This is a genomic window from Mesorhizobium sp. 131-2-1 (assembly GCF_016756535.1).
In the GTDB taxonomy this organism is placed as follows: domain Bacteria; phylum Pseudomonadota; class Alphaproteobacteria; order Rhizobiales; family Rhizobiaceae; genus Mesorhizobium.
Map to the genome: position 1 here is coordinate 4,762,674 of NZ_AP023247.1, position 56,538 is coordinate 4,819,211.

53 protein-coding genes (2 of these 53 running past the window's edge) are annotated in these 56,538 nt (G+C 64.7%); 19 read left to right on the forward strand and 34 right to left on the reverse strand.

Annotated features, from left to right (window positions below):
• Both JG743_RS23370 and JG743_RS23375 read right to left on the reverse strand, forming a co-directional pair.
• A protein-coding gene (locus tag JG743_RS23370) for a hypothetical protein (RefSeq protein WP_202293075.1) crosses the window boundary here: on the reverse strand, positions 1-403 show its 5' portion. It extends 218 nt beyond the left edge of the window; 403 of the gene's 621 nt are visible here — the first part of the coding sequence; its start codon is at positions 401-403; its stop codon lies off the left edge, out of view.
• Positions 404-442: 39 nt separating this feature from the next.
• On the reverse strand, positions 443-1,114 hold the full coding sequence (locus JG743_RS23375; RefSeq protein WP_202293076.1) for a TetR/AcrR family transcriptional regulator: 672 nt from the start codon (positions 1,112-1,114) through the stop codon (positions 443-445).
• A gap of 145 nt (positions 1,115-1,259) precedes the next feature.
• On the opposite strand from JG743_RS23375, the gene JG743_RS23380 reads away from it, so the two are divergent.
• From JG743_RS23380 to galE, 3 genes are all read left to right on the forward strand, one after another.
• On the forward strand, positions 1,260-1,679 hold the full coding sequence (locus JG743_RS23380) for a carboxymuconolactone decarboxylase family protein (RefSeq protein WP_446720915.1): 420 nt from the start codon (positions 1,260-1,262) through the stop codon (positions 1,677-1,679).
• Positions 1,680-2,600: 921 nt separating this feature from the next.
• Positions 2,601-3,668, forward strand: a complete 1,068-nt coding sequence (locus tag JG743_RS23385; protein ID WP_202293078.1) for a UDP-glucuronic acid decarboxylase family protein — start codon at positions 2,601-2,603, stop codon at positions 3,666-3,668.
• Positions 3,665-4,804, forward strand: coding sequence for a UDP-glucose 4-epimerase GalE (gene galE, locus JG743_RS23390; RefSeq protein ID WP_202293079.1), 1,140 nt, complete (start codon positions 3,665-3,667; stop codon positions 4,802-4,804). Before JG743_RS23385 ends, galE begins: the two co-directional genes overlap by 4 nt.
• Before the next feature lie 290 nt (positions 4,805-5,094).
• On the opposite strand, the gene JG743_RS23395 is transcribed toward galE, so the two are convergent.
• Positions 5,095-5,574, reverse strand: a complete 480-nt coding sequence (locus JG743_RS23395) for a DUF995 domain-containing protein (protein WP_244673217.1) — start codon at positions 5,572-5,574, stop codon at positions 5,095-5,097.
• Positions 5,575-6,005: 431 nt separating this feature from the next.
• Between JG743_RS23395 and JG743_RS23400 the strand changes: the two genes are divergently transcribed.
• A complete protein-coding gene (locus JG743_RS23400; protein ID WP_202293081.1) occupies positions 6,006-6,932 on the forward strand; it encodes a lysylphosphatidylglycerol synthase domain-containing protein in 927 nt (308 codons plus the stop codon).
• The gene (locus JG743_RS23405) at positions 6,929-7,972 is read left to right on the forward strand and encodes a glycosyltransferase family 2 protein (protein WP_244672890.1); all 1,044 of its coding nucleotides are present in this window, start codon (positions 6,929-6,931) and stop codon (positions 7,970-7,972) included. The genes JG743_RS23400 and JG743_RS23405 overlap by 4 nt, the downstream gene beginning before the upstream one ends.
• 498 nt (positions 7,973-8,470) lie before the next feature.
• On the opposite strand, the gene JG743_RS23410 is transcribed toward JG743_RS23405, so the two are convergent.
• The 3 genes from JG743_RS23410 to JG743_RS23420 all read right to left on the reverse strand — a co-directional run bounded on the left by JG743_RS23410 (position 8,471) and on the right by JG743_RS23420 (position 12,679).
• Positions 8,471-10,918, reverse strand: coding sequence for a sulfatase-like hydrolase/transferase (locus JG743_RS23410; RefSeq protein ID WP_202293082.1), 2,448 nt, complete (start codon positions 10,916-10,918; stop codon positions 8,471-8,473).
• Between the two features lie 353 nt (positions 10,919-11,271).
• A complete protein-coding gene (locus JG743_RS23415; protein ID WP_202293083.1) occupies positions 11,272-12,012 on the reverse strand; it encodes a sulfotransferase domain-containing protein in 741 nt (246 codons plus the stop codon).
• A gap of 148 nt (positions 12,013-12,160) precedes the next feature.
• Positions 12,161-12,679 (reverse strand): hypothetical protein, encoded by a 519-nt coding sequence (locus tag JG743_RS23420; protein ID WP_244672891.1) that lies wholly within the window; start codon positions 12,677-12,679, stop codon positions 12,161-12,163.
• Between the two features lie 234 nt (positions 12,680-12,913).
• Between JG743_RS23420 and JG743_RS23425 the strand changes: the two genes are divergently transcribed.
• Both JG743_RS23425 and JG743_RS23430 read left to right on the forward strand, forming a co-directional pair.
• Complete coding sequence (locus JG743_RS23425; RefSeq protein WP_202293084.1) at positions 12,914-15,589, forward strand: DUF6212 domain-containing protein; 2,676 nt, start codon at positions 12,914-12,916, stop codon at positions 15,587-15,589.
• A 227-nt stretch (positions 15,590-15,816) separates the two neighbouring features.
• Positions 15,817-16,104: a hypothetical protein gene (locus tag JG743_RS23430; protein ID WP_202293085.1), complete on the forward strand. Its 288-nt coding sequence runs from the start codon at positions 15,817-15,819 to the stop codon at positions 16,102-16,104.
• Positions 16,105-16,141: 37 nt separating this feature from the next.
• Here JG743_RS23430 and JG743_RS23435 read toward each other — a convergent pair whose 3' ends face one another.
• Entirely contained in the window at positions 16,142-17,146 is a 1,005-nt protein-coding gene (locus tag JG743_RS23435) for a glycosyltransferase family 2 protein (RefSeq protein WP_202293086.1), read from the reverse strand.
• A 142-nt stretch (positions 17,147-17,288) separates the two neighbouring features.
• Here JG743_RS23435 and JG743_RS23440 point away from each other — a divergent pair, with 142 nt between their 5' ends.
• Together JG743_RS23440 and JG743_RS23445 are read left to right on the forward strand one after the other, a co-directional pair.
• Positions 17,289-20,588: a DUF6212 domain-containing protein gene (locus JG743_RS23440; protein WP_202293087.1), complete on the forward strand. Its 3,300-nt coding sequence runs from the start codon at positions 17,289-17,291 to the stop codon at positions 20,586-20,588.
• 185 nt (positions 20,589-20,773) lie between these two features.
• Positions 20,774-21,550 (forward strand): OmpA family protein, encoded by a 777-nt coding sequence (locus JG743_RS23445; protein WP_202293088.1) that lies wholly within the window; start codon positions 20,774-20,776, stop codon positions 21,548-21,550.
• A 43-nt stretch (positions 21,551-21,593) separates the two neighbouring features.
• Here the strand turns inward: JG743_RS23445 and JG743_RS23450 are convergent, their stop codons facing one another.
• Genes JG743_RS23450 through JG743_RS23460 form a run of 3 tightly spaced genes read right to left on the reverse strand, consistent with a single transcriptional unit; the run spans position 21,594 to position 24,568 of the window.
• Positions 21,594-22,808, reverse strand: a complete 1,215-nt coding sequence (locus JG743_RS23450; protein ID WP_202293089.1) for an MFS transporter — start codon at positions 22,806-22,808, stop codon at positions 21,594-21,596.
• Positions 22,805-24,199 (reverse strand): flavoprotein, encoded by a 1,395-nt coding sequence (locus JG743_RS23455; protein WP_202293090.1) that lies wholly within the window; start codon positions 24,197-24,199, stop codon positions 22,805-22,807. Before JG743_RS23455 ends, JG743_RS23450 begins: the two co-directional genes overlap by 4 nt.
• A gap of 48 nt (positions 24,200-24,247) precedes the next feature.
• Positions 24,248-24,568, reverse strand: a complete 321-nt coding sequence (locus JG743_RS23460; RefSeq protein ID WP_202293091.1) for an ArsR/SmtB family transcription factor — start codon at positions 24,566-24,568, stop codon at positions 24,248-24,250.
• A 138-nt stretch (positions 24,569-24,706) separates the two neighbouring features.
• Here JG743_RS23460 and JG743_RS23465 point away from each other — a divergent pair, with 138 nt between their 5' ends.
• Complete coding sequence (locus JG743_RS23465) at positions 24,707-25,309, forward strand: hypothetical protein (RefSeq protein WP_202293092.1); 603 nt, start codon at positions 24,707-24,709, stop codon at positions 25,307-25,309.
• A gap of 71 nt (positions 25,310-25,380) precedes the next feature.
• Here JG743_RS23465 and JG743_RS23470 read toward each other — a convergent pair whose 3' ends face one another.
• The 9 genes from JG743_RS23470 to JG743_RS23510 all read right to left on the reverse strand — a co-directional run bounded on the left by JG743_RS23470 (position 25,381) and on the right by JG743_RS23510 (position 30,802).
• The gene (locus JG743_RS23470; protein WP_244672892.1) at positions 25,381-26,424 is read right to left on the reverse strand and encodes a cation diffusion facilitator family transporter; all 1,044 of its coding nucleotides are present in this window, start codon (positions 26,422-26,424) and stop codon (positions 25,381-25,383) included.
• A complete protein-coding gene (locus tag JG743_RS23475) occupies positions 26,421-26,687 on the reverse strand; it encodes a metal-sensing transcriptional repressor (protein WP_202293093.1) in 267 nt (88 codons plus the stop codon). Before JG743_RS23475 ends, JG743_RS23470 begins: the two co-directional genes overlap by 4 nt.
• A 126-nt stretch (positions 26,688-26,813) precedes the next feature.
• A complete protein-coding gene (arsC, locus tag JG743_RS23480; protein ID WP_202293094.1) occupies positions 26,814-27,236 on the reverse strand; it encodes an arsenate reductase (glutaredoxin) in 423 nt (140 codons plus the stop codon).
• The gene (locus tag JG743_RS23485) at positions 27,233-27,922 is read right to left on the reverse strand and encodes an aquaporin (RefSeq protein WP_202293095.1); all 690 of its coding nucleotides are present in this window, start codon (positions 27,920-27,922) and stop codon (positions 27,233-27,235) included. Before JG743_RS23485 ends, arsC begins: the two co-directional genes overlap by 4 nt.
• Positions 27,923-27,927: 5 nt before the next feature.
• Entirely contained in the window at positions 27,928-28,437 is a 510-nt protein-coding gene (locus tag JG743_RS23490; RefSeq protein ID WP_202293096.1) for an arsenate reductase ArsC, read from the reverse strand.
• A gap of 13 nt (positions 28,438-28,450) precedes the next feature.
• On the reverse strand, positions 28,451-28,783 hold the full coding sequence (locus JG743_RS23495) for an ArsR/SmtB family transcription factor (RefSeq protein ID WP_202293097.1): 333 nt from the start codon (positions 28,781-28,783) through the stop codon (positions 28,451-28,453).
• A 73-nt stretch (positions 28,784-28,856) separates the two neighbouring features.
• Positions 28,857-29,645 carry a sulfite exporter TauE/SafE family protein gene (locus JG743_RS23500; protein WP_202293098.1) on the reverse strand — a complete coding sequence of 263 codons (789 nt, stop codon included), beginning with the start codon at positions 29,643-29,645 and terminating at the stop codon, positions 28,857-28,859.
• Between the two features lie 78 nt (positions 29,646-29,723).
• Positions 29,724-30,314 carry an NAD(P)H-dependent oxidoreductase gene (locus tag JG743_RS23505; protein ID WP_202293099.1) on the reverse strand — a complete coding sequence of 197 codons (591 nt, stop codon included), beginning with the start codon at positions 30,312-30,314 and terminating at the stop codon, positions 29,724-29,726.
• A 104-nt stretch (positions 30,315-30,418) separates the two neighbouring features.
• On the reverse strand, positions 30,419-30,802 hold the full coding sequence (locus tag JG743_RS23510; RefSeq protein ID WP_202293100.1) for an antibiotic biosynthesis monooxygenase family protein: 384 nt from the start codon (positions 30,800-30,802) through the stop codon (positions 30,419-30,421).
• A gap of 80 nt (positions 30,803-30,882) precedes the next feature.
• Here JG743_RS23510 and JG743_RS23515 point away from each other — a divergent pair, with 80 nt between their 5' ends.
• Both JG743_RS23515 and JG743_RS23520 read left to right on the forward strand, forming a co-directional pair.
• The gene (locus JG743_RS23515; protein WP_202293101.1) at positions 30,883-31,359 is read left to right on the forward strand and encodes a MarR family winged helix-turn-helix transcriptional regulator; all 477 of its coding nucleotides are present in this window, start codon (positions 30,883-30,885) and stop codon (positions 31,357-31,359) included.
• A gap of 156 nt (positions 31,360-31,515) precedes the next feature.
• Entirely contained in the window at positions 31,516-32,670 is a 1,155-nt protein-coding gene (locus JG743_RS23520; protein WP_202293102.1) for an ATP-grasp domain-containing protein, read from the forward strand.
• Between the two features lie 51 nt (positions 32,671-32,721).
• Here JG743_RS23520 and JG743_RS23525 read toward each other — a convergent pair whose 3' ends face one another.
• The 8 genes from JG743_RS23525 to JG743_RS23560 all read right to left on the reverse strand — a co-directional run bounded on the left by JG743_RS23525 (position 32,722) and on the right by JG743_RS23560 (position 41,102).
• Positions 32,722-33,738 carry a Rieske (2Fe-2S) protein gene (locus JG743_RS23525; RefSeq protein WP_244672893.1) on the reverse strand — a complete coding sequence of 339 codons (1,017 nt, stop codon included), beginning with the start codon at positions 33,736-33,738 and terminating at the stop codon, positions 32,722-32,724.
• Complete coding sequence (locus JG743_RS23530; RefSeq protein ID WP_244672894.1) at positions 33,735-34,880, reverse strand: GNAT family N-acetyltransferase; 1,146 nt, start codon at positions 34,878-34,880, stop codon at positions 33,735-33,737. Before JG743_RS23530 ends, JG743_RS23525 begins: the two co-directional genes overlap by 4 nt.
• Positions 34,877-36,148: a F390 synthetase-related protein gene (locus JG743_RS23535; protein WP_202293104.1), complete on the reverse strand. Its 1,272-nt coding sequence runs from the start codon at positions 36,146-36,148 to the stop codon at positions 34,877-34,879. Before JG743_RS23535 ends, JG743_RS23530 begins: the two co-directional genes overlap by 4 nt.
• Positions 36,145-36,984, reverse strand: coding sequence for an MBL fold metallo-hydrolase (locus tag JG743_RS23540; protein WP_202293105.1), 840 nt, complete (start codon positions 36,982-36,984; stop codon positions 36,145-36,147). Before JG743_RS23540 ends, JG743_RS23535 begins: the two co-directional genes overlap by 4 nt.
• Positions 36,981-37,964, reverse strand: coding sequence for an NAD-dependent epimerase/dehydratase family protein (locus JG743_RS23545; protein ID WP_202293106.1), 984 nt, complete (start codon positions 37,962-37,964; stop codon positions 36,981-36,983). The genes JG743_RS23540 and JG743_RS23545 overlap by 4 nt, the downstream gene beginning before the upstream one ends.
• 2 nt (positions 37,965-37,966) lie before the next feature.
• Positions 37,967-38,956, reverse strand: a complete 990-nt coding sequence (locus JG743_RS23550) for a 3-oxoacyl-ACP synthase III family protein (RefSeq protein ID WP_202293107.1) — start codon at positions 38,954-38,956, stop codon at positions 37,967-37,969.
• A 130-nt stretch (positions 38,957-39,086) separates the two neighbouring features.
• Positions 39,087-39,536 (reverse strand): DNA polymerase III subunit chi, encoded by a 450-nt coding sequence (locus tag JG743_RS23555; RefSeq protein ID WP_202293108.1) that lies wholly within the window; start codon positions 39,534-39,536, stop codon positions 39,087-39,089.
• A gap of 81 nt (positions 39,537-39,617) precedes the next feature.
• Positions 39,618-41,102, reverse strand: a complete 1,485-nt coding sequence (locus JG743_RS23560) for a leucyl aminopeptidase (RefSeq protein ID WP_202293109.1) — start codon at positions 41,100-41,102, stop codon at positions 39,618-39,620.
• 348 nt (positions 41,103-41,450) lie between these two features.
• On the opposite strand from JG743_RS23560, the gene lptF reads away from it, so the two are divergent.
• The 6 genes from lptF (at position 41,451) to rsmA (ending at position 49,151) form a co-directional block, all read left to right on the forward strand.
• The gene (lptF, locus tag JG743_RS23565) at positions 41,451-42,647 is read left to right on the forward strand and encodes an LPS export ABC transporter permease LptF (protein ID WP_202293110.1); all 1,197 of its coding nucleotides are present in this window, start codon (positions 41,451-41,453) and stop codon (positions 42,645-42,647) included.
• 2 nt (positions 42,648-42,649) lie between these two features.
• Entirely contained in the window at positions 42,650-43,732 is a 1,083-nt protein-coding gene (gene lptG / locus JG743_RS23570) for an LPS export ABC transporter permease LptG (protein ID WP_202293111.1), read from the forward strand.
• Positions 43,732-46,149, forward strand: a complete 2,418-nt coding sequence (locus tag JG743_RS23575) for an LPS-assembly protein LptD (protein ID WP_202293112.1) — start codon at positions 43,732-43,734, stop codon at positions 46,147-46,149. The genes lptG and JG743_RS23575 overlap by 1 nt, the downstream gene beginning before the upstream one ends.
• A 182-nt stretch (positions 46,150-46,331) precedes the next feature.
• Positions 46,332-47,255, forward strand: a complete 924-nt coding sequence (locus JG743_RS23580) for a peptidylprolyl isomerase (RefSeq protein ID WP_202293113.1) — start codon at positions 46,332-46,334, stop codon at positions 47,253-47,255.
• Positions 47,256-47,266: 11 nt separating this feature from the next.
• Positions 47,267-48,295: a 4-hydroxythreonine-4-phosphate dehydrogenase PdxA gene (pdxA, locus tag JG743_RS23585; protein WP_202293114.1), complete on the forward strand. Its 1,029-nt coding sequence runs from the start codon at positions 47,267-47,269 to the stop codon at positions 48,293-48,295.
• Between the two features lie 25 nt (positions 48,296-48,320).
• Positions 48,321-49,151 (forward strand): 16S rRNA (adenine(1518)-N(6)/adenine(1519)-N(6))-dimethyltransferase RsmA, encoded by an 831-nt coding sequence (gene rsmA / locus JG743_RS23590; protein ID WP_202293115.1) that lies wholly within the window; start codon positions 48,321-48,323, stop codon positions 49,149-49,151.
• A 165-nt stretch (positions 49,152-49,316) separates the two neighbouring features.
• Here rsmA and gmk read toward each other — a convergent pair whose 3' ends face one another.
• The 7 genes from gmk to fabD all read right to left on the reverse strand — a co-directional run bounded on the left by gmk (position 49,317) and on the right by fabD (position 56,090).
• Positions 49,317-49,991 (reverse strand): guanylate kinase, encoded by a 675-nt coding sequence (gene gmk / locus JG743_RS23595; protein ID WP_244672895.1) that lies wholly within the window; start codon positions 49,989-49,991, stop codon positions 49,317-49,319.
• 5 nt (positions 49,992-49,996) lie between these two features.
• Positions 49,997-50,887 carry a YicC/YloC family endoribonuclease gene (locus JG743_RS23600; RefSeq protein WP_202293116.1) on the reverse strand — a complete coding sequence of 297 codons (891 nt, stop codon included), beginning with the start codon at positions 50,885-50,887 and terminating at the stop codon, positions 49,997-49,999.
• Positions 50,888-51,035: 148 nt separating this feature from the next.
• A complete protein-coding gene (mltG, locus tag JG743_RS23605; protein ID WP_202293117.1) occupies positions 51,036-52,271 on the reverse strand; it encodes an endolytic transglycosylase MltG in 1,236 nt (411 codons plus the stop codon).
• 201 nt (positions 52,272-52,472) lie between these two features.
• Entirely contained in the window at positions 52,473-53,735 is a 1,263-nt protein-coding gene (fabF, locus tag JG743_RS23610) for a beta-ketoacyl-ACP synthase II (RefSeq protein ID WP_202293118.1), read from the reverse strand.
• A gap of 34 nt (positions 53,736-53,769) precedes the next feature.
• Entirely contained in the window at positions 53,770-54,006 is a 237-nt protein-coding gene (locus JG743_RS23615) for an acyl carrier protein (protein WP_006203723.1), read from the reverse strand.
• A gap of 345 nt (positions 54,007-54,351) precedes the next feature.
• Entirely contained in the window at positions 54,352-55,089 is a 738-nt protein-coding gene (gene fabG / locus JG743_RS23620) for a 3-oxoacyl-[acyl-carrier-protein] reductase (RefSeq protein ID WP_202293119.1), read from the reverse strand.
• A gap of 59 nt (positions 55,090-55,148) precedes the next feature.
• Positions 55,149-56,090 carry an ACP S-malonyltransferase gene (gene fabD / locus JG743_RS23625; protein WP_202293120.1) on the reverse strand — a complete coding sequence of 314 codons (942 nt, stop codon included), beginning with the start codon at positions 56,088-56,090 and terminating at the stop codon, positions 55,149-55,151.
• Positions 56,091-56,358: 268 nt separating this feature from the next.
• Here fabD and JG743_RS23630 point away from each other — a divergent pair, with 268 nt between their 5' ends.
• Positions 56,359-56,538, forward strand: partial view of an LTA synthase family protein gene (locus JG743_RS23630; RefSeq protein WP_202293121.1) — the start only. It continues 1,749 nt past the right edge of the window; 180 of the gene's 1,929 nt are visible here — the first part of the coding sequence; the start codon lies at positions 56,359-56,361; the stop codon falls past the right edge of the window.

Genomic DNA, 56,538 nt, shown 5'->3' on the forward strand with positions numbered 1-56,538 from the left:
CCGGACCGACGGTGAAGAGATAGGGGCCGGGGCTGACCGTCTGGATCACGCCCGCCTCGTCGCGGAAGATCTTGTCCGGCAGCTGCGGGCTTGCCTGGCGCGGATTGTCGGAATGGTTGAACTGGAGCGTCGAGGCGAGCGCGGTGCGGCCGCCGGTGGCGGCGGTCAGCGTCAGCACGGTGCGCTGCTGCGAGACTATGCGCTCGGCCCGCGCGGTTAGGTCGACCAGCACCCTCAGCGGCGCGTCGCGCGCGGCGAGCGGCACCGTCACTGGCCGGAAGCGTCCCTGCTCGTAGACCCGCCAGGTGCCGATCTCGTGACCGGAGAAATTGCTCACCGCCCAGGGATAGAGCACGCCGATGGCGACGCCGGCAAAGAGGACAAGAACGAAGAGGAAGCGCATCGAGGACCCTGGCAGCTAGTTCCGGTGGCCGTGATCACTTCAACCTTGCGCGGTCGCGGCCCGGGCACCATCGCGAATCCGCTCCATCTCGTCCAGCAGCATCTCCAGGCCGAGGTCGAAGGTCTTGTCGAACCCGGCGGTGCCGAAATAGGGCCCGGCCGCCATGACGCTGGGAAAATCGCGCGCCAGCTCTTCGTCGCTGACAGTCGTGACCGCCGACGGTCCCTTGGCGTAGCCGGCGGTCTCGTCGAGGATCGCGCCCATCAGATAGTAGCCGGCGGCGCGGAACAGCCGGGCGCTGAGCTCGGTCCCGAAGCCGCCCGCCTCGAACACGCCGATGATGCTATTCAGCTTGGCAAGACAGGGCGGCGAGTTCATGCGGTAGACCACGATGAACGGCGCGAAAGCCGGGTGCTCGGTCGCGACACGGCGGAACTCCTGCATGCCGCCCCGGACCCTCTCGCGCCAGGTCAGGCTGTCGTCGGGGATGACCAGCGCGCTCATCTGCCGGTCGACCAGCGCTTCGTAGAGATGCGCCTGCGAGGGATAGTGGTGATAGATGCTCATCGCCTCGCAGCCGAGCGCCGCGGCGAGCTTGCGCATCGAAAAGCCGGAAAGCCCTTCCCGCTCGATCACCTCGAAGGCCGCGTCCTCGATCATGTCGCGGGACAGCCGGCCGCGCGCTCGCTTTTTTTTGCTCGATGTGTCCATGGCGCTGCTTGACAACTTACGCTGTAAGGTTCATTTTCCACACTACCTTACATCGTAAGGCTAACAATTGCCAGAGGAGAAAACCATGTCGATCCATTGCACGCTTTCAAACACGCATTCCTTCCTTCGCCTGGCGTCCGCATCCATGCTCGCGGCCGCTTGCGCCTTGATCCTGACCTTGGCCCCGGCGCCCGCCCAGGCCGATGACTACGACGCGACGCTGAAGGACATCCAGTCGACCATGGGCGGCGTGCCGAGCTTCGTGAAACAGTTCCCGAAGGCCGGTCTGCCCGGCGCCTGGGCCGAGGTCAAGGCCATCGAGCTCAGCGACAAGACGGCGCTGCCGCCGAAGGTGAAATCGCTGATCTCTCTGGCGGTCGCCGCGCAGATCCCATGCAACTACTGCATCTGGTCGGACACGCAGGACGCCAAGCGCGCGGGCGCCACCGACGAGGAGATCCAGGAGGCGGTGGCGATGGCGGCGCTGACCCGCCACTGGAGCACGATCTTCAACGGCATGCAGGTCGATTTCGAGCAGTTCAAGAAGGAGATGGGCGGGGAGTAGGCCGCCGCCGGCAAAGGTTTCGGCATGATCGATAAGGCCCGCTGTTCGCGGGCCTTGTTGTCCACTGGTCAGACCCCTCCGTCCAATCCGGGCAACTGGCTCGGAAGCCCTGCCCCGGATGTCCTCAGGCGCTAGCCCCGCAGCCGGTTTTCGTGGAGCGACGCCCGACCCCGCCCGTTGCACCCCAGAGTGGAAACGCCACTCCGAGCCGGTTGAAACCCGGCCGGCTTGCCGAGGTGGGCAGCACACCCGCCTGCCGGGCGGGCGACGGCGGCTCCGCGGCTCTGTCGCCCAACCGCGATCCGGGCAGGCGCAGACAACAATCGCACCGACTTTCGCCGGCGCTGATCGTGGTCCGGCCAAAAGCATCTGTATTTCCCAAGGTCGACCAAGCACATCCGCGGCGCAAGGAAAGATAGACTTGCGATGCACTTGCCGGCTCGATCATCCGACACCTTCAAGCCCACCAGCGCCGTTGGCTACAAAGCTTTTCTCACTGGCCTGAGTGCCTGCTTCTCCGCTGACCGCGACCGCTATCGCCACCCCATTCCGGACCGGCGGAAGCCCCGATCCGCGCGGCTCATGATTAACCAATCGCGAATGAGTGAGGTTAACAAACACCTAATTTAGTTGACTACTATCCCCACAGGTATATTTTTATATGTGTTGGGTGTGCAATTTGGGCGAGCAAGATCGGCGATGGTGGCAACCACGCGTGATCGCGATTGATGGGGCATAGCGGGCTGAGCGGCAATCAATAAGCCGTACAGTACAGCTCCCGCAAACTCAGACTTTTTTACGCACATCATGGGTGATGGCATCTTTGGCTGACGCCGAGGGTTCGCCACGGTTTCAGGACTTGGTCGAGCAATGCTCTTGCCTGGCCGGGGCGGTGGTGTGCGTGCCGAGTAAGGGGGTGTCATGAGCAGGATTATGAAGGTCGTGAAGCTCGGCCAGGGGGCTGGCCGCAAAGGCGCCAATGCCGATCGTGGCCGTGCGCTGGTCGCCGGTGGCGCGGGCTTCCTGGGTTCGCATTTGTGCGAAAGATTGCTGCTCGACGGCTACGAGGTCGTCGTCCTCGACAACTTCCACACCGGAAAGCGCTACAACCTCAACGGCATGCATCGCGACCCGTTCTTCACCTGCATCAAGCACGACATCGTCGACGCATTGCCGATGGACCTTGCGGTCGACGAGATCTACAACCTCGCCTGCCCCGCCTCCCCGCCGCATTACCAGGCCGATCCGATCCATACGTTCAAGACGAGCGTGCTGGGTTCGATCAACCTTCTGGAGCTCGCCCGCCGCCACAAGGCCAAGATCTTCCAGGCTTCGACCTCCGAGATCTACGGCGACCCGCTGGTGCATCCGCAGCCCGAGAGCTATTTCGGCAACGTCAACACGCATGGCCCGCGCTCCTGCTATGACGAGGGCAAGCGCTCGGCCGAAACGCTGTTCTACGACTATTCGCGGACATACGGCATCGACGTCCGTGTCGCCCGCATCTTCAACACCTATGGCCCGCGCATGCAGCCCGACGACGGCCGCGTGGTGTCGAACTTCATCGTCCAGGCGCTGCGCGGCGAGGACATTACCGTCTACGGCAGCGGCACGCAGACGCGCTCCTTCTGCTTCGTGGACGACCTCATTGAAGGCTTCGTCCGGCTGATGAACGCCCCGGCGGCGGCGCCGCATCCGGTCAATCTCGGCAACCCCGTCGAGTTCACCATCATGGAGCTGGCAGAGCTGGTCGTCGGTTACACGAATTCCCGCTCGCGCATCGTGCACCGGCCGCTGCCGGTCGACGATCCGAAGCAGCGCAAGCCCGATATTTCCTTCGCCAGGCAGCATCTCGGCTGGGAGCCGAAGGTCGCCTTGAGCGAAGGCCTCGCCCACACCACGGCGTATTTCGACGCATTGCTCGGCGGCCGCCGGTTCGCCGCCCCGCGCAGCAGCCTCAGGTGGGTCAGGGAGGCTGCGGTGTCATGACTCGTCGCCCGGTCCTCGTAACCGGTGGCGCCGGCTTCATCGGCAGCCACACCTGCAAGCTGCTCTCGGCAGGCGGTTACCTGCCGGTGGTCTACGACAATTTGAGCCGCGGCAACGAGGAATCCGTCTGCTGGGGTCCGCTGATCGTCGGCGATATCCGCGATCGTCGGGCGCTCGAACGGGTGATCACCACCCGTCGGCCACAGGCGATCATCCACTTCGCAGCACTCGCCTATGTTGGCGAGTCGGTCGGTGAGCCGGCCGACTATTATTCGACCAACGTGGCGGGAACGATCGCGGTGCTCGATGTGGCGCGGGCGCATGGCATCGACAACATCATCTTTTCCTCGAGCTGCGCGACCTACGGCGTGCCCGAAACCCTGCCGGTGCGCGAGACCTCGCCGCAGAACCCGATCAGCCCCTATGGACGCACCAAGCTGATGGGCGAGCAGATCATCAAGGACTATGCCTCGGCCTACGGCATGAAATACGCGATCCTGCGCTACTTCAACGCCTGCGGCGCCGATCCCGAGGGAGAGCTTGGCGAATGGCATACGCCTGAAACGCACCTGATACCCAGAGTGCTGATGGCAGCGTCCGGCATGATCGACGCGATCGAGGTTTTCGGCACCGACTACGACACGGTCGACGGCACCTGCGTGCGCGACTACATCCATGTCAGCGACCTTGCCCGCGCGCACCTCAAGGCCCTGATGCATCTGGAAGCCGGCGGCGAAAGCCTGTCGGTCAATCTCGGTACCGGCCGAGGCGTATCCATCAACGAGATCCTGGACGCGGTCGGCCGCATGACGGCGCGCCCGGTTCCGGTCGTCCATCGGGCTCGGCGTCCCGGCGACCCGGCCGAACTCTATGCCGATCCGAGCTTGGCGCGCGAGCAGTTGGGCTTCGTGGCGGAGCTGTCCGACATCGACACCATTGTCAGGACGGCCGCGCCCTTCTTCGGACTCGGGCCGGCAATGCCGGCGCCAGCAATCTCTGTCCCGACTGCCACGGCCGCGTCGCGCGCCAGACGCGCGCCGCACGACACGAACACCGGCAAACAACGCCAGCCCGCAAGGCTAGCAGTCGTCCCTGTGAGTAATGCGTCGGGGCGCGGGCTCGCTGAGTTGGGTTGAGGGCTTTCTCAGCGGGCCTCTTCTTGTCTGATCCGCCGCCGGCGGCCAGACCTGATTACCGGAGCGGTTCGGCTTTTGAATTGCCGACCCGCCCCAATATTTGGTCTAAGCAGTTCCAGGCAACCACCACGCACCTTCCTGGAGTTGCTCACGGGCGGTTCGGCGTTTCGACGAAACGCTGAACCGCCCTATTTCTTTTGTTTTGACGCAATCCCTGACGGGTGCAGCGGTCTGGGCGACATGCATGAAGACAAAGGTCCGCCGACTGAATCCGTTTCAGCGTATGGCGCTCAGCCCTTCGACTCCACCAGCTTGCGCGCCGTATCGAATTCGATGCTCTTGGCATCGCCTTCCTGGAATTTCTGGTGTTCGTCAGCGGGGTGGTCGGACGCGTGCTTGAAGCTGTACCACCCGCCATCCGGATCCTTGCGCTGCTCGACATTGCCGTCCTGGATACGATGGCTGAAGCAGGTGCGGACCGGCGTCGCGGCATAGGTCTTGGAGCGCCAGACAAGCTCCATGCACATCTTGCCGTCATTGGTCAGCAGCCATCTGCCTTCGGCGATGGAAGTGGAACCTTGCTCGGCCGTCCAGGCGCGCAGGCGCCTGTCCTGCGCAAAATAGGCGGCTCCATCCTGCCAGTTCCACGTACGGTCCGCATAGAACAGCTGCATCTCGAACGCCGTTGGAACGGCCTGGGTGGGGGCGCGATCCTTCGCGGCGGCCGTATTCGCGGCAGCGGCAAACCCGCCACAGGCGATGAGAGCCATCAGCAAGGCGCGCCTCGCAAGTGGGCTCCGCAGCACCCAATTTTCCGGCTGATATGGCAACAAGCTTTGAGCCGTCGATATGGTGGGTCGCATGTTGGTTTCGCCTCCCCGATACGGCGCCAACACAAACCCAAGCCTTCCCCAAGGCATCGCAGTTGCCGCCCCCGCCCGCTATTAATCGACACGCGCGGAGCGGTGTCAACCGGTTGTAGAGTGAGGTCGAACACATCTTCTCGACGCGCCGGAACCAAGCTTGTGGATTCGAACAGACTGCTGGTCTATAGGAGCAGCCGCATTGAAGGAGCCGCGGCCTTAGGGCTCAAGGGCTGCCAATCGGCGACGGACCCGATCCCGGCCGATCCCCGGGAACACGCGGACCTCACCCGATGCAGCCCACCGGAGCGCGGCGGCGGAAGCCTGCGGAGAATTGGTTGAAACGAGCAGTCTCGATAGTCGTTACCCTGGCGCTGCTGGCCTGGCTTGCCAGCGACGCGCGCTGGAAGATGGTGGGCGACGCATTCGACCGTGTCACGCCTGCCGCCTTCGTGGCCGTGGCCGTTGCCTTGTTCGTCACCTACGTGCTGCGCGCGCTGCGCGTCTGCGACGAATTCCGCGGCGAGGTGAACGGTCGTTTCGGCGCCTGCCTGCGCGTCATCCTGATCCATAACGCGATGATCAATGTCGTGCCTTTCCGTGGCGGCGAGACAGCCTTTCCGCTGCTTTTGCGCCAGGTTTTCGGCATCCCGATCATGCGCGCCAGCGCATCGCTTCTGTGGTTCCGGCTGCAGGACGCCTTCGTCGTCGCCATCCTCGCCTGCCTGGTGTGGCCAGGGCTGCATCCAGCGCTGCGGGCCGCGGGGATCGCGGCGCTGACAATTGCCGCCTGGTATCTGCCCCGCTGGGCGCGCGCGCCGCACGACTGGGCGGGGCGCGGCCGGCTGGTGGCCAAGCTCGGCCTCCTTCGCGACATCTTCACCGAGGCTACGGGACGCTCCCGCTACGGCTGGTGGTGGACGGTCGCCAACTGGGCGCTGAAGCTTTCGGTGCAGGCATGGCTGCTGGCGCTGATGCTGGGGACATCCTTCACCACCGCCTTTCCGGGCGTGGTCGGCGCCGAGGGCGCGGCTATCTTGCCGGTGCAGGGCGTTGCCGGCTTCGGCACCTATGAGGCGGGCGCGGCGGCGGCGCTGCTCACCTCCGGCATCGCCGTGAAAAGCGGTCTGCAGGCGGCGCTCGCGCTGCATCTGTTCATCTTCGGCTCGGCCATCGCCACCGGCGCGATCGCCTGGCTGTTCCCCTCGAAATCGACGCTGCCGGAAAGTCCGGCGGCGGAAACAGCAAGGAAGTCCTCGCTATGAACCTGCTGCCCATCCCTGCATCGGGGTTGCCCGACGGCGCGGTCATGCCCGAGCATAGGCTTTCGATCGTCATTCCGATGTACAACGAGGCCGACAATGTCGAGCCTCTGCTCGCCCGCATCCACCAGGCGATGGAAGGCTACAGCCAACCCTGGGAAGTGGTGCTCGTCGACGATGGCAGCACGGACGCGACGCCGGCTGAGATCCGGCGGCTCGCCGCCGAGTACGGGCAGCATGTGCACGCGGTCGAGCTGGTCCGCAACTACAAGCAGACTGCCGCCATGCAGGCGGGACTCGACGCCGCGCGCGGCGACGTCATCGCCACCCTCGACGGCGACCTGCAGAACGACCCGTTCGACATACCGCGCATGGTCTACCGCCTGCTGACCGAAGACCTCGACCTCGTCGCCGGCTGGCGCAAGGACCGCCAGGAGGGCTTTCTGATGCGCCGCCTGCCCTCGCGCATCGCCAACAGGCTGATCGCGCGCGTCACAGGCGTGCGACTGAAGGATTACGGCTGCAGCCTGAAGATCTTCCGCGGCAGCGTCATCCGCAGTGTCAGGCTCTATGGCGAGATGCACCGCTTCATCCCTGCCTGGCTGGCGACGGTGACGACGCCGCGGCGCATCGCGCAGGAAGTGGTGACCCACCACCCGCGCATCCACGGCCAGTCCAAATATGGCATCTCGCGCACCTTCAGGGTCGTGCTCGACCTTGTGTTCATGTATTTCTTCATGCGCTACCGCACCCGGCCCGGACATTTCTTCGGCGGCATTGGCATCGTGCTCGGCGCGCTGGGCTCGCTGGTGCTTGCCTATCTCTTGTGCCTGAAACTGTTCCTCGGCCAGGACATCGGCACGCGCCCGATGCTGTTCACCGGCTTCTTCCTGCTTATCGCCGGGGTGCAGATGGTGACGTCCGGCGTGCTGGCGGAAATGCTGGCGCGCGTCTATCACGAGGCGAACGGGGCGTCGGCCTATGTTGCGCGGCCGCGGCCGGATCAAGCGGAAGGCGACGGCTGGCATCGCCCGGCGCCATGATTTGACCGGACTCTCATGGAAGTTGCGATCGCGATGATCTCGCCATCTCGGCCGTTTCATCGAGACGCTGGAAAGCCCGCTCGGCGTCAAGGCGACACGCGAGAACCTGCCCCTGCAGCCCGGCGAGGTCGAGAAGACTCTTGCCGACACCAGCGCGCTGGAAAGGGATTTCGGCTTCAAGCCGAAGGTCGGGATCGAGGATGGCCTGAGGAAAGTTCGTCGACTGGTACCGCGGGGAATGGCGGCCGGAGGGCAAGAGGTAAGGCGCAAGGCCTGCGCCAGCCTCTCGCCCTCGGCTCGCGCCCCCCGGCGAAAGATCAGTGTCGCGAGCAGCGGCCTGAATGCCGGCCCGCTTGTCTCGCTGCTTCAGAATATTAGACGGCGCTGATTAAAATTCAGGCAAACGGCGTGGTGAGCACCGTCTTTAGCCGCTGCGCCGGATATTATTAGAATTCGAAAGAATGCGAGTACGTCGAGGGGCGAACGGTCAGACGCATCCTACACGCATCCGTCGACAAAGGGGCCGTTCACCCACAGCGAACCGTTGTTGTACATGCTGGTGCCGCTGCCGTCGGTGTAGCCGGTGGCCTTGTTGTCGATATGCAGCCGGCTGTTCGGCACCAGCTGGCCGTTCACCTTGATGCTCTTGATGAATAGGTTGCGATCGCCTGGCTTGCCCCCGCCTGCCCACAGATCGTTGACGAAACGAAGCTCGATCAAATGCGGGCTCGGCACGGCGCTGAGGTCGACACGGAACGGCTTGGCATCGGCTGATGCCGCCTGCAGCTCCACCCCGATCTCGTTGGGCGTGATGGCCTTGCTTTGCACGCCCGAGACGTCGATCTCGGCGACGGGCTTGCTGTCCACCAGAACGTCCAGGCGGGGCGGCCCCTGGAACTCGGTGCCAACGGCATCGATCTCCAGACTGGTGACGGTGCAGCGCGCGCTGTTCTTCGCCTCGGCGGCGACCAGATCGGCGATGCGCCGCCGCTGCGATTGCACCCATCCGGCGATCGGCTGCAGCAGCGCGTTTCGGTCGCTGGCGTCGTTGAAGAGGTTTGTCCTCTCGTCGGGATCGGCCTTGAGGTCGTACTCCTCCACCTTGCCCGTGGTGGCGTTGAAGATGACCTTGCGATCGTCCTCCCGGTAGCCGAACAGGAAGCCGCTCCAGGGATTGAAGAAGAAGGTCTTGTTCGGCCGCTGCTCGCTGAACAGGCTGCGCCCCTGCCACTGCTTCGGCAATGGAAGCCCGAGTATGTCGAGGATGGTCGGGGCGATGTCGACGATTCCGCCTACGGAGTGCACGACCTGGTCGTGGAACAGATGCTTGTTGATCATGATGAGGGGGATGTGGATGTTTTCCTCATAGATCGCGCTGGCATGGACATAGTCTCCATGCTCTCCGAACGCCTCGCCGTGATCGCCAAGGATCACAACCAACGTCGAATCGAGCTTGCCGGACTGCTTTAGCGACTCAAGTATCTCGCCAAGCGCGGTGTCGCCGACCTTCAAGGCGTTGAGATAGGAGTTGAACTTCTCGTCGTCCGAATAGTGGACCAGCCCCTTGTCGTGAGAAGAAGGCGCCATCTTGGAAAACATCGGACTGTCGGTGATGTAGGGGTAGTGGGTCATCGCCGTGAACATGATGGCAAAGAAGGGATTCCCCGGATCCTTGTTCATCCAGTCGATGATCGACTGTGCCGTGCAGAGATCGCTGTTGTAGTCCATGTTCTTCCACTGCTCGGAACTGAGCTGGAAGGTGGGAGTGGCGCATTTTTGCCCGCGATAATCCTGGATCGTGCCCAGGCCCTTGTTGAGCAGAAACTCGTCGACACGCTGGAAGCGGGAATCCGCGCTCCAGAAATACCCGGTGCGGAAGCTGTGCGCCGAAAGCGTATTGGAGATCGAATCCAGCGGCAGGTAAGGATATCTGCTGGTCATGCCGTAGTATGAAATGTCGTTGTACATCGACGTGAACAGCGAAAATATCGAGTAGTGCGTGGAAGGGGCATGCGCGTAGATGTTGTCGAAGCGTATCGAATCCGCGGCATAGCTCTTGATGCTCGGCGTGACCGGGTACTTGCCGCCAAACGTCTCGATGTATTTTGACGGCACCGACTCCATCATGAAGATCAGCACGTTCTTGATGGGATTCGGCGTTGGCGCCTTGAAGCTGGAGGTTTCCGGCGGACGTTCGCCGACGCTGGCGACATCTGGATCCTTGTCGTTGGCGCTCATGGTCAGCACCACCGGCGTCGGACTGAGCAGGGCCGATTCGACGAAATGCACGATCGGATTGTCGATCTTCGCCGCCGGCAGCGCTTCCGCATGCACGTGATAGCCCGTGCCGGCCAAGGCGCCCGCGACACCCAGCACGAGTGTGCCCAGAAGGATCCTGTGACCGATGACACCCAGCCGCAGCCACAATCTGGCCGCCGCATAGCCGAGACCGAGCACCAGCGCGATGGACACCGACAGGATAGAGACTTCCGTGATGTTCAGCGCGTCGCCCATGGCGTTCCTGGCGTCCGCATTCTGGAGGAAGTCGCCATAGACCAGCCACTGGAAGGTAAAGGGCTCGCCCAGCATCTTGACCAGATTTATGTTGGCAAACCCCCAGCTCAGCGACACCAGGACGGCAAGGTAGAACAAGAAGAAGACGATGGCGGACCCAAGACGGCTGGCCTTGAGCAGAACGAGCAAGATCAAGGCTGCCGCGGTCAGCGATGCTATGACGACGAGGTCGTAGTAGCTCGATGCCAATCCCTTGGGGAGGGATGCCACAAGGCCCCCTAACGTGGTTTGCGGATCGACGATGACGCTTCGGTAGACGCCAAGCAGCAGCCACGACAGCAGACCAGTGCAAATGATCTGCAGGCTCATGCGCCGGAAACGCGCGTCCTGCGCCGAAACCGGGCTCGCCTTCGATGCTCTCCGGACGCTCACGGCTCTGCCCTGCCCGCCATGCCGGTACGGCTCGCCGAGCCCGTGCCGCCAATAATGTCGGCAATCGCAGCAACACTCATAGGAACACCCGCCGCCAGTTTGCGCTTCGGCCCGGCCACGGCCAAAAGCCTTCAAACCCCCATGACAAAATCGGCCTGCGCTAAAAAAGAGTCAACAAAATCAAATGTGAGTTAACCAAGCTTGTTGAGGATTGGTTAACCGAACGCTTGAACGACACCGCTTTTGGCGCTGCGCTTGCCGGTTTGGACATCAGCTAAGCGTTGGAAGCCGGCGAATTTTTCGACGCAGGCGGCGGCTGCGCCGCGACCGCCCTCGCCGGCCAAGCGCCGACGTCACCCGAGCGCGTAGAAAGCTTCCGTGGAAATGGCCCTGAAATAGGCGGTGAATTCCCAGTAATTCTCGATGCGCTCGACGAAGGGACGCAACGGCGGCTTCAGGATCTCGGTCTCGAAACGGTCGAGGCGTTGGGAGCCACCTAGATAGGCGATGATAGCGTTTCCGACCAGCGGATCCGCGATGTCGCCATAGTGGATCGGGAAATATGGCTGCGCGGTCTCGAACAGTACGGATTTGATCTTGGCCCGAAACAGGTTCAGTTCGTTGAGGTAAGAATTGAACCGACCGATGTCGAAATGCACTTTTTTCCGGTGGTTGCCGGAGGGCAACGGCTCAGAAGCATGAACAGTCCAGATGCCTGATGCCTCCGCCTCGAGCAGTGAAACGAAGGACGCTACCGGGTTCCTGACGAGCCAGAGCTTCTTGACGCTCTCGTCTTCCAGCACCGGAAGAACGGCCGGCCGCGTCTGTTCGGGGAATATGTGGAAGCCGACAAAGCGTGCCGCCGGGTCGTCGAAGATCCGCGCGATGAATTGCTCGGGGTCGGCGTCCCGCGCCTCGACGCCCTCACGCGGCAGGTTCATCTTGTCGTGGTAGTTGTGGCGCAGGCCGACAAAGGCCGGATTGAAGACCTCGCCATGCATCACCATCCCGTCATACTGGTTGAGATGACGGTTGAGCGCCTGGGATCCGGTCCTCGGCGAGGCGATAAGCACGAACTTTTGGCAAGATTGCATTCGCACGAGGCTCATGAGGACGAAGACGGCTGCGAAAATACACCAACGACCCCTTGGATCAATTGCGAGCCGCCGCGGCGTGAATCGGCGATGGCGGGCGCTGCTCAGCGCCCGCCATCGCGATGCTTTTCAACACTGGTTCGCGGGATCAGCCTCCGCGCAGCCGGGTCGGACCGAGGCTGGCGATGGTCGTGCTCCGCTGCTCGGAAGGACATGTCGGCAGGAAGCGGCTAGCATCGGCGTAGGTCATCGTGGCGATGGAACCCTTCAGCCCGCCGCGCTTGGCGATCCAGCCGCGAACCCAGCCGGGATAGTTCTTCATCATGAAATTGGCGGCCACCTGGTTGCCCCGTGCGCCGGCGCCATACGGCAGGTGAAAGCCGAACGACGCGCGCTGCGTGATGCAGACCTTGCTCCTGGGCATCGACAGATACAGCGTGCAGGCCGAGTCGCACGCGCCGCTGAAGCGCACGAAGGTGCCGCTGCGGCGCATCTTCAGCGCACGGATGGCATAGTCGATCACGTAGCCGCCGCGATCGCCGCTGATCGTCTTGACGTTGGCACTGCCAAGGTTGATGCGCGGCCGCATCAGTTCGCCTGCGGAACTCGCCGAGACCATGGCGCCCATTACGGCGAGCGCACCGAGAAACTTCATTGTCGTTTTCATTTGCGCCTCCTGCTATGCCGTCAATGACTAGCCGGGAGCCGTAAACTTTGCTTATGCCGTGTCGCTAAACTTGTAACAGTCGATTGATTGTACAGCCATTTTAGGACCCGCTTGAGGAGTTGGTTTACCGACAGCGCAGAAGCATGATCACCAAAAAGTAAACCTGGCGCGGGCATCATGACCGGAGGATTGCGCCGCGGAGGCGCTGGCGGTGGAACTGAACAGGGAATTTCGATGGCCGTTGGTGGCAAGCAGCTGAGGCCGTTGCAGCCGGAACGCGGGCGGCGCAGCATCTGTGTCGTGACGAGCGTGATCGGCCATCGCGGCGAGGACGACGCGGCCATGGCCGCGCTGGCTAGGCTGTTCGCCGAAGACGGCGACGACGTCACCCTGCTTTGGGTACCGGGCCAGGAGGCGCCATCTTCCCAAGCGGTGGCGGCGCACCGCGACGCGCTGGAGGCGACATCGGTCCGGCTGGACGTCCTCGCCAGGTCGGATCAGCTGCTTCCCTCGCTGGCGACGCCGGAGAGCCGCTCGGCCGCCTTGCTGCACTATCTCGAGCGGTCCGGCCACGACCTGGTCTACGCGCCGCTCGAGGGCGGACTGCCCTATTTCACCTTGCTCGCGGCCGAGACGGCGGCGTTCGCCGTGCCGCCCATCGTCATCGTCGCCCATGCTCCCGCGGAATGGGAGCTTGAAGCCGACAAGGCATTCATGGGCAGCACCGCGGCGATTGCCGTCGCCTTCATGGAGAAATACTGCGCCGAGATGGCCGACAGCACCGTCTGCGCGTCGGCCGCCTTGCGCAAGTGGATGGTGTCGAAGGGCTGGAAGGCCAGGAAGGCTTCGGTGATCCCGCTGTTGCGGGACGCTGCCGACCAGGCCGGCCCACTGCTGTCGACCGGCAAGGGAAGCGCTGGCGAGCTCGTCGTGCTGGCCGGGTGGCGGAATCGCGATGGCCTGACGCTGCTGTGCGATGCGCTGGACGTCCTTGCGCCGACGGCGCCCAAGGACTTGACGATCACCGCCTTCGGCCCGTTCGGCAAGATCATGGGCGAGCATAGCGGCGGACTGCTTGTGCGGCGCGCCGAGCAATGGCCGTTCAGGCTCAACCTTGTGCCGAATGCGGACCTGAACACAGGGCTCGACCGCGCCGCCAGGACCGGGGCGCTTGCGGTCGTTCCCGCGCGGGCCGCATCGACCGGCGCGGCCGTCGCCGCCTGTATCGAGGCGGGGTTGCCGGTCGTTGCGACCAATGTCGGCGCGAACGCCGAGGCCTGGGTGGTGGAGGCCGGCCAGCCCGGGCTGGTCGACCCCGATCCCGCCGCGCTGGCGCAGGCGATCACGGCGGCGCTCGGCAGCCCGCCGCGTCCGCGGCGGATCGACCGCCTGCGCCAAAATCGCCAGGCCTGGCTGGATACGCGCGATCCGTCGCGCAAGCGGGCCCGCAAGGGCGCCGGACCATCGCCGCTGGTTTCGATCGTCATGGCCCACCGCAACCGGCCGTCCTATGTCAAACAGGCGATCGCCGCGGTAGAGGCGCAGACCTATGCGAATCTGGAGCTGGTGCTGGTCGATGACGGCAGCGACCAGGACGAAGCCAGGCGACTGCTGGACGCGCTGGAGCCGGGCTTCCGCCAACGCGGGTGGAAGATCCTGCGTCGGCCGCACCGACATCTCGGCGCGGCGCGAAACGCCGGCGTCCGCGCCGCGCGAGGCGAGTTGCTCCTGTTCGTCGACGACGACAACGCGCTGTTCCCGGAAGCGGTGGAGCATTTCGTGCGCGCCATGTCGGCATCTGCCGCGGACATCTGCACCGCGTTCCAGCTGATCTTCTACGAGGACAGCGTGCCCGAGGACCGGGGCGATGGGCTGATCCAATATCTGCCGCTCGGCGGTCCCGACGCGCTCGGCCTGATCCACAACGTCTATGGCGACGCCAATGCGATGGTGCGCCGGTCGGTCTTCGAGCGCATCGGATACCTGGTCGAAGAGCCGGGCTACGCCATGCACGACTGGGAATTCTTCGCACGAGCCTCGCTTGCCGGGCTGAAGATCAGGCCGATCCCGAAGCCGCTCTACTGGTACCGCTCGAAACCGGACGGCATGTTCCGGACGTCGAACTGGTACGACAATCGCCGCCCCGTCCTGAAGACATTTGGCTCGCGCCAGTTCGATGGCGCCGCGCTGCTCCATCAGTTGGCCATCGCCCAGAACACGGCACGGTCCGAAATCGAGAGCGCGCGCGAGAACCTGCGGTACAGGCCCGCCTATCGAGACCATCTGGAGCTCTGCGCCCTCGAGCCGAACAGCGATGCGGCCCTGCAGAAACTGGCGGGCATCGCCAACCGGGTGGGTCGCAGCGAAACCGCGGCCGGCCTGCTTGGACGGCCCGCCGCCACTCGCCTCGACGCCGCTGAGCGTACCGGCGACGGCGGCGGTCCAACCGCCCTCGCTCACGAAGTGCTGAAGACCGCCCGGCTGCTGACGCCGCGCGTGTCGGCCTTGCCGCTGCTGCTTGTCGCGCCGGATGGCGGCGGGGTGTTTCTGCGCCCCCACACGGACGGCGCGGTCGCCGCGTCGCTTGACCATCAGTTTCCGGCTTTCTTCCGGAGCATCGAGGCAACGGTCGAAATCGCGCATGCCGACGCGCCGGCACTGGACTTCGCGCTTGCGCTTGCCCGCCCCGATCAGACCATAGACTGGCATGGGGACATCGCCGGGCAGACCCTCGCCTTCTCAGGTTGGACGACCGTCGCGGACAAATTCATGCGCCGTAGCCTGGTGGCGACCCTTCGTGTACGGCGCAAAATGCCGCTCTCGATCATGCTTGCGGTCCGATTCGCCGGAAGCCCCAACGGCTCCCCGACCAACGCTTTCTTTCGGACGCTGACACTGATCGGCGACTAGACCGCGTCGCGCGGAAACGGATTCCGTCGACGCGCTTCAAGCCTTTGTTTTCATGTATGTCGTTTTCCCAAAAACCGCTGCACGCTTTTGCGCGACATGCGGTGCGTCCGCCGCGGATCCGGCCGTTAACCTTGCGCCAGGATGGGGCCCGGCACACGGCTGATATGGTTGACAAATTGCTAACAAAACAATAATTTCAACGTGGTGCGTGGTGTAAGGGGCTAGTTATGCGTAAGATCCAATCGCTACTATTGGGTGGGCTTAGTATTCTTGGCGTGAGCGTCGCTTTCACTGGCGGGGCGCAGGCGCAATTCGAAGTCGGGGTCAAGGAGGCCGAGCTCGCTTGTGAGCAGGCCCTGAAGATCGGCACGATCGAGGCGCTCGAGGACTATCTGCATCGTTATCCGAATGCTCCGACGGCCTGCAAGGCGCTTGCGCTGAACACGCTGGCTCAGTTCGGTCCGAATGGCCACGACGGAGACCATGGAGACGGTGGCGGCGGCTACGGCGGATAACATCTGCCGCAACTTTCCGTTCAATCGACTGCCACGTTCAAGTGGCCGCGCCTTGGCGCGGCCTCGATGCGTTGGATACGGATGCGGCATATCGATCCGAGGTTCTCATCCAGCCGAGCTCCACAAGTTGCGCGGCGTCACGGTAGCGAACGGAGCGCGGGTCCCGGAGCGACAGTTTCGGATCGCGCTCCAATGCCTCCATGTAGGCGGCGCGCTCCTCCAGCGTCTTTTCTTTGAGCTGCGTGTTCTCGCTCAGCGACGACGCTGATTTCTGGCGGAAACCCCAGACGAATTTGAAATGCAGCAGCGCGACGCGGAGCTCGCTGAACTGGACTTTGCTGATCGTGTGTTGCGCCACATGATAGCGCCTGCCCCGCTCCCATCGCACGATCGGCACCTTGGTCAGACATGGTGGGAAGGTCTGCTTGAACCGGCCGTGCCAGAAGACGCGCTCCCTGACGCCACCGAACATCTGCTGCGGAGGGTACTTGCCGTCACGCGCCCGCAGCCAACCCGGTTCCGGATCGAAATACGGTGAGGCCTCGATAAGCGGGATCGTGCCGTCATAGTTGCCCTCCGCCAGCGGGCCGTCTGCGTACATGTCGATCATGGAGCCGATGACCGCGTCGGCGCCGGTCGAGTCGAGATAGTCGCAAAGCCAATGCAGGCCAACCCGCTCGAAATCCGGGTAGACCAGCAATTCGTCGGCGTCGATCGAGAGGCACCAGTGGCCAGTGCCAAAGACGTTCATCAGCGTGTTGATCCAACGCGGCGGATCGATGTTCTCGGCGAAGTGCGATCCTTCCGTATGGAAGCAATGGCTGTCCGGCTGTTCCAGGATCAGTTCGAGCGTCCCGTCCGTGGAGCCATTGTCGAGGAAGAAGAAACGATCGACGCCGAGACCGCGATAGTGATCGAGAAGCTTGGGCAGCAGCGTCGCTTCATTGCGCAGTCCGACAAAGCACAGGATCTCGCCCTTGCTTACGTCGATCGGCCTATCATCGAGCCGTTCGAGGTGTTTCGGAGATCGATGGTCAAGCATCCGAGCGTCATGATCCGGGTTACGCGAAACGGGGTGAGGTATTGCGGCTCCGCGAACCGATTATCCCCGCGAGACAATTATCAAAGTGTTATCCTACTGTTGGCAAGACTGTCCGCTGCGGCTGATGATCAAGGGGGACTGATTGAGCATTGGTTCTAAGGTAGGCGCGACGCCCAACGGCAAGCGACAGGTAAGCCAGAAGCCCCGCAATGTATGCGTCGTATCAGAGGTCGAGTTCGGTTCGATTGTGACCGCCGATCCGGGATCGGCGACCTACGCGCTGGCGCAACACCTTGCGGTAACCGGCGATACGGTCACGCTGCTCTGGGTGCAGAACCCGATCGGCAGCCAGCCCGACGAGCAGGAGATCGCCAGGCTCGGAAAATGGTGCTTCGACAATTTCCTGGTGCGGCTTGAATTGCTGCCGCAGTCGCCCGAGCTGCTGCGCGGCCTGGATTCGAGCGACAAGCACTCGGTGGCCGTCTACCACTATCTCAAGCAGAACGCATTCGACGTCGTCTACTTCGCGCTCGAGGGCGGCCTGGCGCATTTCCCGACCGTTGCCAAGCGCACCGGGGTCTTTCCCGATCCTCCCGCGATCGTCGTGCTCGCCCACGAACCGCTGATGTGGAAGCTGCAGGCCAATGGCCAGGCGGTCGAGCGCAAGGAGCAGATGACCATCGCGCATATGGAAAGGACATCGGCGGAGACCTGCGACCATCTCGTGGTCACCGGCCAGTCGCTGCTCGACTGGATGACCAAGGCAGGCTGGAACCTGCCCGCCAGCCGCCACGTCGCCGCCCCGCTCGTGCCTGAGGAATGGCGTTCGAACTTCCACTCCGACCACTATTGGCGGCGGCAGCGGCTCACCACCGAAATCATTCATTTCTCAGGCACCGAGTCGCGCGGCGGGCTGACATTGTTTTGCGATGCGCTCGATCATCTGGCCGACAGCGGCGTCACCGACCTGGCGGTGACGGTCGTCGGCGCATTCGGCCATGTGCTCGGCGAGCATTCGGGTGGCATGATCGTCCGGCGCGCGCGGCAATGGCCGTTCAAACTGAAGCTGCTGCCTATTCGTGACGAACCCGATATCTTCCGATATCTGCGGCAGAGCCACGCGCTGGTGGCGATTACGCACGCGGCCGCGCAGCTTCCGATGGACGCTGTCGCATGCCTCGACGAGGAGATCCCTTTCGTCGCCACGGACGTCGGCAGCATACGTGACATGCTGCACCCGAAGTCGGCCGACGCCGTCATGATGGAGGCGTCCGCGTCCGCCATCGCGGCCAGGATCGCGGTGGTGCTGCAAAGCGGCACGATCAGCCCGGCCAAGCCGCTGCACGGGCGTGCGGCGCGCGAGAAGGCCTGGAGCCGGCTGCACGCGAAATTCCGCCGCGAGCCGCGCAAGGCCGCGGCGCGGCGAAGCCGGCCGCCACTGGTGTCGATCATCACCGCCCACTACAACCGGGCGCGGCTGCTGCCGCAGGCGATTGCCTCGGTTCGGCGCCAGGACTATCCCAACATCGAATTGATCGTCGTCGATGACGGCAGCACCGATCCTGACGCGATCGAACTTTTGGCCGAGCTCGAACCGGAGTTCGAGCAGCGCGGCTGGCGGATCATCCGACAGAAGAATGGCTTCCTCGGCAAGGCGCGCAACACCGGCATCCGCGCCGCCAAGGGCTCGCTGATCCTGTTCCTGGACGACGACAACGCACTCTTCCCGAACGCGGTCAGTACATTCGTCTCGGGCATGCAGAATTCCGGCGCCGACATCTGCACGACCTTCGCCAAATGGCTGAACGAGCCCTTCGTGCCACCGGATACGAAGAGCGGCTACATGCTCTACTTTCCGGTCGGAGGTCCGCCTGACATCGCCCTGATCACCAATCCCTATGGCGATGCCAATGCGATGTTCCGGCGCGAGGTGTTCGACAAGGTCGGCTACCTTAACGAAGAGCGCGGCTTTTCCGCGAGCGATTGGGAGTTCTTCCTGCGCGCCGATCTGGCGGGTCTCGAGATCGTCACCGTGCCGGAGCCGCTCTATTGGTACCGGTCGGCGCCGACGGGCATGAACCGGAATGCCGAATGGCTGAGGAATCGCCGGCCGATCATCGAGGTCTTCCGCAAGCACAAATTCGCGCACACGGACATGTTCGTGCAGCTCGGCATAAGCTCGAATACCGCCAATCATGAAAAGGACCTCAACCTCTGGAACCTTGAGCTGCGCGTCAAGGACGAGCGCTATCTCCGGCTGAGCTCGGGGCCCGCCAACGCGGCCGATGCAATGCAGCTGCTGGCCGAGATCGCGGCTCGCGAGGGCAGACCGGACACCGCGATCTCGCTGCTCGCCCATGCCGGCCGGTCCGACTTCACGCTCGGCGTCGTCGACATGCTCAGCGCCGCGGCCGACGAGACCGTGCCGGAGCTGCATTCCTCGCTTTACCGCGAGCAGTACCTCTCCGCCGAGCCGCTGCGCCTTGCTCATGTCGCTTCGCATCCCGATGCCGGCACGGATTTGCTGAGCTATGTCGAACGATCGCCGGACCAGCTGTTTCTCGAAGCAAGGGGCGGCAACGTGACGATGGCCCTGCTGAAGGGCGTCTGTCCGCCGGGCGTCATCGGCGCAAGCTGCTGGATCTACCTCGACGAGGATCTCACCGGGACGGCGCAATTCCAGCTCGCGATCGTCGATGCGGAAAACCAGACTTTCGGCGAGCTTGCCAGAATGCTCGACCAGGATGGCGGGAGCGGCTGGGCCGATGTCAGCCGGCCGCACGAGCCGCGCGAAATAAGAACGGCCATCAGTTCGCCGGCATCGGGCCGGCGCGATCTTCTGCTCGCAGTCAGATGCGGCGGCGGACGCCCGCAGGCGCGTGTGCTGGGCGGCTTTTCGAGTATCCAGATCCGCCATGTCGTTTCGGACGGGGCGAGACACCCGCGTCTCAACGCGCCGCAGGAGCGCCGGCGCATGCGCCGGATTACCAATGACGAAATCAAGCAAGCCTCGCTCGTAACCAACCATCCCTCCGACCTGCCGACGCTGCTCGTCGCCGGCGACGATGGCGGCCTGTTCCTGCGGCCGAACACGCATGGCCCGGTTGTCGCGGCCCTCAAGTCGGCTTTCCCGGCTTTTGCCAGAAGCGTCGTCGCCACGGTGGAGATCGCTCATGAGGAGGCGTCTCCCTTCGAGTTCGCCATCGCGCTGGGCAGGCCGGAGGAAAAACTTTTGTGGAAAGGCGATGCCCCGACCGGTGCCCTCGCCTTCTCCGGATGGACACGGGTTTCGCGGCCTTTCGAGCTGCAGGACTTGAAAGTCTCGATCCGGGAGATAGATCGCAAATGGCTGACGATCTACCTGGCCATCCGCCTGCCGCGAGGCTCCAAGCCGATGCCGTCCAATGCCTTCTGGCGCAAGCTGCTGCTGCTATGGGACTGACGAGCACGCCTGCCGCGGTTGCCACCTTGCCGCAGTAAAGAATGCTGCATTAGACTAGAGCGGTTCATCGTTTTCATGGAAACGATGAACCGCTCTATCTCTTTGTTTTTGCGCAATTCCGGACGGAAAACCGTTTCACACTTTTGCTGGAATTGCTCTAAGCCGCAGCAGGAGGCGCCAAGACAATGAAGAAATCATTCATTCTTGTTCTGGCCTTTATTAGCACTGTTGCAAGTGCGGTGTCTTTCGGCGCGGCGGCCCAGCAACGTGACGTTGGCCCGAACTGCACGCAGTGGAATTCCTATCGCGTCCTCTTCAACAAGGGCGACGGCAAGATATCCAAGGATTCCGCCAACGCGTTGAAGGCCTTCATCAAGGATGCCGGGAAGGATTGCGGCTACAGGCTCTATGCGACGGCAAGCAAGGAAGGCAGCTACAACAAGGCCAACGACATTGCCGGCCGCAGGCTGGACGTAACCAGCGATTTCCTCAAGGCGCAAGGCGTCAAGCCGGAAATGGTGCTGGCGCTCGCGCACTGGGTCGACGATGGCGCCGCCGACACGAACAAGGCGCGCAGCGCGATCCTGTACACCTTACCGAAGCAAGGGATATCATGCCGGCAATACGAGAAGCGCGCCCCTGCGCAGGTCGCCCTCTTCTTCTACAGCCAGTCCTCGGTGATCTCACCGCAGGTCAAGGACGACCTCGACAAGTTCGCCGCCAGCATCAAAGACTCGCGCTGCAATGTCGAACTGACAGCTTTGGCGGCAAAGGAGCTGACCGGCGCCGCCGCCGCAAAGGCGAACAAGGAACTGGCCAGGCAGCGCGTGAAAGCGATGGTGGATATCTTGACCGCGGCCGGGATCGACAGCGACCGGCTCATAGACACGAATGTCGAATACGTAGGCGACAGCAAGCCGAACACCGCCAATAATCGCCTAGCGACCGCGTCGCTGATGTAGCGGCACGCGCAACCTGCCGGCGCGTTCAGCCGCTCGGCGGCGGTCAGCCCGGCAGCAGCTGGATGCCCCGGTTGCGGGCCATCAGCCAGCGCAGACCGCACGCCAGCACGACGTTGAGCAGCGCAAGAGCACCGAGAACGGCGAGCGTGCCCTGCGCTCCTGTCCACTGCATCAGCAGCGCGCCCATCGATGGCGCGGCCGCCTGGGCGATCAGGCTCGGCATGGCAAGGCGGCCCATCAATCTCGCGTAGCCCGACGGCCCGAACAGAGCGAGCGGCAGGGTTCCCCGCGCGATCGATTCGAGGCCGATGCCGGCGCCATAGAAGCCAAGCGCCACAGGCACTGCCGGCATGCCGGCCCATAGGGCCAGGACACCGATGGCGACAAAGCTCGCCGAGGCAAGCTTGGTCCAGATTGGATGATGGTAGCGCGCGATCATCATTTCGACGGCGCGTGCCGTCACCTGCGCGGGACCGACGAGAGCGCCAAGACCGACCGCAGCGGCGAGCGCCAGGCCGCCGGCCTGGAGGATCGACAGCAGATGCACCGAGAGCGTAGAGGAAATCACCGCCGCAAGCGTGATGGTGGTGGCGAGCAGGGCCATGACGGGCAAGGACGGGTTGACTGGCTGCGCCGCGGCGGTGTTGCGGGCGGTTTCGGACACGGCACTGCGTTGCGGCACGGTGCGCGGAAGCAATGTGAGATAAAGCGGCAGCGCGATGAGGAGCTGCACGGCGGCATAGGCGAGGCAGGCGCCGCGCCAGCCGATCGCGCTCAACAGGAAAGCCGAAATCGGCCAGCAGACGGTGCTGGCGAAGCCGCCGAACAGGGTCAGCGTGGTGATGGCCGAACGCGCGCTGCTGCCGTAGAGGCGGCCAAGCGTGGCGAAGGCGGCGTCATAGAGCCCTGCCCCCATGCCGAGCCCGATGACCAGCCAGGCTCCGATATAGACGGCAAGCGAAGGCGCCGCGGCCATGCCGATCTGGCCGGCGCCGATGCAGACGGCGCTGAAGGCGAGCACATTGCGGCCGCCATGGCGCTCGATCGAGGAGCCGACGCGCGGCGATATCAGGCCGGCGACCAGAAGCCCAAGCGACAAGCCGCCAACCACCCATGCCAGCGGCCAGCCGGTATCACGGGCCACCGCCGGCGCGATGACCGCCGGCAGATAGTAGGACGAGCCCCACGCCATGATCTGCGTCAGGCCGAGCACGGTGATGATCGTGCCGCGGCCGCGCATGCCGGCCGTGATGCTCATGCGGCAACGCCGCAGCCACAGCCGCTCTTGCCGGCGGTTTTCGCTTGGGCATCGGCGACGCAGCAGGCATCCGCTTCCTGAGGGGCTGGACCACCACAGCAGCCGGCGGATGCCTTGCCGGTCACGGTGACCGAGCCGGGTACCGTGCACACACCAGTTTCCGGCAGCACGAGTTGCACCGCATCGGCCGACGCGATGTCGCCGGCCAATGCGGCCGCGACGGAGCGCACCTGCTCGTAGCCGGTCAGCAGCAGGAAGGTTGGCGCCCGGCCATAGCTCTTGATGCCGACCGTGTAGAAGCCGGGCTCGGGATGGGCGAGTTCGCGGTGCCCATGCGGCGGCACGTCGCCACAGGAATGTTCGTTGGGATCGATCAGCGACCCCAGCGCCCTGACGCCTTCCAGCCATGGATCGAGGTCGAGCCGCAGTTCCCTGGTCAGGCCGAGATCGGGTCGCTGGCCGGTCGCCGCGATGATGCGGTCGACAGGGCCGATGCGTCGCAAACCGTCGGCCGTCTCGCCCTCGACAACCAGGCGGCCGCCCTCCTCGCGGATCGCCGTGGTGGCAAAACCGGTGACCAGTCGGACGCGGCCGCTCTCGGCAAGGTGTCGCACATCGGATCCAAGTTCACCGCGGGCCGGCAAGGCATCAAGATCGCCGCCGCCATAGATGCGCACGAGGTCGGTGCCGCGCGTCGTCCAGATGAAGGCGGTGCCCGGCTCGTCATCCGCCAGCCTGGCGAGGTCGAGCAAGGCATTGGCGGCCGAATGGCCGGAACCGACAACCAGCGTAGTGCGGCCGGCATAGAGGGCTCGGTCGCGGCCAAGAATATCGGGAATGCCGTAAGCGATGCGACCGGCGAATTCCGCCTCCCCCTCCGCAGCGATGCCGCCGGCCCCTAACGGATTGGGCGTGCGCCAGGTGCCGGAGGCATCGATGACGGCACGGGCGCTGTCGCGCCTGATTCCGCCGGCGGTTTCGACCACGAGCATGAACGGGCGCGCCTCGCGTCCCTTGCCGCGCACCTTGTCCGCGCCCCAGCGGGAGATGCCGGTGACGCGGGCACCGGTCTCGATCACCGGCGACAGTTCCGGCAATCTCGCCAGCGGTTCGAGGTAGAGTGCGACTAGGTCATTGGCTGTGGGAAAGGCTTCCGGATCGGGCATCTTCCAGCCACTCGCCTCCAGCAGTTCCCGCGCCGCCCGATCGACGCAATAGCGCCAGGGCGTGAACACCCGGACATGGCCCCAATCCTTGAGGTTGGAGGCTACCGCGGTGCCGGTTTCGTAGAGTTTCACCGGTACGCCCTGCTCCAGCAAATGGACGGCCGCCGCCAGGCCGACAGGGCCGGCGCCGATGACGGCGACCGGGAGATCGTTCTGCTTGCTCATGGTCTTACCTTCCATCATTCCGGGATTATCGAAATACGGGGCAAAAAATTATGCGGCGGCCTCTCCCGTGGCGGGATTGCAAGCGGCGTCGGCGCAGCATTCGTCGGCGAGGAACCCAATCAGATCGCGCATGATCGGATAGTTGGCGCGACAGATCAGCGTCGTCGCCTGCCGCTCCTGCGAGACGAGGCCGGTCAGGATCAGCCGGTGCAGATGATGCGACAAGGTCGAGGCGGCGATGCCGAGGCTTTCCTGCAGATAGCCGACCGGCCGGCCGGCGTCGCCGGCCCTAACCAGGATGCGATAGAGGTTGAGTCGCGTCGGATTGCCGAGCGCTTCCAACTGCTTTGCCGCTTGTTCGAGTTTCATGGAAATAGGAATAGGCCAAATCGCCCGCGCCGTCAACGAAATTTCGAATATTATGGAAATATAAGGGCAGCCATCCTCTTAGCACCAGCGCGCGACTGGTCTGCAGGTGATATAGCTATCGGCCATGAAGACGGAGACATGGTCGCCGATCCTGCGCATGGGATTCAGCGGCGAGTGAACATGGAAAGCGACGGCACAACCATCGTCCTGGGCATCCCCATTCCGTCCAGCGATCCGGTGTTTCTGGCCGTCGTCGGTGTCCATATTCTGTTCGGGCTTGCCACCGTGACCACCGGCGCTGCCGCGATGCTCGCTCAAAAGGGGCGCGGTCGGCACTCGAACTTCGGAATCATTTACTTTTGGTGCCTGTTCGGCGTGTTTGTCACCATGAGCGCCTTGTCGCTGATGCGCTGGGAGGAAAACCACCACCTGTTCGCGCTAGGAAGCATCTCTTTCGGGCTCGCCTGCTTCGGGCGCACTGCTGCCCGGCGAGGCTGGCGCCAATGGCCCAGGCTGCATCTCACCGGCATGGGAATGTCCTACGTCGTGATGCTTACTGCATTTTACGTCGATAACGGCAAGAACCTGCCCTTGTGGAGGGAGCTCCCGCCTGTTGCATTTTGGGTTCTGCCCAGCGCGATCGGAATGCCGATAATCCTCCATGCCTTGTTGCGGCATCCGGTGGCCCTGGACTTCGATCGCTCGCGAGCGGCAAGCGCCAGATCCGCAAATCCGGACTGAGAGGCGAGCGCCTTTCGGCGAAGTCAGCCAACGCGCTCGCAGTCGGCGTCGATCACCACTTTCCCGAGGCGTCAGTGCTGGTGTCCGACATGGTCGCCGTGGCCATGGTGGTCATGCGGATGCGCGTGATCGTCATCGCCCCGCGCGAAACGTATGTTCGCCGCGGTCAAGGCAGGCATGTGTTCGAACAGCTCATCTTCGAGCGCCGCCGCAATCTTGTTTGCCTCGGAGAGCTGCCAGGTTTCATCGGCGGCGATGGCAATGTCGGCATGCAGTCTGTGGCCGATCCAACGGGCCCTGGCATCGACAATCCTCGTCCCGGGCACGTGCTCCGCCGCGTGGCGGATTTCGGCCATCACGCCGGGTTCGATGCCGTCCAGCATGCGGGTCAGCACCGAGCGCGCCGACTGCCAGACGATGCCGAAAATGGCGATGGTTATGAGCAGACCGATGATCGGGTCGGCGAGAGGAAACCCAAGCCAGACGCCGATGGCGCCAACGACCACGGCAAGACTGGTGAGGCCGTCGGCGCGGGCATGGTAGCCGTCGGCGATCAGTGCCGCGCTGTTGATCTCACGGCCGACGCGGATGCGGAACACCGCGACGGCCTCATTGCCGAGGAAACCGATAAGGCCCGCCGCCGCGAGCCAGCCGATATGCGACACGACTTGCGGGTGGATCAGGCGCTCGATGGCCTGATAGCCGGCGACGACGGCGCTGAACAGGATGATCAGCACGATGACGATCCCGGCGAGATCCTCGACCCGGCCAAGCCCGTAGCTGAAGGTCGTCGACGGCTTGCGCCGCGCAAGCATGAAGGCGACCCACAGGGGAATGGCGGTGGTGGCGTCGCCGATATTGTGGATGGTGTCGGCAAGCAGCGCCACGCTGGCCGACAGGAACACCACGACCATCTGCAAGGCCGCCGTGACAGCCAGGACGATGAAGGACCATTTGATCGCCCAGATGCCGTGATCGGTGGTGGCGATCGTGGCATCGATGACACCGTGGGTATGGCCTTGCGGGCCGTGATGGCCATGGTCGTGGCCATGCCCGGCATGGCCGTGCGGACCGAAGCCGAACCAGTCGAGGATGCGCGCGCCGGGACCGCTCACAGATATTTCGCCAACTGCTTGAGTTCGGCCAGCGCGTCATGCGAGCCGCCCTCGGCGGTGTCGCTCAGGCAATGCTCGATGTGATCGTGAATCAGCTCGCGCTTGGCGCTGCTGATGGCGCTCTCGACGGCATGGAGCTGCTGCGCGAGGTCGACGCAAGCGCGATGCGCTTCGAACATCGACAGTACCGCAGCAAGATGGCCCTGTGCGCGTTTCAGGCGTTTCACGATCGCGGGATGGGAGGTGTGAATGCCTTCTGTCATACGACAGCATGTATCCTCCCCCGGAGGATACAGTCAAGGAGCCTGCCTGTCGCGACTACGGACGGTTTGACGTCGGTTGGAACTGTTCCTCGTCCATGTTCGGCAAGGAACCCTTTTGCACCCCGATCAGCCGACCCGCTTGCCGTGGGCGTCGATCACCACTTCGCCGTCCTCCTTGGTGAAGGGGCCGATATCGGGATTGGGCAGGATGTCGAGCACCGCCTCCGACGGCCGGGCCAGCACGGCACCCTTCGGCGTCACCACGATCGGCCGGTTGATCAGGATCGGATGCGCCAGCATGAAATCGAGGATCTCGTCGTCGCTCCATTTCGGATTGCCGAGATCGAGCTCGGCATAAGGCGTGCCCTTCTCGCGCAGCAACTGGCGCGGCGTCATCTCCATGGCGGCGATCAGCTCGATGAGCTTTTGGCGCGAAGGCGGCGTCTTCAGATATTCGATGACCTCCGGCTCCTCGCCGGACTGGCGGATGATGGCCAGTGTGTTGCGCGAGGTGCCGCAGGCGGGGTTGTGATAGATGGTGATGGTCATTCGGCGGGCCTCGGCTCGGGTTTGGATTGTGGGTCGGCAAGCAGCCAGCCGGCCAGCGCCAGTGCGAGCAGAGCGCCGGCCAGTTCGGCAAGGATGAAGGCCGGGACATCGAGCGGCCGGATGCCGGCAAAGGTGTTGGAGAAGGCGCGCGCGATGGCCACCGCCGGATTGGCAAAAGAGGTCGAGGCGGTGAACCAATAGGCCGCGGTGATGTAGAGCCCGACCAGCCAGGGGATGGCATCGCCGCGAAAACGCAGGCCGGCGAGAATGGTGAAGACCAGGCCGAAGCTCGCGACCAGTTCGGCGATCCACTGCCCCGCCCCACTACGCACCGTCGTCGACAGCTCGATGAGCGGCAGGCCGAACATGGCATGCGCAATGACCGTGCCGGCGATGCCGCCAACGAGCTGAGCCAAGGCATAGCAAAGCGCGGCATGCCAACCGATCTCGTGCCTCAGCCCGAACACCAGCGTCACGGCCGGATTGAAATGGGCGCCGGAGATCGGGCCGAGCGTGGTGATCAGCACCACCAGGATGGCGCCGGTCGGCAGCGTGTTGCCAAGCAGCGAAAGCGCGACGTCGTCGGTCAGCCTGTCGGCCATGATGCCCGAGCCGACGACGGCGGCGACCAGCATCGCGGTGCCGAGCGCCTCGGCGGCGAGACGGCGGGGAAGATCAACGGTCATGATGTTCAACCCGCCCTTGGAAGATCACGGCCGATCTCGTCCAGCCGCTTCTGCAGCGCCAGTTTGTCGACCGAGCTCATCGGCAGGCTGACGAAGATCGAGATGCGGTTGTTGAGCATGCGATAGGCTTCGGCAAAAGCCAGGTGCTTCTCGGCATCGGTGCCGTCGACCGCAGCCGGGTCGGGCACGCCCCAATGCGCCGTCATCGGCTGGCCCGGCCAGGCCGGACAGGACTCGTTGGCGGCATTGTCGCAAACGGTGAAGACGAAATTCATCTCCGGCGCGCCGGCTACCGCAAACTCTTCCCAGGCCTTCGAACGGGCAAAGGCGGTGTCGTGGTTGAGGGTCTTCAAGAGCTGGAGTGTGTAAGGATGGACCTCACCCTTCGGGTGCGAGCCGGCGGAAAAGGCTCTGAACCTGCCGGCGCCGACCCGGTTGAGGATCGCCTCGGCGAGGATCGAGCGCGCCGAATTGCCGGTGCAGAGAAACAGCACATTGTAGATTTGATCGCTCATAGGTCCCTCCCTTCTAACATTTGCAGGCAACGGCCCGGATGGCAGGCTGGCAAAGCTCCGGCGCGCCGTTGCAGCAATCCTCCATCAAATAGGCGAGCAGGTCGCGGAAGCCGGTCATGTCGGCCACGTAGCGGATCACGCGCCCTTCCCGCGCCGCGCGGACCAGCCCGGCATGGTCGAGCACCTTCAAATGCGCCGACATGGTGTTCTGGACGATATCGAGCCGCGCGGCGATCTCACCCGCCGGCAGACCGCCCGCCCCGGTCTTCACCAGCAGGCGGAAAACCTCCAGGCGCGTGTCCTGGCCGAGGGCTGCCAGTGCAAGAAGGGCCGATTCCTTATCCATTTCAGATATCCATAAATCCGGATTTAAGGATGCCTAGCGCCGAGATATGACAGTTGGATGACAGGCAGCAGACTTATCGATGGCGCCAGACCTTGTAGGCTGAAACGACGAGAATGAGAGCCAAGAGCGGCAGCAGAATTTGCTCCGGCACTACGCCCAGCAATCGTCCTCCGATAAATGTCCCGACGATCGAACCAACCGCCATGACAAGCAGGAACGCCTTGTTCCTGCCCAGCACGGAAAAGCTCTGGTCGCGGCTGTAGCGCGTGAAGCCGACGAGCATCGTCGGCAGGCTCACCGCGAGCGACAGGCTGCCGGCGAGTTTGACATCGGCCCCAAACAGCAGGACCAATGTCGGGATCAGAAGCTCGCCGCCGGCCACGCCCAGCAGCGAGGCCACGACGCCAATCACGAAGCCGGCGATGACGCCTGCGGCGATCAACGCTGTCCCCTCGAACAAAGCATGGCCCGTTGCGCCGGGATCATGACCGAATACAAGGACGACCGCGATCAGCAGCAGCAACGCGGCAATGACCTTGTAAAGCGTGCCTGACTTCAGGCGCGTCGCCCACCCGGCGCCGAACCAGGCACCCATGAGACTGCCTGCCAGGAGATTGACGATGGTGGGCCAGTTGGCTGCGACATCGCCAAACGGCACCGTTGCCGCCCGAAACGGCAACGCGCTGGCGACGACAACCAGGCTCGTCGCCTTGTTCAGGATCACGGCTTCCAGCGCCGCAAAGCGAAACAGACCGATCAGGAACGGCAGGCGAAATTCCGCCCCACCAAGGCCGATCAGTCCGCCAAGCGAACCGACGCCCGTGCCGACAATGAATGCTCCAAATGCACGCCGCTCAACCATCTTTTCGACATGCGCCGGAATGCATCGGCCTTGCAATAGTCAGGATCGGCCGAGCACTGCGGACAAACGATACAAACCTCAAAACGTATCAAAGCGGCGCTCCACCTCGCGCGCGAACATTTCGCGCTTTTCATCCGAAATGCTGTGCACGGAATATCGCGACAGGTACAAATGCCGCACGCCGCGGCCGTACGTGGTCTTCAACCCGCGCAAAAGCACCTTTTTCCCGGGGTTCTGCATGTAGAGCCGCGTGTACCACCACGGCGACCCGCATGTGGTGACCACGCCCATGCGGCGGATGTTGAGCAGCGCCGGCTTGATCAGGCCGTCATCCGGCGGCACTTCGTAAGCGATGCCCGGGCGCCACACGCGATCGAAATAGCCTTTCAGGATGGCGGGCATGCCTGACCACCAGGTCGGAAAGCAGAACACGCATGCCTCGGCCCACAGCAACGCATCGATGTAGGGCTGCAGATCCTTCGGCGCCTGGGTGGGATCATAGTGACCACGCCATTCCTCAGGCTGCATCGTCGGGTTGAACTTCATCGCATAGAGGTCGAAGTCGATGACTTCGTCGCCTCTTGCCTTGAGCGTCTTGACGACGCGCTGGTGAAGCGATGCCAAATAGCTGTCGGCCACCGGATGCGCGTAGACAACATTGACCTTCATCGGATGACACCCTCAAGCCTTCCACCCGAAGGTATTAGTCGATGCTAATTGGCTTGCCTAGCTGCCGAGGCGCCCCGGCATGTGGCGCCCCTCCTGCCCGCTGGCTAAGCCACGCAGATACCCGGCACCGAGACCTTCTGGAACAGATGCGGCGAAGCGACAGCCGATGACGGATAGGCCGAGATCCTCGCCCCGAACTGCGGATGGGAGAAAGCGGCGCGGAAGGCGGCGGTCGATTCCCACACGGCATAATTCAGGTAGGTCGGGCTTTCGCCGATCGCGCGGTGGAGCTGGGTCGAGATGAAACCCGGCTGCTGCTTCATGAAGGCAGCGTCGTCCTGCCAGACGTCGAGGAAGGTTTGCTCGTCGGCCTTGTCGAGCGTGAACACGTTCACCAGCACGACGGGGGCGGCATCGACCGCAACCTGGCGATCGATCGGGAAAGCAGGTCGAGGGGGCGCATATGGATCACGGAAGAATTCCTTCATTTGGTGTTATGATGTCATTCTGTTATGATGCATACATGTGCATTTGACAACATGATGTCAATATCGATATAAGATGACAAATGCCCGATACGAAGCGAACACCGACCGGCAAGGCCTTGAGCGATCTCATCCTCGACCTGTTCAGGCTGAACAGCCGCATCAGCGCGGCGGGCGACAGGCTGGTCGCCGATCTCGGCCTGACCAGCGCCCGTTGGCAGGTGCTGGGCGCCATCGTCGCTGCCGAGCGTCCGCAGCCGGTGGCGTGGCTGGCGCGCGATCTCGGCGCCAACCGCCAGAACGTGCAGCGCATCGTCAACGACCTCGAGGGCGAAGGGCTGGTCGCCTTCAGGACCAACCCGCATCACCGGCGGGCCCAGCTTGTCGTGCTGACCGTCGAGGGGCGCAAAGCCTACGACGCCGCCATGCGCCTGCAGGCCCCCTGGATCAACAACCTCGCCGACGGTCTTTCCGTCGAGGACATCAACACCATGCACGGCGTGATCATGGCGCTGCGCAAAAAACTGGAAGGCAACGATGACGTCGAAGATCAGAGTTGATCGCCGTTGGCTCCAAGGATCGCCGTCGGCTTTGTGCGGGACGGCCCGAACCGGCGCACGACACACTGCAAGGCTCCGTTGCCAAGCGCGGTGATTTTGCGCAACGCTGCCGGCAACCGCAATCACCGCCGATGAGCTTACAGATGCCGGTATTCCGTGCCCGATAGCACCATACTCGTCACCGGAGCGCGCTCGCCGGTGGCGCTGCATCTGGCACGGCTGCTGCATGACGCCGGACGGCGGGTGATCCTCGCCGACACACCTGCCCGCCCGATTGCTGCCGCCAGCGTGGCCTGCGCACGCTACTACCGCCTGCCGCCACCGCGCTTCGAGCCGGCGGCCTACGCCGAGGCGGTCGAGGCGCTGGTGCGCGTCGAAGGGATTGGCCTGGTCATCCCGACCTGCGAAGAGATCTTCCATCTGGCGCTCGCCTGGCGCGACCGCACGATCCCGGCTCGCCTGTTCGCGCCCGGCATCGAGCTGCTCGCTGAAGTCCACAACAAACATACCTTCATCCGGCTGGCCGAACGGCTCGGCCTGGCGGTGCCGGAAACGGTGCTGCTGCAATCGCGCGACGATCTGGAGGCCATGCGCGGCCACGCGCGCGAACTGGTGTTCAAGCCGGTGTGGTCGCGCTTTGCCAGCCATGTGCTTTTGCGCCCCTCGCCCGGCGAACTCGATGCCGTCAATCCCTCGCCCGCCGCGCCCTGGGTGGCACAGCGTTTCGTGCCGGGCGAGGAGATCAGCGCCTATGCGGTGGCGCGCGGCGGCAGGCTCAAGGCATTCTCGCTCTACCGATCGCTCTTCCGTGCCGGCAAAGGCGCCGGCATCTTGTTCGAGCCGGTCGATGACACGGCGGCGCGGCGGCTGGTCGAGCGCATCGTCGCCGCCACGTCATGGACCGGACAGATCTCCTTCGACCTGATGCGGCAGACGGAAGGAAGGGTGTTGCCGCTGGAATGCAACCCGCGCGCAGTCAGCGGCCTGCATTTCTTCCGCGATCCAGCTCGCTTTGCCGAAGCTTTGCTGGGAGACGGCCTGGAAGTCGGGCCCGACATCACCGCGCCCCAGACGGTGCGGCTCGCCATGTGGATCTATGGGCTGCCGGCGGCCTTGCGCACCGGCGGCCTCGGCCGCTTCCGCAAGGCGATGCGCGAGACCGAGGAATTGCTCGACTGGCCGGGCGACCCGGCGCCGGTGAAGGCGCAATGGGCGGCGCTGGCCGAGATCGCCGGCGTCGCGCTTCGTGAGCGCATCAGCCTGCAGGCGGCGTCGACCCGCGACATCGAATGGAACGGGCCGAACGAATGACGTTAGCGGACAGAGGGGAGCGAAGGAATGAGACGCTCCTCCCGCCTGCCGTCACAGCTCGATCTGATGCACCCTTGGCTCGCTTGCCGCCGGCGGCAGGTCCCCCGCCATGATCGCGGCGATGTCGCGGCGCATGAAATCGAGCGGCCCGATCACCGGCAGCGCCGGTGGCGCAACGCGGGCGTTGTCGCTTGCCGATTTCAGCACGCGGCGATCCTGCTGCAGGGCGATGTTGAACAGCGGCTTGAAGGCGAGTGCCTTGAGCTGGCCGAGCCAGCCCTGGCGCGGGCCGATCAGCCAGCCGATGCCCTCGACGGTGCGCTCGTCGGCCTGGCGCAGATGGAAGGTGGTGGCGAGGGCCAGCCCGTCCTTGCTCCAATATTCCAGTTCGGCGATGCCGGGATGGCGGAAGCGGCCGATTGTTCTCGCCCGCTCGCCCTCCAGCAGCCGGCTGATCAGCCCCTGTTGCCGATCCTCGCCGGTGTAGCAGGCCTCGACCCAACCCTCGCCGCCGGTCACCTCGACGCGCACGAGATGGCGCTTCGAACCCAGGCCGCGCAGCAGGCCCTTGTGGGTGAAGTGGGTGTGGGTGGCATCGAGGATGTTCTCGGCGGCGTCGATCACCGTCGATTGCGTCGAGCTGCGCACCCGCCGCACGACGACATCCTTGCCCTGCATGCAATGGAGATAGGGCTCGCCATCCGGGGTGCCGGACGAGACGAAGACGACGCCATCGCGCTCGATGACACCAAAGCGGCGGAGGCGGTAATGCGGCATCTCGCCGACATGACCTGGAATGGCGGTGCAGCGGCCTTCGCCGTCATAGCGCCAACCGTGATAGGGGCATTCGATCTCGCCGCCGACGACCTTGCCGGTCGACAGTTCGACCAGCCGGTGCGGGCAACGGTCGAACAGCGCCGCGATGCCCTGGGCCGAGCGGAACAGGACGACAGGCTGGCCGTCGAACAGGATGCGCCTGGGCCTGCGCCTGATGTCGGCCGACAGCGCCACCGCCTGCCAGTGATCCTTGCGCTCGTGATCTTCCCTGTGCCTTTGGCGCACGCTCACAGTTCGAACCTCCTGAGCAGGGGAATGCCGACCAGCGCCGCCACGGTTTCCATGACGCGGATCGCCGCGCGCCGGCGGCGCGAAAGGTGGCCGGCATAGACGGCGTTGTATTCGATGGCCGCCACGGCGCCACGCAGTCGCTTGAAGCCGGCCGCCCCGGCGCTCATGTTGAAGAACAGGCCGTGCGCGGTCGCATGCTCCTGCGCCATCGCCATCACCATGCGATAAAGTCCTTCCTGCATCGGCAGGCCGGTGTCGTAGCCGACGATGGGCTGGGTCAGCGTGCGGCCATTCTCGAACAGGCCGGTGACGGCGACGAGTTGCCCACCCGGCCGGCGCAGGCCGGCGAGGCTGATGATGCCGCGCCGGTGCATCTCGGCAATGTAGCGGGCGGTGTAGTGCGGATTGAGCGGCGTGTACTTTTCCAGATAGAGCATGTTGTAGAGTTCTTCCGCGCGCGCATAGTCGGCTTCGCTGAAATCGGCGTCGCCGACGCGCTCGAAAGGCGTGGTGGCGAGCTGCTTGCGGTCGCGCTTCATGTTGTTGGTCATGGCGGGTGCCGCGCCGCGGTCGGCGAAGATGTAGATCTGGCGCGCCGCCAGCATGCGGAAACCTTCGGCCTTCAGCGCCGCTATGGTAGCGGGATCGGCGATCTCGTTCAGGGAGCGAATGACGATGGCGCGGTCCGGGAAACGCGCCACAAGGTCGGCGCGCAACGCGGCGATCGCGGCACGGTCGAGCAGCGGCACCGGGTTGGTCGAATAGAGCCAGTTGTTGAGCTGAACCTGATGGTCGAGACCACTCGCCCGCACCAGCGGCGCGCAGGCGCCGATCAGCGCCGTGAGCGAGCGCCGCAGCAAGGGATGCGCGATGAAATTGCGCGTCTCGTCGACGGCATAGTCGACATAGGCGCTGGAAGGGCAGCAGATATAGCAGTTTGGCGCTTCGCCGGCATCGTTTAGAGTCAGCGGGAGGATCCGGCCGGCGACCGCAGCGCTTGCGACCGATGTCGTGAGGTTGGCAACGAGATCTCGCACCGGCACGTCGTTGAAGAGCCGCACGAAAGCCTCGACCTTGGCCGGATCGTTCTCGACCCGGTCGGCTTGTTGACGCGCCCCCTCTATGATGGCGGCCGGACTCACGGCGCCGCTCCAAGCCTGCACTCGACGCGGCGCAATTTACGGCCGGTCTCCAATGGCAGTTCCGTCCGAATGAGGCCGACTGTCGCCGTTGCCTTGCGCGCCGCCAGCAGTGTGCGCACCGCCTGAAGCGCTGCGGCGGCCGCTTCATCGGAGAGACCGGGCGCCAGCCTGAGTTCGATGGCATCGGGCGCGATCTGGATCAGCCTAAAATCGTCGACGCGGCGGTCGGCCTTGAGCACCGCGTTGCGAAGGATGTCGGGCGTGAGCAGGATTTCACCGTCGGCCGAAGCCAGCCGGAAGACATCGTCCATACGGCCGGCGATCTCGTCGACGCAGCGCAGCGGCGAACCGCAGCGGCATGGTCTTTCGGAGAGCCGCAACAGGTCGTTCATCCTGTATCGGGCCATGATCTGGGTCTGGCGACGGAAGGCCGTGACCAGCGGCGTCACCAACCCGTCGCCGGCAGGCTCGAACTCGAAGAACACCGAATCCTCGGCGAGATGCAGGCCGCCCTGCCGGCAGGTCACCGCGAACAGCCCTTCGGTCGCCATGTAGATCTGGTCGAGCGGCAGCCGGAAGAAATCTTCGATAACCGGACAGTCGACCGGATCGAGCGTCTCGGCGGCCGAGAAGACGCGCCGCGGCGCGAGCCGGAAGCCGGCGCTTGCGAAATGGCGAAGCATCTTCGGCGGCGCGATGATCACCGTCGGGTCGAAGGCTTCGAGGTCCGCTCGCCAGCTTTCCGGCCCAAGCGTCAGATCGAAGAAGGCGAGCCTGATCAGCCGGGATTTGCGAGCGCTGTCGTAAAGCCCGGTGTTCTGCGGCAGGATGACGGCGACACGCATGCCGCGCCAGATGAGGTCAGGCGCAGCCTTGGCGAGGATCGCGCCCAGCCAGCGGTATCTTTCCGCCTCGGAGATGACGAACAGGCCGCGATTGCCGGATGTACCGGTGCTAGCTCCGACAGTGAGCGCGCCAACCGTCAGGTCGCCGAGGCGGCCGTCGGCGGAAGCGGCGGCCCAGGCATCGCGGGCCGACACGCCGCCGACGTTGAAGCGCTCGAAATTCGCCATCAGCAGCGCCTTGTCTGTGATAGCCAGGTCACCGAGCTGACGCGGCGCCTGGCCGTAGAACGGCGCCAGCGGCAGGTCCTGGTCGAGCCAACGGCGCAGGGCGGCCGCCTGCCAGCGCTCGAAGGCCGGTCGGGTCTTGCGCGAGACCCAGCGCGTCAGGGCGAAGGAGCCGATGGCTTCCGCGAGCCCGTTCATCCGGACGCCGCCGCCAGTTCGTCCGCCGTCAGGTCGTATTGCGTCATCTCCGGGTCGTGGCAGAGCATCACCTGCCCGCCCGCCGCCTGGAAGCGGCGCAGCGTCTCGCAGGCCGGACCGATGGCGGCAACGTCCTCGGCGATGAGGCTGGAGGGAAAGCCTGGCGCGCGCTTCGGATCGAGCGCGGCCAGCAGCCATTGCGCGTCGACCCCATAGAGCAGCGGCCGCTCCAGCCCGGCGAACAGAAGGCCGAACTGGCCGTCTGCATGACCGGGAAGGTCGACCGCGATTACGCTGCCGTCGCCAAACAGATCGGCGCCGCCGGGCACGCCACCACGGGCCTCGACCCTCCGCTTGCCGGAGAGCCTGTCGAGCCGCGTCTCGAAATCGACGGGGAAGAGCTCCGTGAAGACGCCGTGGCGCAGGTTCTGCCGGGGCGTGCGCGCCTTGACGCGCGCCCAGGCGGCATCGCTGGCGATGAAGCGGGCGTTGGGGAACAGCGCCAGGCCGGAAATATGGTCTGCATGGAAATGGGTGACGATGACCGCGCGCACATCGCCGGGCGCAAGGCCGAAGCGATCGAGCACCGGCGGCACCTGCTCGGCCGCGTTGAGCTCGGGCCTGAGCACGGCGCCATAGAGCCGCAGCATCCGGCCGCGCCCCTCCCCCGTGGTGGCTTCTGGCGTGTAGCCGGTGTCGACCAGCACCGGCCCGGCCTGCGGATGAATGAACAGCCCGTAGCGCACGCGCAGCCTGACGCTTTGCCAGCCGCCGCCGCGCAGGATCAGCCGCTCGGTGGCGCTGACCCAGGCGCTGTTGGCGAAGGTGATCTTCATGCCAGGCGTCCGCCGGCGAAGGTGCGGTCGAGCCCCTGCTCGAACGGGATTTTCGGCGCCCAGCCGAGCAGTCGGCGCGCCTTGGCGAGGTCGAGGCTTTGCGCATAGGCGAACAGGCCAAGCCCGTAGCGCGTCACCGGCGGCTCGGGACGGCCGGGCAGAGCGAGCGCCACGGCCTCCATGGCGCCGGCTGCCAGCATGGCCGGCCACAGCGGCATGCGCCGCCAGCGTACTGTTATGCCAGCGCGGGCGCAGGCCTCGTCGGCGATGCGGCGCACCGGCAGCACCTCGCCGCCGGAGACGTTGTAGATCTGGCCCTCGGCCTCCCGAGGCGCGGCGAGCGCCGCCATGACCGCATCGACGACGTCGTCGACATGGGTGAGGTCGATACGCGCCCGTCCATCGCGGAAGACCGGCAGCGGGCGGCGCTTCGCGGCCTTGATGAGGCGCGGCAAGAGCGCGCGGTCGCCGGCGCCATAGATGCCGCGTGGCCTGAGCACCACCGGGTGGGTGGCGGGCGCCGCCAGCACCAGCCGCTCGGCCTCGCGCTTGGTGCGGGCATAGTGGTTGACCGGTTCCGGCAGCGCCGCTTCCTCGGCAAGATCGAGCTGGTCGCGAAAGGCGAAGCACACCGACGAGCTGGAGATGTGGACGAAGCGGCTGACGCCTTGCCGGGTTGCGAAATCGAGGAGGTTTCGCGTCGCCTGGACATTGGCCGCTTCGAAATCCGCCAGCCGGCCGAAGGGCGCGGAGAGCGCCGCGCAGTGGATGATCCGCTCGACTTTGCCCAACCTCGGATCGAGCGACCTGTCGAGTGGCCGGGACAGGTCCTGGCGGGTGATTCGATGGCCGGCGGCCTCCAGCGCCGCACAGCGGTTCGCATCTCGGCCGAGGCCAAGCGCCAGCGTGCCGGACGCTGCCAGCCGTTCCAGCACGTGTGAGCCGAGGAAGCCGCTGGCGCCGGTGACGAGCACGGCCATGGTCAGGCCTCCAGCGCCATGCCGCCGAAGGACACGCCGGCCGAGGTGCCGAGGAACAGCAGCCTGGCGCCCGGCGCGATCCGGCCCTCACGCCGCGCAATGTCGAGCGCGAAGGGAATGGAAGCGGCGATCTGGTTGCCGTAGCGGGCAGAGATGTCGACGAGCTTTTCCGGCGCAAAGCCGGTCTGGCGCGCCATATGCGCGAGCGCGAACGGGCTTGCCTGATGCGGCACGATGAGGTCGACATCCTCGTGCCGCCAGCCGGCGCGCTGCAGAAGCTCGGTGACGAAGCCGTTGAAGTGGCGCGAGGTGACGCGGAACAATTCCTTGCCGTCCATGTGGAACAGGCTGTGGCGGGCAAATTCCTCCGGCTGGCTGTGGAAATCGAAACGGGTGCCGCCGGAGCCGATGCCGCAGGCCTCGTAGGCCGAGGGGTAGGTGCGCATCAGATTTGCCGCCACCCTGCCCTCGCGAGGCTTGGCCCCTTGCAACACCGCCGCCGCCGCGCCGTCGCCGAAGAGTGCCGCGACCTCCGGCTGGTCGCGCCACGGCAGGGCGCGCGAGGCGACCTCCGAGGAGAACACCAGCGCTGTCTTGCTCTGCCCTGCCTCGATCAGGCGTGAGGCGGTCTCGAAGGCGGTGAGGAAGCCAAGGCAGGTGCTGTTGACGTCGAAGGCGGCGGCCGAGCCATCGGCAAGGCCAAGGCGCTGCATGACGAGCGGCGACGTCGCGGGCAGCGGCTGATACGGCACGCCGCAGCCGCCGATGATCAGGTCAACGGCGCTCGCCTCGATCCCTGCATCCTCAAGTGCAAGCTTCGCTGCCGTGCAAGCGAGATCGATCTGCGATTCGCCTTCGCACACATAGCGCTCGACGACACCGGTGGCGGCTTCAAGCCGACCTTTTTCAAGGCCAAACCGTTCCTCCAGCGCGCGCGAGGTCACGCATTGAGTCGGCACCGCCCCACCGGTTCCGATGATATTGATGCGCATTCTCAACCCGCCGCGAGTTGCGTCTATCTAACCCATAGACCGGATCGCGCGCGAAGGCGACGATGCTGTCCCCGTATCTAAGCTCTGGGCAGGAGTCGGCGCCAGCTTTTCCAAAAGCCAGAGATAAGCCCTACGCCTTGCGCTCCCAGCGCCGGTCCGGTGTCTGCTGCCAGTAGGTCACGGTGTGGCCGGCGTCCTTCATCGTCTTCCAGTGGCCTCGCGCGGCATCGAGCTGGGCCGCGTCATGGCCGTCGAACAGGAACACGGCGCGCTCGTAGCCCGAAAGGTCTGCCGGAGCGGCGCCGTCGACCAGGAAGCGTATCTGGGCGGCGTTCGGGTTGGCCTCGCCGGTGGTGAGAAGGATTGGCTGCTCGGCCGGAAAGGCCTCGCGGTCGGTGGCGTGCGCCAGGAAAGAATCGTCGCGGAAGGTCCACAGGTGCTGGTCGAGCGCGTCGCGCCGCTCCTCGGTGCCAGTCTGCACCACGGCGCGCCAGCCGCGATCGACGCTGCGCTCGAGTAGGCCCGGCAGAGCCTCCTCCAGCGTCGATTCGGTCAGATGGTAGAACAGGACCTCGGCCATCACCGCGCCTCTAAAGCAATTCCAGGAAAAGTGTGTAGCGGTTTCCGTCAGGAATTGCGTCAAAACATCGAGTTGGAGGCGTCATCCTTCGTAATGATCGCGCACCAGCCGGTCGAGCAGGCGCACGCCGAAGCCCGAGCCCCAGGACTGGTTGATCTCGCTCGGCGGCGAACCCATCGCCGTGCCGGCGATGTCGAGATGCGCCCAGGGTGTCTCCTTGACGAAACGCTGCAGGAATTGCGCCGCGATGATGGCGCCGCCGTAACGGCCGCCGATGTTCTTCATGTCGGCATTCTTGGAATCGATCAGCTTGTCGTATTCGGCCCCGAGCGGCATGCGCCACAGCCGCTCCTGCGTTGCCTGCCCGGCGCCGGAGAGCCGCTCCGCCAGTTCGTCATTGTTGGTGAACAGGCCGGCATAGTGCTGGCCGAGCGCCACCATGATGGCGCCGGTCAGCGTCGCCAGGTTGACCATGAATTTCGGCTTGAAGCGGTCGTTGGTGTACCAGAGCGCGTCGGCCAGCACGAGGCGACCTTCGGCATCGGTGTTGAGCACCTCGATGGTCTGGCCCGACATCGAGGTGACGATGTCGCCGGGGCGCTGGGCGTGGCCGTCGACGGCGTTCTCGACCAAACCGATGACGCCGACGACATTGGCCTTCGCCTTGCGGGCGGCAAGTGCGTGGATGAGCCCGGTGACGGCGGCGGCACCGCCCATGTCGCCCTTCATCTCTTCCATCCCTGAAGCCGGCTTCATCGAATTGCCGCCGGTGTCGAAGGTGACGCCCTTGCCGATGAAGGCGACCGGCGCGTCCTTGGCCTTGCCGCCCTTCCACTGCATGACGGCCATGCGGGCGCCGCGCGGCGAGCCTTGCGCAACGCCGAGCAGCGAGCCCATGCCGAGCTTCTTCATCTCCTTCTCGGTCAAGATCTCGACCTCGACGCCGAGCGCCTCGAGCCCCTTGGCGCGAGCGGCGAATTCCACCGGCCCCAGCGCATTGGCAGGTTCGTTCACAAGATCGCGCGCAAGAAGCACGCCGTCGATCACCGCCGCCTCGTCGGCGAACGCCTTCTTCGCCGCCGTGGGGTCGGCGCAGTGGATCGTCACCTTGACCGGCTTCTTCGACTCGTCCTTGTCCTTCTTGGTCTTGTACTTGTCGAAGGAATAGCTGCGCAAAAGAATGCCCGCGGCGATGTTGGCGGCCTGCCTGCCACCGGCCTCGACGCCCGGAATATCGAGCACGACGGCGACCTCAGTCGCCTTGCGCAGCGAGGCGGCAATGGTGCCGCCGAGCCTCAGCCATGCCTGGTCGTCGAGGGCGGACGCCTTGCCGGCGCCGACCGCCACCAGACGGTCGAGCGACGTGCCCTCCGGCGCCAGCACCTCGGCAACGCTGCCGAACTTGCCGGAAAAGTCGGCCACCGGGAACGCGCGAGCGAGCGCGCCGGCCGGGTCGCAAGCCTTGCCGGCCTCGCCAACGGCGCCGTCGTCGGCCGCCAGCACGAAGACGCTGCCCTTTTTCGGCGCGGCGAATTTGGCGAAGGCAATAGAGGGTGTCGAATTCATCAGAACCTGCTTTCGGGGATAGGTGCCGGACAACGGCTTTCAAGAGTGCGCGACATTTGGTCGTTTTCCATCATTTGGCAAGACTTTGGCCGAAATCGCAGCCTATATCGCCGCCGCAACCATCAGTGGATTCGTCGCGGCATGGCCCCGATCTCCTGCCGTAACATATTGTTAACCATCAATGTTTTGCATTTCTTATGCATTGCCCTAGACACTCCGGCCGGCCGGGGCGCGTGATGTGGAACGGGAACCAAGTCGAGGCGCCAATGCAGCCAGTTGTACTGCCGTCGCCGGATGACTACCTTGTCGGCGGGCATGATGCCGTTCGGCAAAATCGAGAAAGCCTTCATGAAGGTCGTTGAACGCTACATCATGCGTCGCGCATCGACGGTGTTCCTCGCTGCGCTGACCTGGACGCTGGCGATCGTGTGGACGACCCAGGTGCTGGCCAAGATCGATCTCGTCACCGATAGCGGCCAGTCGGCGCTGACCTTCTTCGAGGTCGCGGCGCTGATCATCCCCTCCATCATCCCGATCGTGGTGCCGTTCGCACTGGTAGTGGCGGTGGCGCAGACGCTGAGCGTCATGAACACCGATTCGGAACTGGCCGTGATCAACGCCGCCGGCGCCTCGCGCTGGACGATCGCGCGGCCGATCCTGCTGCTTGCGCTGGCGGCTAGCGTCTTTTCCTTCGCCGTCGACAATGGCGTCGACCCCTATGCCAGGCAGAAGAACCGCCAGCTTGTGGCCTCTTCGCGCGCCGACCTTCTGTCGTTGATCATCCAGGAGGGCACGTTCCGCAAGATCGACGACGGCCTGTTCCTGCAGGTCGGCGAGCGCCTCCCCGACAACAAGCTTGGCGGCATCTTCGTGGCCGATTCGCGCGAGGAAGGCGCCAACCTGATCTACTACGCCAAGACTGGCAGCATCGTCGAAAAGGGCGACGAGAAGGTGCTGATGATGAATGACGGCGTCATCAACCGCAAATCGCTGACCGGCGACCTGTCGGTGATCCGCTTCACCTCCTATGCCTTCGACCTCTCGGCCTTCATGTCGGCGGCAAACGAGATCACGCTCCTGCCCAAGGACCGCACGACGCAGTATCTGCTCAACCCGGATTCCAACGACAAGATGTTCCAGCGCAACCCGAGCAGCTACAAGGCCGAGGTCGACCAGCGCTTTTCCGAATGGTCCTACTCGCTGGTGTTCGCGCTGATCGCGCTGGCGGTGGCGGGCGATGCGCGCTCGCACCGGGAAGCGCGCATCCATCCGCTGATCACGGCCATCGCGATCGCGCTGTTCGTGCGCTGGCTTGGCTTCTTCGCCGCCGGCAAGGCCGACAAGGTGCCGTTCTACGCCTATATGGTCTACGGCGTGCCGATCGTGGCCTCGGCCGTCGCCACCTGGTTCATCGTTTCCTCGCGGTCGATGGAGCTGCCGGCCGCCTGGGCCGACTGGATGACCAACCTCGCCGGCCGCGTCGGCGAGACCTGGACGTCCATCAAGCTGCGTCTTTCCCGGCGCGCTTCCGGCCAGGGGGTATGACGATGGGCTGGACGCTGGGCCGCTACTTCTTCTTCCGCTATGTGTCGATCACCATCTGGTTCTTCCTCGGCCTTCTGGCGCTGGTGTTCCTGATCGACTTCACCGAGCTGTCCGGCCGCACCACCGGCCTGCCCGGCTTCACCTATGGCACCGCCTTCGCCATTTCGGCGCTGAGGATGCCGATGATCATGCTGCAGACCGTGCCGTTCGTCGGCCTGTTCTCGGCGATGGCGACGCTGGTGTCGCTCAACCGCAAATACGAGCTGGTCATCGCGCGCTCGGCCGGCGTCTCGGCCTGGCAGTTCCTGCTGCCCTGCTGCATCGGCGCGCTCCTGTTCGGCGTACTGTCGGTCGGCGTGCTCAATCCGATCGCGGCGCACGGCTTTTCCTGGTCCGAGCAGATGGAAAACCAGCTGCGCGCTGGCAATTCCAACGCGGTCCCGGCCGATACGACGCCGTGGATCCGGCAAAAGACCGCTTCCGGCGACACCATCATCGGCGCCCGGGCGATCCTCAACCAGGGCCTGGAGATGGCCGATGCGGTCTTCTTCGTGCTGGACCACCAAGGCAACATCGTCGAGCGCAAGGACGCGGCGCGCGCCTTCCTGCGCGACGGCTATTGGGAACTGCAGGACGTCAAGGCTTTCAAGGACGGCAACATCCGCACGGAAACATCCGACCGGGTCGAGACCAACCTCAAGCCGGAATTCGTGCAGGAAAGGCTGGCGCGACCGGAAACCATCCCCTTCTACGACCTGCCCGGCAAGATCGAGGTTGCCCGTTCCTTCGGGCTGAAGGCAAATGCCTTCGCCATGCAGTTTGATTCGCTGGTGGCGCTGCCGTTCCTTCTCGTCGCCATGACGCTGATTGCGGCAACGGTTTCAATGAGATTTGCGCGAATGGGGCAGTCGGCGACGATGATTCTGGGTGGCGTCCTCGCCGGCTTTCTGCTTTATGTCGTTTCGGTATTGGTCAAGGCATTCGGCGTGGCGGGATTCGTCCCTACGGCGGTGGCCGCATGGGTTCCGGTTGTCGTGGCTATGTTCTTCGGGGTGACATTTCTGCTATACAAGGAAGACGGCTAGTGAGGGAGGCGGTTTTGCGCAGCCATAGGCAGGCCGGTTTGGCACGCCTTTATGGGGCGAGCGCCTTGTCATGCCTGTTCGCCTGCGTGATGCCAGTGGCGCCCGCGCTGGCACAGGACGTCACCGGCATGGCGACCAAGGTTCCCTCCGGCACGCAGATGCTGCTTGCCGCCGACACGCTCGTCTACAACAACGACAACAACACGGTGACCGCCGTTGGCGGCGTCCAGATCGACTATGGCGGCAACAAGCTGGTCGCCCAGCGGGTCGAATACAACCGCAACACCAAGCGCCTTGTCGCCAGCGGCGCGGTCGAGTTGATCAACAGCGACGGCACCAAAATCAATTCCGACCATATCGACATCACCGACGATTTCGCCGACGGTTTCGTCAACGCGCTGCGCGTCGAGACCGTCAACAAGGCCTATTTCGCCTCCGAAAGCGCCGAGCGCATGGGCGGCGTGCTGACCACCTTCCACAACGGCGTCTACACGGCCTGCGAACCTTGCGAGGACAAGCCGGACAGCGCGCCGACCTGGCGCGTCAAGGCTCGCAAGATCATCTGGAACGGCGAGAAGAAGACGGTCCGCTTCGAGAACGCGAATTTCGAGTTCTTCGGCTTCCCCCTCGCCTATCTGCCGGCCTTCGAGATCGCCGACCCGACGGTGAAGCGCAAGAGCGGCTTCCTGATCCCCGGCATCGTCTACAAGAGCGACCTCGGCGTCGGCGTCAAGGTCCCCTACTACCTCGCCCTGTCGCCGACCTACGACCTCACCGTCACCGGCACCGGCTACACCAAGCAAGGCTTCCTCGGCGAGGCCGAGTGGCGCCAGCGTTTCAACAATGGCGAGTACAGCCTGAAGATCGCCGGCATCCATCAGCAGGATCCCGACGCCTTCATCGACAACGGCGTCCACAATGTCGATTCGGGCGCGGCGGGCGACCCGAACAAGTTCCGCGGCATGATGGGCACCAAGGGCCAGTTCGCCATCAACCAGCGCTGGAACTTCGGTTGGGACGTGCTGCTGCAGACCGACAAGAACTTCTCGCGCACCTACGCCATCGACGGCTACAGCGACACAGTTCACCAGTCGTCGGTCTATCTGACCGGTCTCAACGACCGCAATTATTTCGACATCCGCGCCATGCGCTTCCAGGTGCAGGAAAACACGCTGGCCAGCGATTTGACGGCGCGTTCCGCCAAGCAGCCCTGGGTGCTGCCCTCGCTCGACTATGCCTATATTCCGGACATGGCGATTGCCGGCGGGCAATTGTCGCTCAACGTCAACGCTCGGGTCATCAGCCGCGACCGGCTGGACGCGGTGCTGGCGGATTCCAGCGACGCCACCTCGATCAACAATGTGCGCGGCATCGAAGGCCAGTCCAGCCGACTGACCACCGAGGCTGAGTGGAAGCGCACCTTCACCACCGATGGCGGCCTGCAACTGACGCCGCTGCTGGCGCTGCGCGGCGATGCCGGCTATGTCAACGCGAGCTCCGATTCGCTGGCTGCGGTCAACCAGATGGCGACCAATCTCGGCGTCGACGACAATATGCAGACCTCGCTCGCCCGCTACATGGCGACGCTGGGCCTCGAAATGCGCTGGCCGGTGCTGTTCTCGATGGCGAACTCCAGCCACATCGTCGAGCCGATGGCGCAGTTGTTCGTGCGTCCGAACGAGCAGTATGTCGGTGGCCTCGCAGTTCCCAACGAGGATGCGCAGAGCTTCGTCTTCGACGCCACGACGCTGTTCGAGCGCGACAAGTTCTCCGGTTATGACCGCATGGAAGGCGGCACGCGCGCCAATGTCGGCTTCCGCTATTCCGGCGCCTACGGCAATGGCTGGAGCACCAACGCCATCTTCGGCCAATCCTACCAGATCGCCGGCGAGAATTCGTTCACCGCGCCCGATCTGGTCAATGTCGGCGCCTATTCAGGTCTCGACAAGCCGACCTCCGACTATGTCGGCCTGATCGGCTTCAACAGCCCGAGCGGTTTCTCCGGCTCGCTCAGCGGCCGTTTCGACGAACAGACCTTCGACGTCAGGCGCGCCGAGGTGAAGGCCGCCTATTCCGGCCTGCCGGTTTCGCTCAGCGCCAAATATGCCTTCATCCAGGCGCAGCCACTCTACGGCTTCGAGACCGATCGCCACGAGGTGACGCTCGGCGCCTCGACGCACCTTGCCGAGAACTGGCGCGTCTTCGGCACCGGCACCTACGACCTGAAGCAGAGCGTTCTGGTCAAGGACGGCATCGGCTTTGCGTACAACGATTCCTGCTTCACCTATCTGATGACGTTCTCGGAATCGCGCGACCTTGTGACCAAGGAAGTGTCGCAGAATGTCGGCTTCAACCTGTCGTTCCGCACGCTTGGCGATTTCGGTTCGTCGACCAGTGCCATCGACACCATCCAGTGACGGCAGGCCGACGACATGGTTTCGCCGCATAGGGCTGGCAGGGGTCTCGGTTATTGCGCGTGCCCCCGAAATCGAAGCGATTGCGGCAAGGATCATGCGCCAAATCAGGTACTGCAGTGTCCGTTGCGGTTCCCAGGGGACGCGCGGCGCTGTAAAAGCGGGACAGAATTGGGATAGGTGAGATGAGGAAATTCCTGTTTTCAGCAGGCTTCGCGCTGCTGGTGGCGGCAACCTCGGTTTCGATCATGGCGATGACGCCGCCTGCCTTCGCCAGCACGATCAAATATGTCGTCAACAACATACCGATCACCACAGGCGACATCGCGCACCGGGCCGCGTTCCTGAAGTTGCAGCACAAGAAGGGCGACGCCGGGCAGGAGATGATCGACCAGACGCTGCGCCTGGCCGAAGCCAGGCGGCTTGGCATCCGCATCACCGACGCCCAGGTCGACGCCGCCTATCAGCGCTTCGCCACCAATAACAAGATGCAGCTCAAGCAGCTCGACGGCATCATGGCGCAGGCGGGGGTCACCAAGGAGCACTTCAAGGACTTCATCCGCGCCCAGATGGCCTGGAACCAGGCGCTGAGTGCCCGCTACCGCTCCGGCGAGGGCGGCGCGGTGACCGAGCAGGACGCGGTCCGGCGCATGCTGGACAAGGGCGGCGCCAAGCCGACCGCCATGGAATACATGCTGCAGCAGGTGATCTTCGTGGTGCCGCCTTCCGAGCGCAGCGCGACGCTGGCCAAGCGCAAGCGCGAGGCCGACGCCATGCGCGCCCGCTTTAACGGCTGCGCCACAACGCGTGAATTCGCCAAGGGTCTGCTCGACGTCACCGTGCGCGATCTCGGCCGCGTGCTGGCACCGCAGCTTCCGCCGGACTGGGCCGACCAGATCAAGGCGACCAAGGTCGGTGGCGCCACCGCCACGCGCGAGACCGAGCGCGGCGTCGAGTTCATCGGCATCTGCTCGTCGCGCGAAGTGTCCGACGACAAGGCGGCGCAGATGGTGTTCCAGAGCGAGGGCGGCAACGACAAGGAGGCCGACGAGCTTTCGAAGAAGTATGTCGAGGAGCTGCGGAAGAAGGCCCGCATCGTCGAGCGCTAAAGCGGCATAGCGTGCGCAAGATCGATGCCCCGCTGGCCTTGAGCGTTGGCGATCCTTCCGGCGTCGGCCCGGAAATCGCCATCGCCGCCTGGCTCGCCGGTGAAAGCGCCGGCGTACCCCCCTTCTACCTGCTTGCCGATCCGACATTGATCGAGGCGCGGGCGCACAGGATCGGCGCCAACATAGCCATCGCCGAAACGCTGCCGGCGCAAGCAGCGCGGGTGTTTTCGCGGGCGCTGCCGATTGCGCCGCTGGATGCCGGCCATATCGACAATCCCGGGCGGCCCGACACGGCCAATGCCGCCGGCACGATCGAGGCCATCGACCGCGCCGTGGCCGACTGCCTTGCCGGCCGCGCCGCGGCGGTGGTCACCGGCCCCATCGCCAAGAAGCCGCTTTACGATGCCGGCTTCCGCTTTCCCGGGCACACCGAATATCTGGCGCATCTGGCGGCACGGCACACTGGCGTCGAAGTGACGCCGGTGATGCTGCTTGCCGGCCCGGAACTGCTCACGGTCCCCGTCACCATCCACATCGCGCTTGCCGATGTACCCAAGGCGCTGACCACGGAGCTGATCGTCGCCACCGGACGCATCACCGCGGCCGACCTTGAAGGCCGCTTCGGCATCGCCAGGCCGAGGCTGGCGGTCGCTGGCCTCAACCCGCATGCAGGCGAAGGCGGAGCGATAGGGCTTGAGGACAATCTGGTCATCCGCCCGGCGGTCGAACAGCTACGGGCGGAAGGCATCGACGCGTTCGGGCCGCTGCCGGCCGACACCATGTTCCATGCGCGGGCGCGGGCCGGCTACGACGCGGCGCTCTGCATGTACCACGACCAGGCGCTGATCCCGGCCAAGGCGCTGGCCTTCGACGAGGCGGTCAACGTCACGCTCGGGCTGCCCTTCATCCGCACCTCGCCCGACCACGGCACCGCCTTCGACATTGCCGGCCAGGGCATTGCGCGCGCCGACAGCCTGATCGCCGCATTGAGGCTCGCCCGCCGGCTTGCCGACAGCGGGGCGGAGGCTGCCGCAGCATGAGCCGCATCGCGATGAGCCCGGCCGCATGACGATCGACGGGCTGCCGCCGCTGCGCGAGGTGATCGAGCGCCATGGGCTGCAGGCGAAGAAGGCGCTCGGCCAGAATTTCCTGCTCGACCTCAATCTGACCGGCAAGATCGCGCGCGCCGCCGGCGACCTCACTGATGCCACGGTGATCGAGGTCGGCCCCGGCCCCGGCGGGCTGACGCGGGCGCTGCTGTTCAACGGCGCCAAACGGGTCGTCGCGATCGAGCGCGACGAGCGCTGCCTGGAGGCGCTGGCACAAGTCTCCAGCCATTACCCCGGCCGTCTGGAGGTTATTCCCGGCGATGCGCTGAAGACGGATTTTGCAGCGCTCGCCAGGGACGCCGGCGGACCGGTGAAGATCGTCGCCAACCTGCCTTATAATATCGGCACGGAACTCTTGATCCGCTGGCTGACAGTTTCCGCATGGCCGCCCTTCTACCAATCGATGACGCTGATGTTCCAGCGCGAGGTGGCCGAGCGCATCACCGCGACCCCAGGCAGCGACGCCTATGGGCGTCTCGGTGTGCTGGCCGGCTGGCGCACGCAGGCCAGGATCGCCTTCGACGTGCCGCCGCAGGCCTTCACGCCGCCGCCAAAGGTGACGTCGTCGGTGGTGCATCTGGTGCCGCGCGCCACGCCCTTGCCGACCGAAGCGAAGAAACTCGGCCGCGTCACCGAGGCGGCCTTCGGCCAGCGCCGCAAAATGCTGCGGCAAAGCGTGAAGAGCCTCGGCGGCGAGGCGCTGTTGGTGCGCGCCGACATCGACCCGACGCGCCGCGCCGAAACGCTCAGCGTCGAGGAATTCGTGAGGCTGACGAACGCGGTGTAGCCTGCGCTCTTCCCTTCTCCCTTGTGGGAGAAGGTGTCGCCGAAGGCGACGGATGAGGGGTGCTGGAAGAAATGAGACGTGGCGATCCTGCCAACACCCCTCATCCGTCTCGGCGCTACGCGCCGATCCACCTTCTCCCACAAGGGGAGAAGGAGAGGCGCCGCCTCACTCCGTCTTCTCGTCCAGCAGGCCCGAGACGAAATCGAACAGGCCCGGCCGCCTGTCGCGGCGAAGGCGCTCGGCGGTGACGATACCGCGCACCTCGGCGGAGGCGCGGTCGAGATCGTCGTTGACGATGACGAAGTCGTACTCCTTCCAGTGCTCGATCTCTAGGCGGGCGTTCTTCAGCCGGGTCTCGATCACCGATTCCTGGTCCTCGGCGCGGCGCTTCAGTCGCGCCTTCAGTTCCTTCATCGACGGCGGCAGGATGAAGATCGAGACGATGTCGGCGCGCATCTTCTCCTTGAGCTGCTGGGCGCCCTGCCAGTCGATGTCGAACAGCATGTCGCGTCCCTGCGCCAGCGCCAATTCCGCCGGCTCGCGCGGCGTGGCGTAGCAGTTGCCATGCACCTCGGCCCATTCGAGCAGCGCGTCGGAATCACGCAGCCGCTCGAATTCGCGCATGGTGCGGAAATGATAATGCACGCCTTCGATCTCCGAGCCGCGGCGCGGCCTGGTCGTAACCGACACCGACAGTTCGAGGCTGGCATCGCTTTCCAGCAGGTTGCGCGCGATCGTCGACTTGCCGGCGCCGGACGGCGAAGACAAGACCAGCATCAGCCCGCGGCGGCGGATGCGGGATCCCAGATCCCTGGCAACCATCGGCTCCTTGGCAACCATCCGGGTCACTCCAGATTCTGAACCTGTTCGCGAAACTGGTCGACGACCGCCTTCAGTTCCAGCCCGATGGCGGTGACGGCAGCGGCGTTCGACTTCGAGCACAGCGTATTCGATTCGCGGTTGAATTCCTGCGCCAGAAAATCGAGCTTGCGGCCGACGGCGCCGCCATTGGCGAGCAGCGCCCGGCCTGACACGACATGCGTCTTCAGCCGGTCGATCTCCTCGCGGATGTCGGCCTTGGTGGCGAGGAAGGCAGCTTCCTGATGCAGGCGGCTGGCGTCGAGATTGGCCGAAGCGTCCATCAACAGGCGGACCTGCTCGGCGATGCGTTCGCGGATCGCCGCCGGCTCGCGCGACGGATCGGCCTCGGCCTTCAGTGTCAGCGCCTCGATGGCGTCGATGTGGCCTGCAAGCAGCGAGCGCAAGGCGGCGCCCTCGCCCTGGCGCGCCATTTCCAGTCCGGTCAGCACCGTCTCGAGCGACGCAAGAATGGCGCCGTCGAGCGCCGCCCGCGCCTCCTCGGTCTCGATGGCCTCGGGAATGTCGAGCACGCCGCGCAGCGCAAGCAGCCCGTCGGCGGTGGCCGCAGCAACACCAAACTGTTCCTGCAGGCGCTTGGCGAGCCCGGCCAGGTCCTTGAGGAAAGCCTCGTTGACCACCGGCTGCACCTGATGGCCGGCGGCGCGGCCGACCGTCAGCGTGGCCTGGAAATTGCCGCGCGAAAAACGCTTCTGGATCGTCTGGCGGACGGCCGGTTCCAGCCGCTCGAAGCCTTGCGGCAGCCGCAATCTCACCTCGACGCTCTTGCCGTTGACCGACTTCACCTCCCAGGCGATCGAGGTGCCGTCATGTTCGGCGACCGCCCGTGCAAAACCGGTCATGCTCTGCAGATTCATGATGCCCTTGCGCCCCCCTTGCGCGTGGTCGCGGATGACGCGCCAACCAATCGGGCGCCCTCTAACCGGGGCGCCGCCGTCAATATCTTAAATATCAATGCGCCCCTTGCCGCCAAGTGCCAAGGGACAAGTTCAAAACCGTTTGTCGCTATTGGGCGGCGCCCGCATCGCCGCCGGCGTCGCCACCCGCATCGCCATCGGCCGGCGCGTCGGTCTGGCCCTCGACCTTGGCGGCGCCGGCCTTGGCGGCGTCCTCGGCCTGCTTCCTCTGCAGCGCACGGTAACGGGCGACGTTCTGGTTGTGCTCTTCGAGCGTCGCGGCGAAGACGTGGCCGCCAGTGCCGTCGGCGACGAAATAGAGGTCGTCGGTCTTCGACGGGTTGGCCACGGCCTCGAGCGCCGCTCGGCCTGGGTTGGCGATCGGCGTCGGCGGCAGGCCGTTGATCAGATAGGTGTTGTAGGGCGTCTGCTTGTCGATGTCGGACTGGTAGATCGGGCGATCGGTGGGTTTGCCCTTGCCGCCGAACAGGCCGTAGATGATGGTTGGATCGGACTGCAGCCGCATGCCCTTGGCTAGCCGGTTGAGGAAGACCGCGGCCACCCGCGAGCGCTCGTCGCCCCTGCCCGTCTCCTTCTCGACGATCGAAGCCAGCGTGACGAAGTCCTTGACATTGGCGATCGGAAGGTCCGGCGCGCGCCGCTCCCAGACATCGTCGACCAGCTTCTTCTGGTCGGCGAGAAGCTTGTCGATCATCTGCTGGCGCGTGGCGCCGCGGGTGAAGCGCAGCGTGTCGGTCGCAAGGCTGCCCTCCGTCGGCATGGTCGCCGGCATGTCGCCGGTCAGCGCGTCCTGCTCGGCGATGCGCTGCAGCGCCTGCTCGACCGTCAGCCCCTCGGGGATGGTCAGCGAATACATCACCGACTTGCCGCTCTTCAGCAGCTCCATGATGTCGCGCATCGAGGCGCGCGGCTTGATCTCGTACTCGCCGGCTTTCAGCGCGGAATCATTACCGGTTGCGCGCACGCCAAGCCGGAAGATACGGGCGTCGCTGATCAGACCACGCCGCTCGAGCTGGTCGGCGATGTCCTGGACGCCTGTGTTCGGCTTGACCAGGAAGGTGTCGCCATTGGCCGACGGGCCGGGTTCGGTGAAAGCCTGCTTGCCGAAATAGAGCGCGGCGCCGGCCGCCAGGATCATCAGCATCACCAGCGAGATGACGAAATTCATGAACACGACGACCTGGCTGCGCGAGGCGCGCGAGCGCCTCGGCGGCGGCGTGCCGGCCTCGGGGCGCAGCGCCTCGGCAGCCGTCTTCGGCACGATCGGACCGGATTGAGCCTGTTGCTTTCCGAATTCTCCGCTGCCGCCCGGATTTGTGTTCATAGCGCCCTACCATTTGATCTCTTGGAGCGGCCTGCGTCCGAGCGGACGCGCGAACCGCGCTCCAACATTTCAAGCCTGCGCCTCGTGCCTTGCCAAAACCTGCTCCGGTTTTCGGCCCGATGCGCGATTCCCCACGGGCAGAGTAGGGGCGAATATGGCAAAATTGACGACAGGCCGCGCGGGCGACCGTCGGCCGCCCGCTCAGCCATTGTAGCGCTGGAAGACGAGCGAGGCGTTGGTGCCGCCGAAGCCGAAGGAGTTGGACAGCGCCACGTCGATCTGGCGGGCGCGTGGCTTGTTCGGCACGAGGTCGATCGCCGTCTCGCGTTCCGGGTTGTCGAGGTTGATTGTGGCGGGCGCCGTATTGTCGCGAATGGCGAGGATCGAGAAGATCGCCTCCGCTGCACCGGCGGCGCCCAGCAGATGGCCGATCGACGACTTGGTCGACGACATCGAGATCTTCGAGGCGGCATTGCCGACCAGTCGCTCGACTGCGCCGAGTTCGATCGTGTCGGCCATGGTCGAGGTGCCATGCGCGTTGATGTAGTCGATGTCGGCCGGTGAAAGCTTCGCCCGTTTCAGCGCCGCGGTCATGCAACGGAAGGCGCCGTCGCCATCCTCGGCTGGAGCGGTGATGTGGTAGGCGTCGCCAGTCAGGCCGTAGCCGGTGACCTCGGCATAGATTTTCGCGCCACGCGCCTTGGCATGTTCGAGCTCTTCCAGCACGACGACGCCGGCGCCCTCGCCCATGACGAAGCCGTCGCGGTCGCGGTCATAGGGACGGGAGGCTTTTTCCGGCGTTTCGTTGCGCTCGGTCGACAGCGCGCGGCAGGCAGCAAAACCGGCCAGCGAAAGCCTGGTCACCGGCGCCTCGGCGCCGCCGGCCAGCATCACGTCGGCATCGCCGAAGATGATCAGCCGGGCGGCATCGCCGATGGCATGCGCGCCGGTCGAGCAAGCGGTGACGACGGCATGGTTGGGGCCTTTCAGCCCGTGCCGGATCGACACCTGCCCCGACACCAGGTTGATGATGTTTCCGGGAATGAAGAACGGGCTGATGCGACGCGGCCCGCGCTCATGCAGGATCAGCGCATTCTCGGCAATGCCCTCGAGGCCGCCGATGCCGGAGCCGATCATGACGCCGGTGGCGCAACGCTCTTCTTCGCTGCTCGGCTGCCAGCCGGAATCCTTCAGCGCCTCGTCGGCGGCCGCAATCCCGTAGAGGATGAAGTCGCCGATCTTGCGCAATTCCTTCGGCTCGAGCACGGCTTCGGGATTGAGCGTGCCGTTGGAGCCGTCACCGCGCGGAATGACGTGAGCGATCTTGCAGGCAAGATCCTCCACTTCGAACTCGGTGACGCGCTTGGCGGCGCTGCGGCCGGTCAGCAGTTCCTTCCAGCTGTGCTCGAAGCCCATGCCGAACGGCGAAACCAGGCCAAGGCCCGTGACGACGACACGCCTCATCGCAGGTCCTCCCCGATAATGCCTGCGAAAAGCCTCAGGCAGAGGCCTTGTCGATGTACTTCACGGCATCGCCGACGGTCAAAATGGTCTCGGCAGCATCGTCCGGAATCTCGACGCCGAACTCTTCTTCGAACGCCATGACGAGTTCGACCGTGTCGAGGCTGTCAGCGCCAAGATCGTCGATGAAGCTCGCCTGCTCCGTCACCTTGTCGGCATCGACGCCCAGGTGCTCGATGACGATCTTCTTGACGCGCTCTGCGGTGTCACTCATTTGGGGCATCCTCGTCTTTTGTCTGTTTGTCTTCGTTAGCGGGCGGAATGCCGCTAATCAAGCTGAAAGATGGTCCTGCCGGAAACGCAACGGACTGGACCGGTTTTTGCCCGAACCGCCGGGTTGCGGGCCGCATTACACGAAAAATGGCTGAGGTCCAAGCCGAAACGGCTCTTTTCACAACCGCCGGACCTTGGTCCGCCAGGGTGTGTCGAGATTCAGGTCAGGCCGAGCCGAAAATGCCGCTTTCGAGAACCGGAGCGGAGCGGACATTCGGGTCCGTGAGCACCGGAAGCGCAGAAAGCCGCCGTTTGCAGGCCGGCATCACCTGAACATCAACGCACCTTAGATCATCGCCATGCCGCCATTCACATGAATGGTCTGGCCGGTGACGTAGGCCGCCTCGTTGGAGGAGAGATAGGCGACAGCGGACGCCACTTCGGCGCTTGTGCCCATGCGCCGGGTCGGGATCGCCGCCATGATCGTCTCCTTCTGCTTGTCGTTGAGCTTGTCGGTCATGGCCGATTCGATGAAGCCCGGGGCGACGCAGTTGACGGTGATGTTGCGGGTGGCGATCTCCTGCGCCAGCGACTTGGAAAAGCCGATCATGCCCGCCTTGGAAGCGCAGTAATTGGTCTGGCCGGGATTGCCGGTGACGCCAACCACCGAGGTGATGTTGATGATGCGGCCATGGCGGCGGCGCATCATCGGATGGGTGAGCTCGCGGGTCAGCCGGAAGACGGCGGTGAGGTTGACCTCCAGCACACTGTCCCAGTCGGCATCGGACATGCGCACGAACAGGCCGTCCTTGGTGATGCCGGCATTGTTGACGAGGATGTCGACGCCTTCGAGGTCGGCCTCCGCCTTCTGGCCGAGCGCCTTGACCTCGTCGCGGTCGGACAGGTTGGCCGGAAACAGCATCACGCGGTCGCCGAGCTCGGCGGCCAGCGCCTCGAGCTTCTCTATCCGCGTCCCATGCAGGCCGACGATCGCGCCCTGGCTGTGCAGCACACGGGCGATCGCCTCGCCGATGCCCCCCGATGCGCCGGTGACGAGCGCCTTGCGGCCGGTCAGTTCGAACATTCTTGTCTCCTGATCTCAGAGGACACCCTTCACATGGGTGCGTTCAAATCGCCAGTGGATTATGCAAGCGCGGCCAGCGCCGCTTCGACATCGGCCGCGGTGCCCACGGCGCCGGTGGCGACATCACGGTTGATGCGCCGCGCCAGGCCCGACAGAACCTTGCCGGCACCCACCTCATAAAGCGTCGCGACGCCGTTGGCGGCGAACCATTCGACCGTCTCGCGCCAGCGCACGCGGCCCGTCACCTGCTCGACCAGCCGCCGGGCGATCTCATCCGGGTCGCTGGTCGGCGTCACGGTGACGTTGGAGACGACGGGAACAGCCGGGGAATTCTTTGCCACGCCGGCCAGCGCCTCGCGCATGATTTCGGCCGCAGGCTGCATCAGCGCCGAGTGGAAAGGCGCCGAGACCTGCAGCATCAGCGCCCGCTTGGCGCCCTTTTCGGTGCACAGTTTCGCCGCCAGCTCGACCGCTGGTTTGGCGCCGGAGATCACCAGCTGGCCGCCACCATTGTCGTTGGCGATCTGGCAGACGGAGCCTTTCGCCGCCTCGGTGCAGGCGGCTTCGACATCGGCCTGCTCCAGCCCGATGATCGCCGCCATGGCGCCCTCGCCCGCCGGCACCGCCGCCTGCATGGCGTTGCCGCGCGCACGCAGCAGCCGCGCTGCGTCCGCCACTGAAACGAAGCCGGCGGCGGCAAGCGCCGAATATTCGCCCAGCGAATGCCCGGCGACGTAGGCCACCTTGTCTCTCAGCGAGAAGCCTCGCGCTTCCAGCGCCCGGATCGCGGCCAGCGACACCGCCATCAGCGCCGGCTGGGCGTTGGCGGTCAGCGTCAGCGTCTCTTCCGGCCCCTCCCAGATCAGCTTCGACAGTTTTTCGCCGAGCGCGGCGTCGACTTCCTCGAACACCTTGCGCGCCTCGGGAAAGGCGTCTGCCAGGTCTTTGCCCATGCCGACAGCCTGGCTGCCCTGTCCCGGAAAGGTGAATGCGACGGCCATGTCGAGGCTCTCCAATGGCTGATTTTTCCTGCCTGTGGCGCAAGGCGGACGGGCAAGTCAAGCCCGCGCTGCCCCATCCGGAAGCGAAATCCCGCCCGAGTGCCTGTTCCAAAAGGCTTTTTGGCGATCACTGATGATGAAAACCGCTCACGAATCGTTTGCTGGCTCTTCTTATTTTCGCCACAGGCCGCTAGCTTTTAGATGACAGTTCCATGACAGAACGGTGACGCGGGTGGAAAAACGCGTTGCGCGGGCCGGGGGAAGTGAAGTGGCAAGGATCAGGAAGGGCGCGGTCAAACCCGCGCCACAGTTCTTGGAAGACGATCCGTCCACCGGCTACCTGCCGGGGCGCAGATGGCCGATCGTCCGCTACGGTCTCGCCACCCTTCTCGCCTCTGCCATACTGGTTTTCGCCATCGAATGGATCGTGCGCGGCGATTTTTCCGGC

What these genes read in the sequence shown, in the direction of transcription:
- JG743_RS23375 (WP_202293076.1), bottom strand. Translation starts at nt 1,114, where the DNA reads ATGGACACATCGAGCAAAAAAAAGCGAGCGCGCGGCCGGCTGTCCCGC.
- JG743_RS23380 (WP_446720915.1), top strand. Translation starts at nt 1,260, where the DNA reads ATGCTCGCGGCCGCTTGCGCCTTGATCCTGACCTTGGCCCCGGCGCCC.
- JG743_RS23385 (WP_202293078.1), top strand. Translation starts at nt 2,601, where the DNA reads ATGAGCAGGATTATGAAGGTCGTGAAGCTCGGCCAGGGGGCTGGCCGC.
- galE (WP_202293079.1), top strand. Translation starts at nt 3,665, where the DNA reads ATGACTCGTCGCCCGGTCCTCGTAACCGGTGGCGCCGGCTTCATCGGC.
- JG743_RS23395 (WP_244673217.1), bottom strand. Translation starts at nt 5,574, where the DNA reads ATGGCTCTCATCGCCTGTGGCGGGTTTGCCGCTGCCGCGAATACGGCC.
- JG743_RS23405 (WP_244672890.1), top strand. Translation starts at nt 6,929, where the DNA reads ATGAACCTGCTGCCCATCCCTGCATCGGGGTTGCCCGACGGCGCGGTC.
- JG743_RS23415 (WP_202293083.1), bottom strand. Translation starts at nt 12,012, where the DNA reads ATGCAATCTTGCCAAAAGTTCGTGCTTATCGCCTCGCCGAGGACCGGA.
- JG743_RS23420 (WP_244672891.1), bottom strand. Translation starts at nt 12,679, where the DNA reads ATGAAAACGACAATGAAGTTTCTCGGTGCGCTCGCCGTAATGGGCGCC.
- JG743_RS23425 (WP_202293084.1), top strand. Translation starts at nt 12,914, where the DNA reads ATGGCCGTTGGTGGCAAGCAGCTGAGGCCGTTGCAGCCGGAACGCGGG.
- JG743_RS23430 (WP_202293085.1), top strand. Translation starts at nt 15,817, where the DNA reads ATGCGTAAGATCCAATCGCTACTATTGGGTGGGCTTAGTATTCTTGGC.
- JG743_RS23435 (WP_202293086.1), bottom strand. Translation starts at nt 17,146, where the DNA reads ATGCTTGACCATCGATCTCCGAAACACCTCGAACGGCTCGATGATAGG.
- JG743_RS23445 (WP_202293088.1), top strand. Translation starts at nt 20,774, where the DNA reads ATGAAGAAATCATTCATTCTTGTTCTGGCCTTTATTAGCACTGTTGCA.
- JG743_RS23450 (WP_202293089.1), bottom strand. Translation starts at nt 22,808, where the DNA reads ATGAGCATCACGGCCGGCATGCGCGGCCGCGGCACGATCATCACCGTG.
- JG743_RS23455 (WP_202293090.1), bottom strand. Translation starts at nt 24,199, where the DNA reads ATGAGCAAGCAGAACGATCTCCCGGTCGCCGTCATCGGCGCCGGCCCT.
- JG743_RS23460 (WP_202293091.1), bottom strand. Translation starts at nt 24,568, where the DNA reads ATGAAACTCGAACAAGCGGCAAAGCAGTTGGAAGCGCTCGGCAATCCG.
- JG743_RS23465 (WP_202293092.1), top strand. Translation starts at nt 24,707, where the DNA reads ATGGTCGCCGATCCTGCGCATGGGATTCAGCGGCGAGTGAACATGGAA.
- JG743_RS23475 (WP_202293093.1), bottom strand. Translation starts at nt 26,687, where the DNA reads ATGACAGAAGGCATTCACACCTCCCATCCCGCGATCGTGAAACGCCTG.
- arsC (WP_202293094.1), bottom strand. Translation starts at nt 27,236, where the DNA reads ATGACCATCACCATCTATCACAACCCCGCCTGCGGCACCTCGCGCAAC.
- JG743_RS23485 (WP_202293095.1), bottom strand. Translation starts at nt 27,922, where the DNA reads ATGACCGTTGATCTTCCCCGCCGTCTCGCCGCCGAGGCGCTCGGCACC.
- JG743_RS23490 (WP_202293096.1), bottom strand. Translation starts at nt 28,437, where the DNA reads ATGAGCGATCAAATCTACAATGTGCTGTTTCTCTGCACCGGCAATTCG.
- JG743_RS23495 (WP_202293097.1), bottom strand. Translation starts at nt 28,783, where the DNA reads ATGGATAAGGAATCGGCCCTTCTTGCACTGGCAGCCCTCGGCCAGGAC.
- JG743_RS23500 (WP_202293098.1), bottom strand. Translation starts at nt 29,645, where the DNA reads ATGGTTGAGCGGCGTGCATTTGGAGCATTCATTGTCGGCACGGGCGTC.
- JG743_RS23505 (WP_202293099.1), bottom strand. Translation starts at nt 30,314, where the DNA reads ATGAAGGTCAATGTTGTCTACGCGCATCCGGTGGCCGACAGCTATTTG.
- JG743_RS23510 (WP_202293100.1), bottom strand. Translation starts at nt 30,802, where the DNA reads ATGAAGGAATTCTTCCGTGATCCATATGCGCCCCCTCGACCTGCTTTC.
- JG743_RS23515 (WP_202293101.1), top strand. Translation starts at nt 30,883, where the DNA reads ATGCCCGATACGAAGCGAACACCGACCGGCAAGGCCTTGAGCGATCTC.
- JG743_RS23535 (WP_202293104.1), bottom strand. Translation starts at nt 36,148, where the DNA reads ATGAACGGGCTCGCGGAAGCCATCGGCTCCTTCGCCCTGACGCGCTGG.
- JG743_RS23540 (WP_202293105.1), bottom strand. Translation starts at nt 36,984, where the DNA reads ATGAAGATCACCTTCGCCAACAGCGCCTGGGTCAGCGCCACCGAGCGG.
- JG743_RS23545 (WP_202293106.1), bottom strand. Translation starts at nt 37,964, where the DNA reads ATGGCCGTGCTCGTCACCGGCGCCAGCGGCTTCCTCGGCTCACACGTG.
- JG743_RS23550 (WP_202293107.1), bottom strand. Translation starts at nt 38,956, where the DNA reads ATGCGCATCAATATCATCGGAACCGGTGGGGCGGTGCCGACTCAATGC.
- JG743_RS23555 (WP_202293108.1), bottom strand. Translation starts at nt 39,536, where the DNA reads ATGGCCGAGGTCCTGTTCTACCATCTGACCGAATCGACGCTGGAGGAG.
- JG743_RS23560 (WP_202293109.1), bottom strand. Translation starts at nt 41,102, where the DNA reads ATGAATTCGACACCCTCTATTGCCTTCGCCAAATTCGCCGCGCCGAAA.
- lptF (WP_202293110.1), top strand. Translation starts at nt 41,451, where the DNA reads ATGAAGGTCGTTGAACGCTACATCATGCGTCGCGCATCGACGGTGTTC.
- lptG (WP_202293111.1), top strand. Translation starts at nt 42,650, where the DNA reads ATGGGCTGGACGCTGGGCCGCTACTTCTTCTTCCGCTATGTGTCGATC.
- JG743_RS23580 (WP_202293113.1), top strand. Translation starts at nt 46,332, where the DNA reads ATGAGGAAATTCCTGTTTTCAGCAGGCTTCGCGCTGCTGGTGGCGGCA.
- rsmA (WP_202293115.1), top strand. Translation starts at nt 48,321, where the DNA reads ATGACGATCGACGGGCTGCCGCCGCTGCGCGAGGTGATCGAGCGCCAT.
- gmk (WP_244672895.1), bottom strand. Translation starts at nt 49,991, where the DNA reads ATGGTTGCCAAGGAGCCGATGGTTGCCAGGGATCTGGGATCCCGCATC.
- JG743_RS23600 (WP_202293116.1), bottom strand. Translation starts at nt 50,887, where the DNA reads ATGAATCTGCAGAGCATGACCGGTTTTGCACGGGCGGTCGCCGAACAT.
- mltG (WP_202293117.1), bottom strand. Translation starts at nt 52,271, where the DNA reads ATGAACACAAATCCGGGCGGCAGCGGAGAATTCGGAAAGCAACAGGCT.
- fabF (WP_202293118.1), bottom strand. Translation starts at nt 53,735, where the DNA reads ATGAGGCGTGTCGTCGTCACGGGCCTTGGCCTGGTTTCGCCGTTCGGC.
- JG743_RS23615 (WP_006203723.1), bottom strand. Translation starts at nt 54,006, where the DNA reads ATGAGTGACACCGCAGAGCGCGTCAAGAAGATCGTCATCGAGCACCTG.
- fabG (WP_202293119.1), bottom strand. Translation starts at nt 55,089, where the DNA reads ATGTTCGAACTGACCGGCCGCAAGGCGCTCGTCACCGGCGCATCGGGG.
- fabD (WP_202293120.1), bottom strand. Translation starts at nt 56,090, where the DNA reads ATGGCCGTCGCATTCACCTTTCCGGGACAGGGCAGCCAGGCTGTCGGC.